Origin of the sequence: Dorea sp. AM58-8, from assembly GCF_003464045.1 — a bacterium.
Lineage (GTDB): Bacteria > Bacillota > Clostridia > Lachnospirales > Lachnospiraceae > Claveliimonas > Claveliimonas ammoniilytica.
On record NZ_QSDM01000009.1, the window covers coordinates 57,672 to 115,342 of the forward strand.

The window sequence follows — 57,671 nt, forward strand, 5'->3', positions numbered from 1 at the left end:
ATGAACAGAACGGTCAGATATCAGCAGTTTTAACAATAGAAGAAGGTGGAATTATTAACGGGAAGGCGCAGCGTCTGGAAGAATTGTGGGAGCAGGGCGTACGTCTGATGACGCCGATGTGGAACTATGCGAACTGTCTGGGTCATCCTAACAGTCGTGAGCCTGAACTTATGGCAAAGGGACTTACAAAGTTTGGTAAAGAGATCATAAACCGTGCCGGAGAGTTGGGGATGATTATTGATGTGTCTCATGCATCGGATCAGTCTTTCCTGGATATTCTGGAATGTACAGACGGTCCGGTTGTCGCATCACATTCTAATTGCCGTGCATTATGCAGGCATCCAAGGAATCTGACCGATGAAATGATCCGCAGACTTGCAGAAGCTGGAGGTGTAGCCGGATTGAATCTGTTCCCGATGTTTCTTGGTGAAAACCTGTCACCTGGCATGGAACTGGAAGCAATGGCAGCACACGTTCTCCATATGATCAATGTCGGAGGAAGTGAATTTCCGGCAATCGGTACGGATGTAGATGGATATAGTGTACAGGCATACGAACCAATCCAGAAGGTATCTGATATGTCAAAATTATGGGAGATGCTTCGTAAGAAAGGTGTGAGAGAGGATCAACTTGAACGTATATGGAGAACGAACGCGGTGAATGTTTTGAAAAGAATCGGTTGAAAAAAATGTTCGTTCATCGTAGTATAGAGAAAGGCGATAATCTCTGATTAATATATCAGATCAGAAAAGAGAGGATTAAGTATGGAAAGAGGAAAAAAACGTGTGGTGGATTCGCAGCTGGAAAGTGTTCATCTGGTAAGAATGAATCATTTGAACAGTGCGGGGCGTCTGTTCGGAGGCCAACTGATGCAGTGGATTGACGAGACTGCAGCAATGGCGGCAAAGAGACATGCACACAGACCGATCATCACAGCATCGTTTAATAATCTGCAGTTTCTGCGGGGAGCTTATCCGGGAGATACGGTCGTGCTCAAGGCAAAGATTGTCTATGCAGGACATACATCTATGGATGTCAAAGTGGAGACTTATGCAGAGACGGTAACAGGAGAACAGTTTCTGATTAACTGTGCATATGCAACAGAGGTAGCTGTTGGGGAAGATGGCAAGCCAACGATAGTTCCGGAACTTATCATTGAGACGGAAGAGGAACAGTATGAGTGGGATCGAAGCGTATTGCGCAGAGAGTTGAGAAAGAAGCACGGCTAAGAGGAGGTCGACACAATGAGTACGATCACATTAATCGGAGCAGGACAGATGGCATCGGCACTTACATTTCCATTGTATGAAAATGGACATGAGGTGCGACTGGTAGGAAGTCCGTTAGATGATCAGTCATCGACAGACTGAGAGAGGATAATTATCATGTGAATCTGCTTCGCACACTACATGACGGTATTCATTATTACAAAGAGAGCGAAAAAGAAGAGGCAATCCAGGGGGCTGATCTGATCGTATGTGGTGTGTCAAGCTTTGGCGTAGACTGGTTTGCAGATAAGATACTCCCGATACTTGATGAGAGCGTCCCGGTAATTTCTGTGACAAAAGGAATGCTGGATTATGAAGATGGAACGATGCAGACCTATCCAGAATACTGGATGTGTAAATTACCAGAAGGAAGTAAACAGGAAATCTATGCGATCGGCGGACCTTGTACCGCAAGAGATCTGGCAGATCACGATCCGTCTTTTGTCGGATATTGCGGACCGAAGATGGAGACATTGCACTGGATCCGGAGTCTGTTTGCAACCGATTATTATGTGATCAGCCTGACATTGGATGTGGTAGGGCTGGAGTGTGCAGTTGCTTTAAAAAATGGCTATGCACTGGGAACAGCGCTTGCTATCGGTATGGCTGAGAAAGCAGGCGATGATGGAATTAATCACAATAATTCAGAAGCAGCCCTGTTCCAGGAGAGTGTGAAAGAGATGCTAGATCTGCTTAAAATTGTCGGTGGCGGTGTGGATAATATCATGTATGCTGCCGGTGATCTGAATGTAACAGTTACAGCAGGACGAAGCCGTACAGTGGGACTTCTTCTCGGTAAAGGACTGTCTATCGATGAGGTTATGGAACAGCTGAAAGGGCAGACACTGGAAGCGGTAGTTATTGCTACAAGAACCGCTCGCGCAGTGAAAGCCCTTGCAAAAGCAGGAAAGGTGAAAGAGTCTGATTTTCCGTTGCTGATGCATGTGAATGCGCTGCTTAATGAGGGGGCGACGCTGGATATTCCATGGACGGACTTCCAGAAAGAAATGTAAGCAAGAGATATAGTTATAGGAGTAAAACATGAGTGGATATGATTTAATCGCGTTTGATATGGATGGAACGCTTCTGACAAGTAAAAATAAAGTAAGTGAATCTTCGCGGGAGCAATTGCGAGAGCCGTTGAACTGGGGAAGAGGATAGCGGTCTGCACAGGACGGGCAGTTGGTGAAATAGAACCGTATGAGGAAAATGAATTGCAGAATGTGCGGTATTTTGTGTGTGAAAACGGAGCATTGCTTTATGATTCGGAGACAAAGGAAATTTTATCATCAACTGTGATTCCAGATGAAATCGTTGAGAAAATCATAGACATTATAGATGGCGAAGACTGTATGCTGATTGGCTATTCAAAAGGTCGCAATCTTGTAGACAGCATCGATGCTGAGCGTATGGATTATTTTTATGTTACGAGATACAAGGAGCTGCAGCGTAAGACCGGCAAACATTATGATGGCCTGTATGATGCATATCGCAAAGAACATTTTCCGATGGAGAAAATGAATGTATATGCATCAAGTGTTGAAATTCGAGACAGATTGTTTGAAAAAATCATCCAATTGCCGGTGACAGTAGTCTATGCAGAGGATACAGGATTTGAAATCTCGCCGCTTCATATGTCAAAGGGGATTGGGTTAAAGCAACTTTGTGAAATCGTCAAAATACCACTTGAACATACGATTGCAGTGGGAGATTCTGATAACGATGTGAAGATGATGAAGGTGGCAGGACTGCCTGTGGCAATGGGCAATGCGAGAGAGTGCGTACGAGAAGTATGCAAAGTGAATGTGGCCGATAATGATCATGGCGGCTGTGCAGAAGCAATTTACCGGTATCTGTTGGGTGGACAGAATGAATAGACAACAGTTCTTTCAAGAAAACTGCTTTCTCAGGTTGAAGAAGTTCCGGTTATGGAAGAGATAGAGCAATAATTTTCCCTTCATTTATAATGTAGATAATATCCTGGAGGTTTTTGACTGCCAGGATATTATTTTGGGTTAAAAAGTATTGGTTGAAAAAAGTGTGAGTTCATCGTAGTATAGATACGATATGATGTTTCGTTAATATATAAGAAAAATAATAAATAGCAAGTTAAGAATATGTATAGGAGAGCAGGGAATGAATAAATATGATTTAATTGCATTCGATATGGATGGAACACTTGTTAAAAGCAGTGGGCTGTCTGATTGCAATGGGACATGTGAAAGAGGTTGCAAAAGTGATTGTTGCCGATCATGATCATGACGGGTGTGCTGAAGCTATATATAACTACTTATTATAAAAAGAATATTGAAAGATATATCACACCTCCGGGTGCCAGAAGATAATCTGACATCTGGAGGTGTTTTTTGTATATCTCTTATTGTTCATATTTTACACCATTAGAATATTTAAACAAAAACATATGATTAATTAACCCAAATTCATGTAAAACTAACGGAAATCAATTGGACTTTTTTGTTAAATAGATGCGTATTACAATAAATACAACAGTTAAGGAGGACTTATGAATAGACGAAGTAATAAGATTTTAAGAGAGCTGATTCTTGGAAACAGACAAAATATATTAGAGCTTGTTACCAAGTACAATCTGCAGGAAAGAACAATACGAGCAGATATTAAAGACTTGAATAATACATTACAAGAATACAGTCTTCCAATTATTGTGATTACTGGGAATGGTGATTTAGTCATTGATACTGCTGAGAAAATTGATGTAAAAGCGTATGAAGAGTTCATATGTTCAAGAACATTTTATACATATTATATGTCGAAAAATGAACGTTCCACCATATTGGCGATGATTTTGCTGAACACTACCGGATATGTGACCGTCGAACAATTGAAAGACATTATTGGAGTAAGCAGAAATACTCTGTTACACGACATATCAGAATTAAAGAATTGGTTTGAAGAGAATAATATGGAACTTGTTTCGCAGGTACGTCGGGGATATATAGTAAATGCCTCAGAGTTAGAAATACGAAAAGGTATCCTAAAATTATTAGAAGTTAATGGTGACAATAATCATTATGGAACGGGTTATAATTTGGGAGCTTTCTGGAATCTGCTAATTCGCCAGATGGATAAATTAAATATTTATGATGATATGTGTACTCATGTAGTGCAACAAGAAGAGTACGCACAATCATTTTTGTCGGATTTTTCGTTTTTTGAAACTGTTTTAGAGATTACTTTGATTATCAATCGGATTGTAAATCATCAGGTGATTCCAGAACATTATGCGGAAAGATGGATTTGTTTTAAAGAAAGCTCTAAATATACATTTAGCAGTGAAATATTAGAAACGATTGGAAACAAATATCAATTAGATATTCCAGAGGTTGAAATTTTATACTTTACAGAATGCTTGAAAGGAAAAAGCTATTTAAAAGACAAAACACATAAAGGTAATGCATTAGATATTCGATTAATGATATCGGAAGCGTTATATAAGATTTCCAGCTGTTTCGGAATTGATTTTTATCTGGACTTTGCCTTGTATGATCTCCTGATTGCTCATATGAGATCAGCAGTGTATCGGTTACAAACCAGAGAACGATTGACGAATCCATTGAAAGATTCGCTGCTACAGGAATATCCGGAAATATTTGAAATCATAAGAAAAAATATTGGAAATCTTGAAGAATATATTGGATGTTCTTTTTCAGAAGATGAAATGTCATTTCTTGTGTTGTATTTTGCATCTGTTCTCGAAAAAGAAAAAGTTGAAAATTCGAAGCACAGTAAAATAAAGGTCGCACTTGTGTGTGAGACCGGACGTGGAACAGCACAGTTTATGCTTGCAAAGTTAAGGACACTTGAAGAGGTAATAGAAATAGTCAGTGTTTCATCGGTGCATAATACAGGTGAAATTAAACGCAGTGGTGCGAATATGATTATTTCGACGATTCCTATTGAAAAGCAGGAGATACCATGTATTGTGGTTCGATCAGCAATGCTGAATACAGATGATATTTTAGATATACAAAAGATGGCATTGGAAGTAATGGAAGGGATTATGGAACCAAATGCAGGTATCGAGTTAGATGTGATTAATCCAGAAGAGATTCATATTCAGGGAGCATTTTACGAATGGCTGTCTGAGAACAGAATCGAGGTGGATTATGAAGCAAAAGATTGGAAAGATGCTGTTAATCATGCCGGCGAGCTTCTATATAAAGATGGAGCAGTAGAAGAACGCTATATACAGGCTATGATTCAGAAAATAGAAGCTTATGGACCATATATCGTAATCTGTCCGGGAACTGCACTTCCTCATGCTGATGCTGAAGAGGGAGTTATATATGAAGCAGCCTCACTCATACGACTTAAGAAACCAATCGAGTTTCATCATGAAATGAATGATCCGGTTAAATATGTAATCGGAATGAGTGTTAAGAGTGCGGAGAGTGTGAATCAGGCAATTTACGATCTGATGATGATATTTGGAAATGAGAGGACGAGACAGATATTAGATAAGGCAGTTGATAAGGTATCTATTATGGAAGCACTTAATGGATTAACAACAGCTAAGTAATATTTGTCGAATGTGGAAGGAGGTGAAAATATGTCGAGCGCATTAGGTGATGTTTATATTTCGCCAGAATTGATTCTTATGGACATTGAAGCAAAGAATGATCAGGAAGCAATTGAAATTCTTGCAAAACATTTATATGAAAAAGGGATTGTAAAAGAAAGTTATATAGATGCGGTGAAAGAGAGAGAAAAGGTATTTAGTACCGGACTCAACTTTGAAGAAATGGGTATTGCCATTCCGCATACAGATTCTATTCATGTTAATAGACAGGCTATTGCAGTTGGAATTTTAAAAGAACCAGTAAAATTCTGTCATATGGGTATGCCGGAAGAATCTGTGAAATGCGAAATGATGTTTATGATGGCAATTAAAAAGCCAGAAAGCCAGGTGGATTTCCTCGGAAGAATGATGGATATCTTTCAGTCAGAAGGTTATCTTAGAGGTTTAAAAGCTTGTGCAACGCCAGAAGAACTGGCAGAAAAATTTGGTAAATCGTTTACAGAGTAATGTTACATTTGAAAAATGTACATATAAAAAATGAAGGAGGTGTAATGACTATGAAGAGAATATTGTTAGTATGTGGTTCAGGTATTTGCACATCTACAGCAGTAAATCAGAAAGTCACAAAAGCATTGGAAGAAAGAGGACTGAAAGGACAGTTCCAGATTACACAGGGAAAGGCTTCAGAAGTGGCTGAGAAGTCTAAACAGTATGATCTGGTGATTTCTACAACAGTACTTGGCGGAGAATGTCATTGTCCATTAATTATCGGAACTCCATTCCTGCTTGGAAGAGGGACTGAGCCAATCGTTGATCAGATTGTAGAAGTTTTACAGAAGTAAAAGTTTTATGAGGGAACAAAAAGGATTCTATTAACTTGATAGATGAGGAAGGAGAATAGAGAGATGAGTTATTTTTTGGGATTTTTCCAGTACATAAGTGATATGGGTGCGACGGTAATGATGCCTATCATTATTTGTGTTATGGGTTGCATTTTAGGTGCTGGTTTTGGTAAGTCTTTACGTGCAGGTTTGACAGTAGGTATCGGATTCATTGGTCTGAACCTTGTGACTGGTTTGATGGGTAATAACCTTGCACCGGCAGTATCGCAGATGGCAGAAAGATTTGGTCTGAGCCTTTCTGTAATTGATGTTGGCTGGCCGGCAGCTGCACAGATTGCATTTGCATCTACAGTTGGAACAGTGATTATTCCAGTTTGTCTTGCTGTAAATATTGTAATGCTGCTGACAAACACAACACAGACGGTTGATGTAGATATCTGGGATTACTGGCATTTTGCATTTACAGGAGCGCTTGTCGCAGTTGTTACAGGAAATCAGATGTATGGTATCATTGCTGCAATCCTGAACATGGTAATTATTATGGTATTGGGTGACTGGACAGCATCAGGTGTAGAAAAAACATTAGGACTTCCTGGTGTTTCGCTTCCGCATGGATTTACAACAGCATATGCGCCGATTGCAATGTTATTTAACTGGATTCTCGATAAAATTCCTGGCGTTAATAAGATTAACTTTGATATCGAAAAAATGCAGAAGAAGTTCGGTGTATTTGGAGAGCCAATCCTTGTAGGTACAGTGCTTGGTATTATCATCGGTGTTGTTGCAGGATATGACTTCCCGGCAATTCTTGCATTAGGTATTAACCTTGGAGCTGTATTGGTTCTGATTCCTAAGATGGCAGCACTTCTGATGGAAGGATTGATTCCTGTATCTGACGCTGCATCAGAGTTTATTGAAAAGAAATTCTCTAATCGTGGTAAAATTTATATCGGTCTTGATTCGGCAGTAGGTGTTGGTCATCCAATGACTCTGTCTGTATCATTAGTACTTGTACCGATCACTGTATTCCTTGCAGTATTACTTCCAGGAAACCAGGTAATGCCATTTGCAGACCTTGCGGTTATTCCATGGATGTTTGTATTGATCACACCAGTGGTTAACGGAAATGGATTCCGTGCACTTATTATTGGTATTATCACATTGGCAGCTGGTCTGTATATTGCTACTGACTTGTCGCAGTGGATTACTCCGGCAGCAAAAGCAGCTGGATTCGATATGGGTTCTGCAACAGCTATTTCAAGTATCTGTGATGGAGCAAACCCATTAACATGGGCAATTACCAGATTAAATGGTTTAAATCCAATTATCGGAATTGCAGTAGTTGGTGTAATTGCGGTTGCAATGGCACTGATTAACAGAAAGAAAATTTTGAAAGAGGCTGCAGAAATGCACGCAGCTGCAAATTAAGATAGTTTCTCTAATTACAGGCATCATCATTGTATGGTGCCTGTAATTAAAAAACAAGGGGAATTGACTGAGGAGGAAGCACAATGAACGCAAAGATTTATGAATATGATACAAAAGTTTACAGGACTAAGATAACTATTACGGCTATATTTTGTATTTTTATTTTAGCGTATTCATTGTTTAGTATTTTTACAACAAATGTTCCGGCTTTATGGGTAGTAGCAGCTGTTGTTGCCGGATATTTTGTGTGGGAAACTTTCGTATCGATAGCCAATCCGTCAAAAGTTGAAGTGAGCGATCAGGGAATTACATTTTCAGCTTATCACAAATCACATCATTATGACTGGAACGAAGTGAAACGTTTTAAATGTAAACCATTGGCTTCCGGAACCAAAATGTTCGTACGTATAAATGAAGCAGGTATTTTTAGAGGCCGATATTGGGTGAATTGTTATTATTTTAATGATGGAAATGAATTATTTCAGTATCTGTTTCATAAAGAAGTTGAAATTGATCCAGAAGGATTGAAAGCCAGAGCAGTGCGTGGCAGTGAAGAAACAAAATCAATAAAAAGAGGTCGTGCGCGTAGAAAATAAGGAGTGCAATACAATGTTTGAACAAGAAAAAATCAGTATTATTGAAGCAGGAAAAAAATTAGATCGTTATGGGCTTGTTACATTGTCAGGAGGTAATGTGACTCTCCGTATGCCGACAGGTGAAATCCTGGTAACTCCATCAGGTATGATTTACGAAGATATGGTACCAGAAGATGTTCTGGTAATGGATATAGAAGGAAATATTATTGAAGGTGAAAGGAAACCATCTGTAGATACTGTGGCACTTTTATATATTTTAAAACATATGCCGGAAGTGAATGCAGTTATTCATACCCACCAGCCATATGCAACAGGTGTTGGGCTTGTAACAGAAGAATTGCCATGTAACCTTACAACATTGGCAAACGCAACACGTGGAGCAGTAAAAGTATGTCCATATTCATCAGCGGCAAGTGAACAGATGGGTATCGAAGCAGTTGAGAATATGGGAGATAAATTAGCGGTTATCTTAAAACATCACGGTGTAATCGGTGTTGGAGACAGTTTGAAACAGGCACTGTGTGCTTGCGTTTATCTGGAAGAAGCAGCTAAAACTTATTCTATTGCTTATAGCATGAACCAGGATGTACCGGAACTGAATGCAGAACAGGTAGAAACAGCAGTTGAGGTATTTAGACGATATGGACAAAAGCCAATCGTGGAAGCATAGAAAATGTTAGAAGAACTGAAGCGAAGAGTATATAAGGCAAACATGATGTTGCCACAATATCATTTGGTGACATTTACCTGGGGAAACGCAAGTGAGATAGATTCAGCAACAGGACTGGTTGCTATTAAACCGAGCGGAGTACCGTATGATGAGTTAAGCCCGGAAAAAATGGTACTTATTGATCTTCAAGGAAATGTGGTTGAAGGAGAGTATAAACCTTCTTCAGATATGCCTACGCATATTGTTTTATATAAAGCTTTTCCGGAAATAGGTGGTATTGTGCATACGCATTCTCCATATGCAACCAGCTGGGCACAGGCGGGTAGGAGTGTTCCTTGTTATGGAACAACGCATGCAGATTATATTTATGGTGAAGTGCCGTGTGTACGTAATTTGACAAAAAATGAAATTGACGAGGATTATGAAACCAATACAGGAAATGTTATTGTTGAAGAATTTCGTAGATTTCAAAAAGATGTTTTATCGGTACCAGCTGTGTTATGTAAAAATCACGGACCGTTTACCTGGGGAAAGAGCAGTGCGGAGGCAGTACATAATTCTGTCGTTTTGGAAGAATGTGCAAAGATGGCTTATCGGACGGAGCTTATTAATCCCGGAGTAAAAGAAGCACCACAAGAATTAATTGAAAAACATTATATGCGTAAACATGGTGCAAATGCATACTATGGGCAGTAGATTTTAAAACTTATTTTTTCTCTCAATTATACTTGGAAGCTCCTGGCAGAGTGTGACTGTCAGGAGTTTTCTTTTATCACATTTATAACCATTGATACCATATTATCAATCTGTTTTTGCTCATCAGGACTTTTTCCGTCTTTTAGTATTTCTAAGATCAATGACATTTCTTCCGGTGAAAAGTTTATATTATGTTTTCTTGCACTGGTGATCAGTGCCATCATAACAGTAGCCATCTGGTTACCGCTTTTACCCTGTACCTGCTTTGCGGCGGTACGTATGATCTCACGTTTCAGAGGATCGAGATTATTCATGCCGGGATGTATTGTCCAGTCCATCATTTTTCATCATTTCCTTTCATTATATTATCAAACAGATCTATCATCTGAGACATCTCGCTGTTGCTTTCCGGAGAGGCGAAGCCGGATGGGTCCATTTGTTTCATTATATTCATCATATTGAATATCATGCTGATATTATCAGCTTCGGCAGGATCCATGAAAGAACTCAGATCCTGTAGGATATCTTCTGGTGAATGAATACTTTTGCTATGTATTGGACCGTCTGGGGAACCATTGCCTGTACTATGGAACAGATGAATAGTATTTGTGAATTCAGTAAACTTGATATACACAGCAAGCATACCACGCATATTGGCAGGAATATAAGGCAGCATCAGTTTCATGAGCTGAAGTTCCTGCGTAGTTACGAGTGTATCCAGTTGAGTCATCGGAAAGATCGGTCGTTTTTCCATAGCACACTGCCTGAAGATAAAGTCTTACTATGTATATGCGGGGATAAAAGAAGATATCCCCGCATAAGGTCAGATGTATAGACCGGCAGAATGGATGGAAGTTTAGCAGCAGCCAAAGCCATTGCCGCATCCACCACAGCAGATAAGCAGAAGAATAATCCAGAGACAGTTGTCATTACCGCCTCCGCAACCACAGTCGCCACCGTGTCCGAAGCCGTTGCCACATCCGCCACAGCAGATGAGCAGAAGAATAATCCAGAGACAACTGTTATTTCCGAAACCACATCCACATCCGCAGTCACCGCGTCCGCAACCACATCCGTTAACATTATTGTCACATCCGCAACCACAGTTAGATAAATCGCTCATTGAATAGACCTCCATGGGATATTTGATTTTACAGTACATCATATGTGAGAGAAGAAAATGTGTGAAAGAATTTTAAGGTGTAAAGAAAAAATACTTGACACCCATTCGCGGGTAGTGTATGATAACACAGGTGAGAAACGATGGATGAATTATTAAAACAGGCTTTGCTCTATGATTTTTACGGTGAATTACTTACAGATCACCAGAAAGAGATCTATGAGCAGTTTATATTGGAAGATTTATCGCTTGGAGAGATTGCGAGAGATGCAGGAATCAGCAGACAGGGAGTACATGATCTGGTGAAGCGCTGTGACCGCACATTGCAGGAGTATGAAGAGAAGCTTCATCTTGTTTCAAGATTTCTCACAGTGAAAGAACAGATCCATAAGATACGGGAGATTCTGGATCAGGAACCAGCGGAAGATATATCGGTGTTAAAGTCCGAGATACGTAAGATATCAGATGAGATCTTAGAGGAGTTATAGTATGGCTTTTGACAGTTTGACAGAAAAACTTCAGAATGTATTTAAGAACCTTAGAAGTAAGGGGCGCCTGACAGAGGCAGACGTAAAGGAAGCGATGAAGGAGATCAAACGGGCACTTCTCGCTGCGGACGTTAACTTTAAAGTAGTTAAGGATTTTATTAAAAATGTTCAGGAACGAGCAGTCGGTCAAGATGTTATGAATGGACTGAACCCTGGACAAATGGTCATCAAGATCGTTAATGAAGAGCTTGTGAAGCTTATGGGATCTACGACTACAGAGATTCAGCTTCAGCCGGGCAAGGCAATTACCGTAATCATGATGGCAGGTCTTCAGGGAGCTGGTAAGACAACGACCACAGCTAAGCTTGCAGGCAAGTTTAAGCTGAAAGGTAAGAAGCCGCTTCTGGTAGCATGTGATGTATATCGCCCTGCAGCGATCAAACAGTTGCAGATCAACGGTGAGAAACAGGGAGTAGAAGTCTTCTCCATGGGTGAGAATCACAAGCCGGCGAATATTGCTAAGGCAGCTCTGGAACATGCAAAGAAGAACGATAATAATATCGTGATTTTGGATACAGCCGGACGTCTTCATATTGATGAGGACATGATGCAGGAACTGCAGGAGATTAAAGAGACCGTTGAGGTACATCAGACGATTCTTGTAATCGATGCGATGACGGGTCAGGATGCTGTTAATGTGGCAGCTGAATTTGATCAGAAGGTAGGCATTGACGGTGTGATCGTTACCAAGTTGGACGGTGATACTCGTGGTGGTGCAGCGTTATCAGTTAAGGCAGTAACCGGCAAACCAATCCTTTATGTAGGTATGGGTGAGAAGCTATCGGATCTGGAACAGTTTTATCCAAGCCGTATGGCATCCAGAATACTGGGTATGGGAGATGTGTTGTCTCTGATTGAGAAGGCAGAGGCTGAGATTGATGAAAATCAGGCAAAACAGCTGACTCAGAAGATGAAGAAGAATCAGTTTGATTACAATGATTTTCTTGCGAGTACCCAGCAGATGAAGAAGATGGGTGGTATGTCAGGTATTCTTGGAATGCTTCCGGGAATGGGAGCACTTGGCGGCAAGGGATTAAAGATCTCAGATGAGCAGACAAGCGAAGCGGAGAAGCAGATGGCACGAATGGAAGCAATGATCTATTCTATGACGCCGGAAGAACGCGAGAATCCGGATTTGATGAATCCTTCCAGAAAGCACAGGATTGCTAAAGGTGCAGGAGTGGATATCAGTCAGGTGAACCGTATGGTCAAGCAGTTCAATGAGATGAAAAAGATGATGAAATCCATGAACAAAATGGGCAGAGGTGGTAAAAAGGGAAAATTCAGATTACCTTTTTAACATATATTAATGAAAATAATTTAAAATTATACGGAGGTGAATGAAATGGCAGTAAAGATCAGATTAAGAAGAATGGGACAGAAGAAGGCTCCTTTCTATAGAATCGTTGTAGCAGATTCCAGATCCCCAAGAGATGGAAGATTTATCGAGGAGATCGGAACATATGATCCGAACCTTGAACCAAGTGGTTTCTCTATCAATGAGGAAGCAGCTAAGAAGTGGCTTAACAATGGAGCACAGCCAACAGAAGTAGTTGGAAAGCTTTTCAAGGCAGCCGGTATCGAAAAATAAGTATTGGCGGAGGTGTTCATTCGTGAAAGAATTGGTTGAAGTCATTACAAAAGCATTGGTCGATAATCCGGATGAAGTAGTTGTAACTGAGAAGCAGGAAGAGAAAGCTACCGTTGTCGAGGTTCATGTGGCAGAGTCTGACATGGGCAAAGTCATCGGTAAGCAGGGAAGAATTGCCAAGGCAATCCGTTCGGTTGTAAAAGCAGCTGCAGCCAAGGAAGATCGTAAAGTGATTGTAGATATCGCTGATTAATATAGAAAGTCCCCTGATTGGGGACTTTTTGTGCAATAAGCCGCTATGCAGAAATCGTGCTTACACGATTATATTGAGCAGGTGTCAGTCTGCTCATTTAGTGAGTAAGGAGAGTAAGATGGAAAAACAGTTGCAGGTAGGCGTGATTTCGTCAACACATGGGGTGCGCGGAGAAGTAAAAGTATTTCCAACGACAGATGATGTAACACGTTTCAGACAGTTAAAGAAAGTGTATCTGGATACCGGGAGAGAGATGCTTCCATTAGAAATCCAGAATGTGAAGTTTTTTAAGCAATTTGCAATCCTGAAATTTAAGGGGATCGACAATATTAATGACATTGAAAAATATAGAGGAAAGAGCCTGATGATCGACCGTGAGGATGCGGTGGATCTTGACGAGGATGAGTACTTTATTGCAGATATGATAGGCATGAAGGTATGCACAGAAGACGGCAGTGAATTCGGTACGCTGAAAGATGTTATGGAGACAGGAGCTAATGATGTCTATATCATTGATTCCCTGGAACATGGCGAAGTACTGATTCCTGCGATTAGAGAGTGTATCCTTGATGTAGATATGGATGAGGAACGCATGACGATTCACCTGATGGAGGGCCTGGTGTAATGAATATTCATATTATGACACTATTCCCGGAAATGGTGATGGGAGGACTGAATACCAGTATTACAGGACGTGCGATCAGCAAAGGAATCTTATCTATTGAAGCGGTGAATATCCGTGATTATGCATTTAACAAGCATAACAGTGTAGATGATTATCCTTATGGTGGTGGTGCCGGGATGCTGATGCAGGCAGAGCCTGTCTATCAGTGCTATCAGGCAATTATAGACAAGATCCATACACAAGGCGGTGCAGACAGTGAGCTATGTGTCGAAAAAAAGAAGCCCAGGGTGCTGTACATGTCACCACAGGGTCAGACATTTACGCAGGGGATGGCGGAAGAGCTTGCGCAGGAAGAGGAATTGATCTTTTTATGTGGACATTATGAAGGGATTGACGAGCGTGTATTAGATGAAATCGTTACAGATTACGTATCAATTGGTGATTATGTGCTGACAGGTGGTGAACTTCCGGCGATGGTCATGGTAGATGCCGTGTCCAGGATGGTGCCAGGTGTGCTTCATAATGATGTATCTGCTGAATTCGAGAGTTTTCAGGATAATCTGTTAGAATACCCGCAGTATTCCAGACCGGAGATCTGGCATGAGAAGCAGGTGCCGCCGGTATTGTTGTCCGGACATCATGCGAATATTGAGAAATGGCGCAGAGAGCAGTCAGTGATTCGTACTGCAAAGAATCGTCCGGATCTTCTGGAAAAAGCAAATCTCACAGAAGAAGAAAAAAAGCTTGCAAAGTCTGTGATGGTATGATAGTATATAATACGTTGTGAGAAGAAGAGATGGTCCTCTGATACTGTAATAGGACGTATTAAGAACATCCGAATAATAAGGAGGTCGCACAATGAACGATATTATTAAGAGTATTGAAGCAGAACAGCTCAAAGAGAACGTGCCACAGTTTAATGTTGGCGATACTGTAAAAGTTTACGGTAAGATCAAAGAGGGTAACCGCGAAAGAATTCAGGTTTTCGAGGGTACTGTTCTTAAGAAACAGGGTGGAAGCTCAAGAGCTACATTCACTGTAAGAAAGAATTCTAACGGTGTTGGCGTTGAGAAGACATGGCCATTGCATTCACCAAACGTTGAGAAGGTTGAAGTTGTACGCAGAGGTAAAGTAAGAAGAGCGAAACTGAACTACCTGAGAGGACGTATCGGTAAGGCTGCAAAGGTTAAAGAATTAGTAAAATAGTTACACATGAGAAGGGACAAATACATACGTACTTGTCCCTGCTTTTGTATACGAGGAATACAGATATGCCGAGACGTAATAGAAGATCGAATAGTATAAGAGACAGAAAAAGACGGCAGATCATCCTGCCGTTTCAGAAGAAGGAACCGGAACACAAGACGATTCCGGTAAAAAGACCAAAGAACAGACCGCGTAAGAAAAAGAAGTGGTCCATCAGGGATCTGAATATCCGCGGATTTTTCAGTTCCAGAAGACTGCATACAGTGTTAAGCTGGATTTTACAGATTGCAGTCGTGTTACTGTTTGCATTTGTGTTTGTGTGGTATTTCGGACAGAGAGTCAGTACTGTGGGGGATTCTATGAGTCCGAAGCTTAGCAATGGAGACGTTGTACTGGTGAATCGCTTCGCATATAATGTGACTTCGCCAAAGCGTGGTGATATCATCGTATTTAAACCGAAGGGAAATGAGAATTCTCACTATTACATAAAACGAATCATCGGACTTCCGGGAGAGACGGTAGAAATTATCGAAGGTTCGGTATATATTAATGGAGAAAAGCTGAAAGAAGACTATACTGCAACAGAGATTAATGATGTGGGAATCGTATCGGAGAAGATTACTCTGGGCGGAGATGAGTATTTCGTGCTTGGAGATGATCGAGATAAAAGTGAAGACAGCCGTATGGCAGATGTAGGCAATGTGAAACGTTCCTATATATATGGGAAGGCGTGGTTTTTACTGTCACCATTTGACCATATGGGATTTATAAAGAAATAAGACATAGATTGTAAAAATGGAGGAGATTATGCATTTTCAATGGTATCCGGGTCATATGACCAAGGCAAAACGAATGATGCAGGAAAATATAAAACTGATTGATCTGGTGATCGAGCTGGTAGATGCCAGAGTACCACTTTCCAGCCGCAATCCAGACATTGATGAGCTGGGGAAGGGCAAAGCGAGACTGATTCTGCTTAATAAGGCGGATCTTGCAGAAGACCGTTGGAATAATGAATGGAAAGCGTATTTTGAAAGTAAGGGCTATTCCTGCGTGAAAGTAAATTCTAAAAAGGGTGGTGGATTAAAGTCGATTCAGGCTGTGATCCAGGAAGCCTGCAAAGAGAAGATTGGACGCGACCGCAGAAAGGGCATTCTGAACCGTCCGGTAAGAGCGATGGTAGTAGGAATCCCGAATGTGGGCAAGTCCACATTTATCAACTCTCTGGCAGGAAAGGCTGCGGCTAAGACAGGTAATAAGCCGGGAGTTACAAAAGGAAAGCAGTGGATTCGCCTGAACAAGAGTGTGGAACTTCTGGATACCCCAGGTATCCTCTGGCCGAAATTCGAAGATCAGAGCGTAGGACTTCGACTGGCGCTGATCGGTTCTATTAAGGATGAGATTCTGAATATTGAGGAACTGGCTTCTGAACTGATCAAATTTATGACAAAAAATTATTCAGGTGTATTGGCTGATAAATATGGGATCAATGAAGATCAGGATTCCTATGCATGTCTGAAAGAAATCGCAGAACAGAAACATTGTCTGGTGCGTGGCAATGAGCTTGATTATGTGAAGGCTTCGAATCTGTTATTGGAAGACTTCAGAAGTGGCAAGCTTGGCAGACTGACGCTGGAATATCCGGAGGTACAGGATCTGGCGTAGTCGGTAATTTGAAAGGGGATATGCATTATGGGGAAAACTAAAAAAGAAAAGAAATCACATTCTGTGGCTTACGAGTTGTTTGGCTGGCTTGTTTATATTGCAATCATTGTCGGTCTGACATGGCTGATCATCACATTTGTGGGACAGAGAACCAGCGTGAGTGGTCATTCTATGGAAACGACGCTGCAGGATGGTGACCAACTGATCGTTGATAAGATTTCCTACCGGTTCCGTGATCCAAAGCGCTATGATATTATCGTATTTCCATATCAGTATGAGGAAAATGTTTATTATATTAAGCGTATTATCGGTCTGCCGGGAGAGACGGTGCAGGTAAAAGACGGATATGTCTATATCAATGGAGAGAAGCTGGAAAGTGATATCTATGGTAAGGAAGTTATGCAGTCAGCAGGAATTGCAGCCGAGCCGATCACGCTTGGGGATGATGAGTATTTTGTGCTCGGAGATAACCGGAATAACAGTTCGGACAGCCGTGATCCAAGTGTTGGTATACTAAAGCGAAAAGACCTGCTGGGACGGGCATGGGTACGTATTTACCCGTTTGATAAGGTAGGAGTGATCCGTCATGAATAAACGAGAAGAAGAGAGACTGCGTAAGCAGCAGGAAAAGCTGGAAAAAGAAATTGCCCGCACAGAAGCTATGAGTGTATTTGAGAAAGAATACAGTGATCATCAGGCAATATGCGGTATTGACGAGGTGGGACGCGGACCATTTGCAGGTCCGGTTGTTGCCGGAGCTGTCATATTACCAAAGGATCATCCGATTCTGTATCTTAATGATTCGAAGAAATTATCAGAAAAGAAGCGGGAAGAGTTGTATGAAGTGATTCTGAAAGAGGCGGTTGCTACGGGAATCGGGATGGCAAGCCCGGCAAGGATTGACGAGATTAATATTCTGCAGGCAACGTACGAGGCAATGCGTATGGCGATCAGCAATCTGTCAGTACAGCCGGATCTGTTGTTAAATGATGCTGTTACTATACCGGAAATTGAGATTATGCAGATACCGATCATTAAAGGAGACGCTAAGAGTGTATCCATTGCGGCAGCAAGTATTCTTGCAAAGGTGACAAGAGACCGATTGATGGTTGAATATGAAAAGGTATTTCCGGGATACGATTTTGCATCCAATAAGGGTTATGGAACCAAAGCACATATTGAGGGATTGAAGAAGTTGGGACCGACACCGATCCATCGGATGAGTTTTATCCACAAATACATATAATATCTGAGTCATAGGTGTTGTAATTGAGGGATTTACAGAATATGAGAGCAAAAGCTTATACCTATGAAAAAACGAAAGCAGTATAACAAGAAGAATCAACGTTCTGTGGGTGCCAGATACGAGCAGCTTGCAGGAAAATATCTTGAGCAGCAGGGCTATCAGATCCTGCAGTATAATTATCACTGTAGACAGGGCGAGATTGATATTATAGCCAGAGAAGGGGAATATCTGGTATTCTGTGAGGTGAAGTACCGCGCAGACTGCAAAAAAGGTATGCCGTCGGAAGCGGTTCATATAAGGAAACAGCAGGTCATCTCCAGATGTGCACTTTATTATATTACGGTAAATGGTGTGTGGGGATGTCCCTGCAGATTTGATGTAGTAGGCATTCTGGGGGAAGCCGGCGATGAGATTCGGCTGTACCGGAATGCATTTGATTATAAAGGGTAGGGACTAGAACAGATGAAGATAAAGTATGCAAATGATAAATCCATATGGAATCTGACAGAATCAGCAGGCGTTCCACTGCTGGTAAGTCCATTGCTGGAAGAGACTGGAATTGTGAAACAGGGATTTTCGACAAAGCTTGGCGGTGTCAGTAAGGGAGATTGTGCTACGATGAATATCAGTATCACCAGAGGGGATGATCCGGAGGCGGTAAATGAGAATCGCAGAAGACTTGCGGCAGCAATCGGTGTGGAAGAACGCAAAATGGTATATACGAATCAGACACACACTACCAATGTGGCAGTGGTGGATGAGACGAACTATGGCAAGACGATGCCGGAGACAGATGGCATGATCACCAATGTGCCGGGGCTTTGTCTGGTGACCTTCTATGCAGACTGTGTGCCTTTATATTTTGTGGATCCGGTAAAACGTGTTATCGGGCTGAGTCATTCTGGATGGCGCGGCACAGTTCATAAGATGGCTATTGCGACGGTTCGGACAATGCAGGAGACATTTGGATGTGATCCGGCGGATATTCGCTCGGTTGTAGGTCCGTCAATCTGCCAGGAATGTTATGAAGTCAGCGAGGATGTCATTGATGAATTTCGGGCAAATTATAAAAAAACAGACTGGGATTCATTATTCTATCGCAAAGAGAATGGAAAGTATCAGCTGGATCTCTGGCGCGCCAATGAAATCAATCTGTTGGATGCAGGTGTGAAAGCAGCACATATGGCGGTGACGAATGTGTGTACCTGCTGTAATCACGAGCTGTTATTCTCGCATCGTTATACCAGAGGAAAACGTGGTAATCTCAGTGCATTTCTTGCATTAAAAGAAGAGACAAAAGTGGAGTAAGGAGACAGAAGTATGGATGAAGTAATAGAAACGACCAATGAAGCGGCAGAAGATGTGAATGTTTTTATTCAATATCTGCAGGATCATATTCCGAATCTGATCAGTTTTGCTATAGAGATCGTGCTTGCACTGATATTTTTCTTTCTTGGAAGAATCGTGATTAAATGGATCCGAAAGCTGATCCGCAAAATGCTGGAAAGATCTAATGTAGACAAAGGTGTGGAAACTTTTGTAGATTCATTATTAAAGTTTATGTTGTATGGAATGCTGCTATTTACCATTGCAACGAAGTTCGGATTTGATACCGCATCGGTTGCAGCGTTGATCGCATCTGCAGGTGTTGCTGTAGGTCTGGCTGTGCAGGGAAGTTTGTCCAACTTTGCTGGTGGTATTCTGATTCTGCTTTTGAAACCATTTGTGGTAGGTGATTATATTATCGAAGATAATCACGGTGATGAAGGAACAGTAAAGGAAATTCAGCTCTTTTATACCAAATTATTAACGGTCGACAACCGTACGGTGGTCATTCCCAATGGCATGCTGACTAATAACAGTTTAACTAATGTTACCCATATGGATGAGCGTAAACTGGAACTGAAGGTATCGATTTCCTATGAATCTGATCTTTTGAAAGCAAAAGCAGTGTTGGCAGGTCTGATCCGGAAGGATTCAAGAATCATACAGGATAAAGAACACAGAATCTTTGTGGATGAACTTGGTGATGATGGAGTGATTCTTGGAATGCGATGTTGGGTAAGTACAGAAGATTACTGGAATGTGCGCTGGGATATGCTGGAAGATATCAAGCTGACATTTGACAGGGAAAGTATTGTGATTCCATATCATCAGATGAATGTACGGATTCAGGAATCCAATTAAAAAAGACTTGCAAATTTTGATAAATCAGATATAATATTAGTTGTGACTGCTTATGGCAGATCACATCTGCTGGAATGGCTCAGTTGGTAGAGCACTTCACTCGTAATGAAGGGGTCGTCGGTTCAAGTCCGATTTCCAGCTTATATGTAGGGGCTGCGCATTGCGCAGCCTTTTGTATTACCGGATTTACAAAAGGAGAATACGATATGAAGATTACGAGACAAATGCTGTTTCCGTTAGCATTTTATAAAAAGTCCAAATTCAACGGCAGCAAAGGAAAATACAATTATCGAATTGAAAAATCTGATACGGAAGCTGAGGATTCCCGGTTTAAACTGACAATCTGGGAAGGTCCGGAGTGCTATGATGTATCAAAAGCGGAAAAGAAAGAATCTGTGTATCCATTCAATGATGAAGGGATGGAAGAGATTCTTGGGGTGTTAAATCAGTTATAGTGTTATCGGTGCTGACAGGCGAGGTACCATTTTTCTAAAGCGTTGATCAGTGCATACAGAAGCATTGCCATCAGGCACAGGAGACAGATACTCATCAGCAGGTGATCCATTTTGAACACCTGGCTTGAGTAGATGATCAAATAACCCAGACCGCTTCTGGCTGCTAGAAATTCTCCGATGATTACGCCCACAAGACAGAGCCCGATATTCACTTTCATAATGTTGATGATAGCCGGAAGAGAGGCAGGGAGAACAACTTTTGTAAGAGCATGGAATTTTGTGCCGTGAAGCGTGTATATCAGTTTGATCTTTTCCGGATCTACAGAGATAAAGCTGGTATACAGACTTAGTATGCTGCCGAAGATCGCTACAGACATTCCGGCTACGATGATCGTAGTGCGATTGGCACCCAGCCATACGATGAGGAGCGGTGCCAGGGCAGATTTAGGCAGACTGTTCAGTACAACCATATATGGATCAAGTATTTCAGATAAATAGCGGAACGTCCAGAGAAGTACCGCCATTAAGATACTGATCAGAATGACAAGCAAAAAGCTTACGATGGTTTCATAGAGTGTGATTCCTATATGATGGAAAATGATTCCATCCACCATCAATTCGCGAAAGCAGAGAACAATCTGTGAGGGACAACTGAAGATAAAGGAATCAATGATCCCGGTGTTAGCAGTGAATTCCCATACGAATAAAAAACCGAACAGAATCAGGATTCTGGATACACAGACGACTCGTCTGTGTCTTTTTTGCATATGAAGATATTTTTGCTGCGCTGCGGATAATTCATGCATCGCTATTCAGCTCCTTCCATATCAGTGAAAAGTAATTTTTAAATTCCTGTGCATTTCTTCTGTTTAATGGAGTATCGTCTTCCAGATTAAAAATCAGTGGGACAGTCTGGTGGACAGTGGCAGGTCTTGAAGTTAAGATAATGATTCTGTCTGCCAGTGAAATTGCTTCTGACAGATCATGAGTCACCAGAATGGCAGTTTTCTTTTCTTTTTTCAGAATCTGTCCAATGTCGTCGCCTACACGCAGTCTGGTCTGATAGTCCAGTGCAGAAAATGGTTCATCAAGAAGCAGGATATCTGGTTCCAGGATAAGGGTACGCACCAGGGCTGCCCGTTGCCGCATACCACCGGAGAGTTCAGATGGTCTGGAATTTTCGAATTGTTTTAGTCCATAAGTATCTAAGAGTTCATGGGCTTTTTCCCTGGTTCTGGCAGAGAGCGTATGCTGAATCTCAAGACCTAAAAGTACATTGTGGTAGATAGTCCGCCATTCAAAGAGCTGGTCGTGCTGAAGCATATAGCCGATATTTGCAGCACTTTCCCGCAAGGATCTCCCGTTGATCTTGATCAGACCTTTTTCGGGCGTGATCAGCCCTGAAATGAGGGACAGTAATGTGGATTTGCCACAGCCGGAAGGTCCGACGATGGCAATGAATTCACTTTCATTTACCGAAAATGAAAGATCTGTGATGGCAGGAGTTTCGCCATCGGCATTATGATAGGAATAATAAATAGATTTTAATTCCAGAATCCGATCAGTATGCTTTTCCATAGAGCCTCCTGAAAAAAGATGTTCTGGTTCATTTTATGAAAATGTAAGAAAAGAGTTCTTGCGACGGTAAGAGAAATGCCATATACTGAATAAACATAAGGTAACAGTAATTATACGAAACAGAGGTGATATCTGAATGAACTATCAGAAAGAACTGGATAAGCTGATCGTAAAGCTGGAAAAAGAAGAGTATGTGCCGACACTTTTACTGCACAGTTGCTGTGCACCCTGCAGCAGTTATGTGTTGGAATATTTAAGTCAGTATTTCCAGATTACGGTTTTTTATTATAATCCGAACATTTATCCGGAGTCCGAGTACTCGAAGCGGATCATTGAGCAGCAGAAGCTGATTGATGAACTGCCTGCAAAGCATAAGATCAGTTTTGTGGCGGGAGAATATGACAAGGATAGATTCTATGATATGGCGAAAGGGCTGGAAGATGCCAGGGAGGGTGGAGAACGTTGTATGCGTTGTTACGAGCTTCGCTTAAGAGAGGCGGCAGAGCTTGCAAGAGATGGCGGCTATGAATATTTTACCACGACACTCAGTATCAGCCCGATGAAGAATGCTCAGAAGTTGAATGAGATTGGAAGCAGGCTGGCGGAAGAATATGGTGTAAAATATCTACTGTCAGACTTCAAGAAAAAGAACGGATATAAACGTTCTGTTGAGTTGTCGAAGGAATACGGACTGTATCGGCAGGATTATTGTGGATGCGTTTATTCCTGGAATGAAGCGGAAGAGAGACGCAGACAAAATACAGAAAAAGCATAGATATGCATCAGAAATGCATAAAAAGTCAGATGAGGGACTTTTCAAGGTTCTGATTGTATGCTAAAATATGTAACTGAATATTTCAAAAGAGAAAACATGATTATAGAAAGAGGGATACCAATGGCACAATTATGGGGCGGACGTTTTACAAAAGAGACGGATCAACTTGTTTACAATTTTAACGCTTCTATTTCATTTGATAAAAAACTGTATGCGCAGGATATCCGTGGAAGTATTGCACATGTGATGATGCTTGCCAAGCAGGAGATTCTGACTGAGACAGAGAAACAGCAGATCATTGAAGGACTGGAAGGAATCCTCGATGATGTGGAGAAGGGTAAACTTGAGATTACAGATAAATACGAAGACATTCACAGCTTTGTGGAAGCGAATCTGATCGACCGGATCGGAGATGCGGGCAAAAAGCTGCATACCGGAAGAAGCCGTAATGATCAGGTGGCACTTGATATGAAGCTGTATACCAGAGATGAAATTGCTCAGATCGATCAGTTGTTAAAGACGCTTTTACGAACGATTCTGGGAATCATGCAGGAGAATACGGAGACAATTATGCCTGGATTTACACATCTGCAGAAGGCACAGCCGATCACACTTGCACATCATATGGGCGCATACTTTGAGATGTTTAAGAGAGATCACGAACGTATGCGTGATATCAGCAAGAGAATGAATACCTGCCCGCTGGGATCAGGAGCTCTTGCAGGTACCACTTACCCACTGGATCGTGATTATACTGCAAAGCTTCTTGGTTTTGACGGACCGACACTGAATAGTATGGACGGTGTATCTGACAGAGATTATCTGCTGGAGCTTCTTTCGGCTTTATCTATTGTCATGATGCATCTTTCACGTTTCTGTGAGGAAGTGATCATCTGGAATTCTAATGAATATCAGTTTGTAGAGATCGATGATGCTTACAGTACCGGAAGTAGTATTATGCCGCAGAAGAAGAATCCGGATATCGCAGAACTTGTAAGGGGTAAGACAGGACGTGTTTATGGCGCGCTTACATCTCTGCTTACTACGATGAAAGGTATTCCGCTTGCTTATAATAAAGATATGCAGGAAGATAAAGAGATGAGTTTCGATGCCATTGATACAGCCAAAGGATGTATTGCACTCTTTACCGGTATGTTGAGTACCATGCAGTTTAAAAAAGATAATATGCATGCAAGTGCCAAGAATGGTTTTACGAATGCTACAGATGCGGCAGATTACCTGGTAAATCACGGTGTTCCGTTCCGTGATGCACATGGCATTGTAGGTCAGCTCGTCCTTTACTGTATTGAGAAGAATATCGCATTGGATGATATGTCATTGGAAGAGTACAAAGCAATTTCTCCGGTATTTGAAGAAGACATTTATGATGCGATCAGCATGGAAACCTGTGTAAATAAACGTCTGACAACTGGAGCACCTGGTAAAGCTGCTATGGAACAGGTGATTCAGATTTACAAACAGTACATCAGAGAATATGATAAATAAGAATGAGACAGGAGGAAAAGGCAATGGATGAAAAGTTAAAAGTAGGTATTTTGGGTGCAACTGGTATGGTAGGTCAGAGATTTATCACACTGCTTGATAATCATCCGTGGTTTGAAGTAGTAACGGTAGCTGCGAGTCCGAGATCAGCAGGCAAGACTTATGAAGAGGCAGTCGGAGGACGTTGGAAGATGGATACTCCGATGCCGGAAGCAGTTAAGAAACTGATTGTACTGAATGTCAATGAAGTGGAGAAAGTGGCATCTACCGTTGATTTTGTATTTAGTGCAGTGGATATGACTAAAGATGAGATTCGCGCGATCGAGGAAGAGTACGCGAAGACAGAGACACCGGTTGTATCTAACAACAGTGCCCACAGATGGACACCGGACGTACCGATGGTAGTACCGGAGATTAATCCGGAGCATTTTGAGGTTATTGCAGCTCAGAAAGAGCGTCTTGGAACCAAACGCGGATTTATTGCCGTTAAACCAAACTGTTCTATCCAGAGCTATGCTCCTTGCCTTGCTGCATGGAAAGAATTTGGACCAAAAGAACTGGTAGTTACTACATACCAGGCAATCTCAGGAGCAGGAAAGACGTTCCGTGACTGGCCGGAGATGGTAGAGAACATTATTCCTTATATCGGTGGAGAGGAAGAAAAGAGCGAACAGGAGCCATTGCGTGTACTTGGTAAAGTTGAAAATGGTCAGATTGTAAAGGCAGAATTGCCAAAGATCACCTGCCAGTGTATTCGTGTACCAGTATTGAATGGACATACAGCAGCTGTATTTATTAATTTTGAGAAGAAACCAACGAAGGAACAGCTGATTCAGGCACTCCGCGATTTCAAGGGATTCCCACAGGAAGCAGAACTTCCAAGTGCTCCAAAGCAGTTTATTCAGTATCTGGAAGAAGATAATCGTCCACAGGTTAAACTGGATGTAGATTACGAACATGGTATGGGTGTATCGATCGGACGTCTGAGAGAAGACAGCATGTATGATTTCAAATTCATCGGACTGTCACATAATACCGTACGTGGTGCTGCAGGTGGAGCAGTGCTTTGCGCTGAAACACTGACAGCAAAAGGATATATTACAAAGAAATAAGGGCAGGGATCAGAAACCTGGCATATACAAGAAGAACTCCCGTGGATTCCACGAGAGTTCTTTTTGTAAGTTTAATCTTCATCATCACTTTCAACCGTGTATGTCTGACGCTTTCTTGCCAGTTCGTCATTTTCCAGATATTCGTCATAGGTGGTGATCTTATCGATCATTTTGCCGCCCGGTACGATTTCCATGATACGGTTGGCAGTGGTCTGCACGATCTGGTGGTCACGGGATGTAAATAAGATCACACCAGGGAATTTGATCATACCGTTATTCAGAGCGGTGATGGATTCCATATCAAGGTGGTTGGTCGGTTCATCAAAAAGCAGTACATTGGCACCGGAGATCATCATCTTAGACAGAAGACAGCGTACCTTCTCGCCACCGGAGAGAACCTTTACTTTCTTAACACCGTCGTCACCACCGAACAGCATACGTCCAAGGAAGCCACGCACGTAAGTGGCATCTTTGTTTTCAGAATACTGTGTCAGCCATTCTACGATGGTATCTTCATTGTCGAATTCAGAGGTGCTGTCCAATGGGAAGTACGCCTGTGAAGTGGTGACACCCCATTTATAAGTACCTTCATCCGGTTCCATCTCACCCATCAGGATCTGGAAAAGTGTTGTCTTAGCAAGCTCATTGCCGCCGACAAATGCAACCTTGTCTTCTCGGTTCAGTGTGAAACTGATATTGTCCAGAATTTTTTCACCCTCAATCGTTTTGCTTAGTCCGTCAACGGTGAGTACCTCATTACCGATGGAACGGTTTGGAGTGAAATTGATGTATGGGTATTTACGGCTAGACGGCTGAATATCATCGAGCTGGATCTTTTCCAGGGCACGTTTACGGGAAGTTGCCTGTTTGGACTTGGAAGCGTTGGCACTGAATCTAGAAATAAAGTCCTGCAACTCTTTGATCTTTTCTTCCTTTTTTTTGTTAGCTTCTTTCATCTGGCGGATCAGCAACTGGCTGGATTCGTACCAGAAGTCATAGTTACCGGCATAGAGCTTGATTTTGCCATAATCGATATCAGCAATCTGTGTACATACCTTATTCAGGAAATAACGGTCATGTGACACTACGATTACGGTATTGTCAAAGTTGATCAGAAATTCTTCCAGCCATCCGATAGCATCCAGATCCAAATGGTTCGTCGGCTCATCCAGAAGCAGGATGTCCGGGTTGCCAAACAGTGCCTGGGCAAGAAGAACTTTTACTTTATCCGGGCCAGGAAGATCCTTCATCATGGTGTAATGGAGTTCGGTACCAATTCCAAGTCCATTCAGAAGTGTAGCGGCATCGGACTCGGCTTCCCATCCGTTCATGGTTGCAAATTCGCCTTCCAGTTCGCTGGCACGGATTCCATCTTCATCAGTAAAATCTTCTTTGGCATAGAGTACTTCTTTTTCTTTCATAATCTCGTACAGTCTGGCATTGCCCATGATGACCGTATCAAGAACCATGTATTCATCATATTTAAAATGATCCTGCTGAAGAAATGACAAACGCTCACCAGGCGTAATAATCACTTCACCGTTGGTAGGCTCTAACTGACCGGACAGAATCTTTAAAAATGTCGATTTACCGGCACCATTTGCTCCGATCAGACCATAGCAGTTGCCTTCGGTAAACTTGATGCTTACATCTTCAAATAGCGCCTTTTTACCGACACGCAGGGTAACATTGCTTGTGCTTATCATAGCTTGATAATCCTCCTTATTCTTATATCCGCAGACAATCTTATCAAAAAAACATGGAAATAGCAAGGAAGCTGGTATATAATTATGCCATACTTGTTGTAATTAGAAAGAAGGGGATATCATGCATCATGCAACCATGATACTGGAAGGCGGAGCCACCAGGGGAGTATTCACATCAGGCGTATTGGACTACCTGATGGAAAAAGAGTTCTATACCTCCCATGTTATCGGCGTATCTGCCGGAAGCTGCAATGGCGTGGATTATGTATCCAGACAGCCAGGCAGGACCAGAGACTGTATGATCCACAGAGAGAAGGAATACAGTTACTATCAGGGAGTAAGAAAGTTTTTAAAAGACAAAAGTTTATTAAATATGGATATGATCTTTGACCGTTATCCGAATGAAATCTATCCATTTGATTATGATACATTTTTTGCATCCAATATAAAATGTGAGATTGTAGCGACAAACTGCGTGACCGGTAAAGCAGAATATATGGAAGAACACAGTGACAGAGAACGTCTGATGAGGCTGTGCCGTGCATCCAGCAGTATGCCGCTGGTTTCACCGATGGTGAATATTGATGGTGTGCCATATCTGGATGGTGGAGTGGCTGATTCTGTGCCGATCCGTCATGCATTGAAAAGTGGCAATGACAAGATCATCGTAGTGCTTACGCGTAATCCGGGTTACCGAAAGAAACCGGTGTCTAAGGGGACGGCGAAGCTTTACCGCAAAGCATACAAGAGTTATCCAAAGATGGCGGCGTGTGCTGTTCACAGGAATCGTATGTATAACCGTACGATGGAACTGGTAGAGAAGCTGGAAGCAGAAGGAAGGATTTATGTGATTCGTCCGATGGTTCCGACGGTATCCAGATTGGAGCGTGATTATGATAAGCTGATGAGCTTTTATGAGCATGGTTATGCTCTGATGAAGAAGGAGTATACGAATCTGCTCCGATATATGGAAGAATAAGACAGAACTGGAGATAATATATGGGTAAATCGCTATATATCGCTGAGAAACCAAGTGTGGCGCAGGAATTTGCCAAGGCACTCCACTTAAAGACAAAGCGCGGCGACGGCTATCTGGAGGCTGAAGATAGTATTGTGACATGGTGTGTGGGACATCTGGTCACGATGAGCTATCCAGAAGTCTACGATATGAAATACAAACGGTGGAGTCTGGAGACTCTGCCTTTTTTGCCGGATGAATTCAAATACGAAGTTATTCCACAGACTTCCAAACAGTTTCGGATTGTATCCGGTTTGTTGAAACGAGATGATGTAGATACCATTTATGTCTGTACCGACTCCGGTCGTGAGGGAGAATACATTTATCGTCTGGTGGAACAGATGACCGGTGTACAGAATAAAAAGAGATTAAGAGTCTGGATTGATTCCCAGACAGAAGAAGAAATCCTGCGTGGGATCAGAGAGGCAAAGGATCTGTCAGAATATGATAATCTATCGGCATCGGCTTATCTGCGCGCCAAAGAGGATTATCTGATGGGAATTAATTTTTCACGTCTTCTGACATTGAAATACGGTAACAGTATATCGAATTATCTGAATAAAAAGTATTCCGTTATTTCTGTAGGAAGAGTTATGACCTGTGTACTTGGCATGGTTGTCCGCAGAGAACGGGAAATCCGTGAATTTGTGGAGACTCCGTTTTACCGTGTCCTCAGTACCGTAGAAGTGAATGGGCAGAAGCTGGAAGGCGAGTGGAAAGCGGTAGAAGGTTCCAGGTATTATGCATCTCCGCTTCTTTACAAGGAAAACGGATTCAAGAAAAAAGAAACCGCGGAGGAACTGATCCGTTATCTAAAAGAAGAAGAGCCGTGTATGTATCGGATCGAATCCATTGAAAAGAAAAAAGAAAAGAAGAATCCACCACTGCTGTTTAACCTGGCGGAACTTCAGAATGAATGTTCCAAGCGCTTTAAGATCAGTCCTGACGAGACACTGCGGGTAGTACAGGAACTCTATGAGAAGAAACTGGTTACTTATCCGAGAACGGATGCCAGAGTGCTTTCAACGGCTGTGGCAAAGGAAATTCATAAGAATCTGAACGGACTCATGAAATATAGTCTGGCGGTACCATTTCTGAATGATATCGTGACTATGGGAAGTCATAAGGGACTGGCAAAGACTCGATATGTGAATGATAAGCAGATTACAGACCACTATGCGATCATTCCGACCGGGCAGGGAGAGAGTGCGTTAAAGAGTTTGTCTCATTTGTCCGGGCAGATCTATGATGTAATCGTTCGGAGATTCTTAAGTATATTCTATCCGCCAGCGGTATATCAGAAAGTGTTGGTAACCGGTAAGATAAGAGAAGAGTCATTTTTTACCAGTACCAAAGTTCTGGCAGAAAAGGGATATATGAAAGTAGCTGGTGTGCCGGGACAAAAGGAGGAGGACGAAGCTGGAGAAAATGCACTTCTGCAAGCAGTTAAATCACTCCGTAAAGGCATGTGTCTTCCGGTGACAGACCTGTCTATCCGGGAAGGGAAGACCTCTCCGCCAAAACGGTATAATTCCGGTTCGTTGATTCTTGCAATGGAAAATGCAGGCCAGCTCATTGAGGACGAGGAACTTCGCGCCCAGATTAAAGGAAGTGGTATTGGAACCAGCGCTACCAGAGGAGAGATTCTGAAGAAGTTATTTAATAATGGCTATCTGGCACTGAATAAAAAGACACAGATCGTAACGCCGACACTGGAAGGCGAGATGATTTATGATGTGGTGGAACATTCTATTCGATCCCTTTTGAATCCGGAGCTTACCGCAAGTTGGGAAAAGGGGCTTACTTATGTGGCTGAAGGCGATATTACTTCAGAAGAATATATGACTAAATTAGAGAACTTTATACGGTCCAGAACCATGGGGGTACTGCGGCTGAATAATCAATATGAACTGCGCGGATGTTATGACCGTGCGGCTGGATTTTATAAGAAAGGAAAGAAATCATGAAAGAAATAACTGTCAAAGAACTGTATACACTGGATGAGACGATTGCGAAGGACTTGTTTGAAGGAGTTACTTATCCATGGGAAGTGTTACCAAAGATCAGCGCATTCATCCTGAAATTGGGAGCTACGCTTCCGGCAGACGAGTATGAGAAAATTGGGGATGACGTATGGATCGCCAGATCTGCCAATGTATTTCCATCTGCATACATTCACGGACCGGCAATTATCGGTAAGAATGCAGAAGTGAGACACTGTGCGTTTATCCGTGGCAATGCGATCGTAGGTGAAGGTGCGGTTGTGGGTAATTCTACAGAGCTGAAAAATGTTGTGCTATTTAACAAAGTTCAGGTACCACATTACAATTATGTGGGTGATTCCATTCTTGGTTATAAGGCGCATATGGGAGCAGGTTCTATTACTTCTAATGTGAAATCCGACAAGAAGCTGGTAGTTGTTAAGACTCCGGAAGGCAATATTGAGACTGGTATCAAGAAATTCGGAGCAATGCTTGGAGATGAAGTAGAGGTAGGTTGCGGATCTGTGCTGAATCCCGGAACAGTTGTGGGGGCACACAGTAATATCTATCCGCTTTCATCCGTAAGAGGAGTGGTGCCGGCAGGAAGCATTTACAAAAAACAGGGAGAGGTTGTTGAAAAATATGGAATCTAAGATTCGAATAGCGGAAGATAAATTTAATCACATGTATAACTGCTGTCAGTCAGTTATATGTTGCTATTGTGAGGAATTTGGCTTAGAAGAAAAAGATGTATTTCGCATGACAGAAGGGTTTGGTCTGGGAATGGGAGGCCTGAAAGATACTTGCGGTGCAGTTGTTGGGATGTTTATGACCATAGGTCTTGCCAATTCAGCAGGGAATCTCTCTGATCCATACATGACGAAATCAGATACTTATACCAAGATTATGGAGGCCGCTCGTCTGTTTGAAGAAAAGAAGGGCTCTCTGATGTGCAGAGATTTGCTTACGGATAAAGGAGCACAGCCATTGCCATGCTGCAGAGAATGTGTGAAAACAGCAGTAGAAGTATTAGAGATTATCATATAGCATAAAAAGATTCGGCCTTTAAACCGAATCTTTTTTACTTTACAGGAAATTGCTTTCCCGTAAAGTAAAAACCGCTCCGCGAGGATGCGCACTGCGGCGGATAAGGTAGATGTCGCAAGCGACCGCCGCAGGCGCGAGAATGTGCCAAGGCACATTCTTTGTTCTTGACAGTATATTCATCCTGTGATACTATAACAACATTAACTTTAATGCTTTAAAGCGCAACGGTCTAAAGCGGCGGTGTTTTTTGCAGATGAGAGAAATGAATGGAGGAAATGAATATGTCGAAAGAATTACTGTGTGCCATAATGTTAATCATCTTTTTTGGAGTTATGGTGTACGTTGGATTTTATTCTAGAAAACATGCGAAAGATGTGAATGGTTTTGTTCTTGGCGGGCGCGGTGTAGGTCCATGGCTTACAGCGTTTGCTTTCGGAACATCATACTTTTCAGCAGTTATTTTTGTGGGATATGCGGGACAGTTTGGCTGGAACTTTGGACTTGCATCTACATGGGCAGGACTTGGTAATGCGTTTATCGGTTCTCTGCTTGCGTGGAATGTTCTGGGAAGAAGAACAAGAGTTATGACGCAGCATCTGGATGCCAAGACAATGCCGGATTTTTTCGGAAAAAGATTTGAATCTGTCCCATTAAAAGTGGCAGCTTCTGTGATTGTATTTATCTTTCTGATTCCATACACTGCATCCCTTTACAACGGATTATCCAGTCTGTTTGGTCTGGTGTTTGATATTCCTTACTGGGTGGTGATTGTAGTTATGGCAGTACTGACCGGTGTGTATGTTATCTTTGGCGGTTACATGGCTACAGCAATCAATGATTTTATTCAGGGAATTATCATGCTGTTTGGTATCTGTGCTGTAATCAGTGCGGTACTGATGGATAACGGAGGACTGCTTAATGCTACCAGAACACTTGCTTCTGTTACCGGAGATGCGGGATGGCAGGGCGCGTATACAGCATTTCTCGGACCGGATCCGTTGGCACTTCTTTTTGTAGTCATCCTTACATCTCTTGGTACCTGGGGATTGCCGCAGATGGTTGGTAAATTCTATGCCATTAAGAGTGAAAAGGATATCCATAAAGGTACCGTGATTTCTACGATATTTGCGATTATCGTGGCAGGCGGATGTTACTTTCTTGGAGGCTTCGGTCGGTTATATGCGAACCGTGTTGTGATCAATGAAATGACCGGAAAACCGTTATTTGACACGATCATCCCTACGATGTTATCGACACTTCCGTCTATTGTAATTGCGGTGGTAATTGTGCTTGTATTGTCGGCATCAATGTCCACACTGTCATCACTGGTACTAACGTCCAGTTCTACATTTACACTGGATGTGATCAGACCGGCATTAAAGAAAAAAATACCGGATGAACAGCTGGTATCTACGATGCGGTTATTCATTGTATTTTTCATCATCGTATCTGCAGTGATCGCAATCTTCAAGGATGCACATCCGGAAGTTACATTTATTGCCCAGATGATGGGTGTGTCCTGGGGAGCACTTGCAGGAGCATTTCTTGCACCGTTCTTATATGGACTGTACTGGAAAGGAATCAGCAAGACATCCGTAGCTGTATGCTTTGTCTGGGGATGTGCTGTGGCTGTACTGCAGTTAGTGATCACACTTACAGGAACCGATGTGAGCGGCTGGGGAACTGTACTCAGTTACATTTTTAAATCATCTATTAATTCCGGTGTGGTAGCAATGGTAGGCGGACTGATTATTGTTCCGATCGTAAGTTCATTTACAGGAAAACAGGATAAGAAAGTTCTGGAAAATATTTTCTCATGCTACAGTGAAACAATTACGATCACAAAGAAAACTTCTCTTCAGGAGTAAAACGCGATTTTGGAAATGTAAAAGTATCATATCAGAATTAAAACACAGACTGTGGTTGACAATAACTACAGTCTGCTGTATTATGTTCACATATACAGATCTGTGAAATTAATTGTTGACTTTTTTTGAGAACTATAATACTATTAATACATGACAACGAACGAATGTTCGGGGAAGCGTTCGAGATGTAAGGAGATTATAACATGGCAAGTGATGATAAGAAGAAAGCATTAGATGCAGCGATAGCGAAGCTGGAGAAGGATTTTGGTAAAGGTACAGTGATGAAGCTGGGGGATCCGGCTGCCAGAGTTGCAGTAGAGACTGTTCCGACAGGTTCTCTGAGCCTGGATATTGCATTAGGACTTGGCGGGGTACCAAGAGGACGAGTGATCGAGATATATGGTCCGGAGTCAAGTGGTAAGACTACAGTAGCACTTCATATGATTTCAGAGGTACAGAAGCAGGGTGGTATTGCAGGATTTATTGATGCAGAGCATGCACTGGATCCTGTATATGCGAAGAATATCGGTGTGAATATTGACGAACTGTATATTTCACAACCGGACAGCGGTGATCAGGCTTTGGAGATCACTGAGACTATGGTACGTTCCGGTGCGATGGATATTATCGTAGTGGACTCTGTAGCAGCGCTTGTACCGAGACAGGAGATTGAAGGTGATATGGGTGATTCGCATGTGGGTCTGCAGGCCAGACTGATGTCTCAGGCGCTTAGAAAGCTTACACCTGTTATCAGTAAGTCGAACTGTGTAGTGATCTTTATCAACCAGTTACGTGAGAAGGTTGGTGTGATGTTTGGCAATCCAGAGACTACTACAGGTGGTCGTGCGTTGAAGTTCTATGCTTCTATCCGTATGGATATCCGTCGTATTGAGACTTTGAAGCAGAGCGGCGAGATGGTGGGTAACCGAGTTCGTGTTAAAGTGGTTAAGAACAAGATCGCACCACCTTTCAAAGAGGCTGAATTTGACATCATGTTCGGTAAAGGTATTTCCAGGGAAGGAGATATCCTGGATCTGGCGACGAACCTTGGTATTGTGAATAAGAGTGGATCATGGTTTGCTTATGATGGAGATAAGATTGGACAGGGACGTGAGAACGCCAAGCAGTGGCTTGCATCTCATCCGGATAAGATGGAAGAGATCGATCATAAAGTACGTGCACATTATCAGGTGTCTGAGGATGCAGATGCAACAGAAGAGACCGCAGATTCAGACAAGAGTGCGGGAAAAGATGTGGAATAAAAGATGCAGATTACAGATATCAAATCGGTAAGTAAGACTAAGTTTAAAGTATATCTGGATGGACAGTTCGCCTTTACGCTTTATAAAGGCGAACTGTTTCGCTATAGAATACAGGAAGATGGCGAGCTGAGTGAAGAAGTATATCAGGAAATCCGGGAAAAGGTTGTTTTGAAAAGGGCAAAGTTACGGGCGATGCATCTGCTGAATGATATGGACCGGACAGAAAGCCAGCTTCGCACCAAGCTGCTGAATGGTGATTATCCGGCAGATATTGCGGATGAGGCAATTGCTACGTGAAGTCGTTTGGCTATATTAACGACGAGTCTTATATCCGACGATTCATTGAAAGCAAGAAGAATAGTAAAAGTAAGAAAGAGATTTATGCACTTTTGATGAAGAAAGGTGTAGATATGGAGCGGGTACAGGAGATTCTGAGTGAATACTACAGTGCAGAAGATTCTCTGAATGCTATACGTGATCTTTTACGGAAAAAGAGATATGATCCAAAGAGTGCTACGGATCAGGAAATGCGCAAAATATACGGCTATCTGGCAAGAAAAGGATTTGGTTATGAAGATATCCGTCAAGTAATACAGATTAACGAGTGGAATACTTGACATATTTGTGAAAACAGTATAAAATTTAAATGTTGTATTTGTACAATGAAAATTTAATAAGGAGGTGCTCCTGTGCCAATAGGAATTGTGATTGCTGTAGCCGCAGTGTTAGTCATTGTAGCCGCAGTTGTCAGTCATTTCGTGACGGTATCCAATCTCAGGAAGAATGCTGAGTCTAAAATTGGTAATGCGGAAAGCAGAGCTCGCGAGATTATTGATGATGCAGTTAAAACAGCCGAGGCGAAGAAGAAGGAATCTCTCTTGGAAATTAAAGAAGAATCTATCAAGACGAAGAATGAGCTCGAAAAGGAAACCAAAGAACGTAGAGCAGAGTTACAGCGTTATGAGAAGAGAGTTCTGTCCAAGGAAGAGTCTTTAGACAAGAAGTCTGACGCAATCGAGAGACGTGAAGCGGCATTTACGGCAAAGGAAGAACATTTACGTCAGCGCGAAGCGAAAGTGGAAGAGCTGAGTAAGCAAAGAGTACAGGAACTGGAAAGAATCTCAGGACTTACCTCCGAACAGGCAAAAGAATATTTGTTAAAAACTGTTGAAGACGATGTGAAACATGACACTGCGAAAATGATAAAAGAAATGGAAGCGCAGGCAAAGGAAGAGGCAGACAAGAAGGCAAAGGAATATGTTGTTACTGCTATCCAGAGATGCGCTGCCGATCATGTAGCAGAGACCACCATTTCGGTTGTTCAGCTTCCGAATGATGAGATGAAGGGAAGGATTATCGGACGAGAGGGTCGTAATATACGTACACTCGAAACTCTGACAGGTGTAGAACTGATTATTGATGATACACCGGAAGCAGTAGTTCTCTCCGGATTCGATCCGATTCGCCGTGAAGTGGCGCGAATCGCTTTGGAGAAGTTGATCGTAGACGGACGCATTCATCCGGCAAGAATCGAAGAGATGGTAGAAAAAGCGCAGAAGGAAGTAGATGCGATCATTCGTGAGGAAGGTGAAGCAGCAGCTCTCGAAGTTGGTGTTCATGGCATCCATCCAGAATTGATCAAGCTTCTTGGACGTATGAAGTTCAGAACGAGCTATGGACAGAATGCATTGAAGCATTCCATTGAAGTAGCACAGCTTCCGGATTATTAGCCGGAGAGATCGGTCTGGATGTACGTCTTGCTAAGCGTGCCGGACTTCTGCACGATATTGGTAAATCCATTGACCACGATGTTGAAGGATCGCATATTCAGATAGGTGTGGATCTTTGTAGAAAATACAAGGAGTCAGCAACCGTCATTAATGCGGTTGAGTCACATCATGGCGATGTAGAGCCGGAAACTCTGATCGCATGTGTAGTACAGGCGGCAGATACAATTTCAGCAGCAAGACCAGGTGCGAGAAGAGAGACAATCGAAACATACACAAACAGATTAAAACAATTAGAGGATATCAGCAACCAGTTTAAGGGTGTTGAAAAATCTTTTGCTATTCAGGCAGGTAGAGAGATTCGAATCATGGTAGTTCCAGAACAGGTATCTGATGCAGATATGGTATTACTGGCCAGAGATATTTCGAAACAGATTGAATATGAATTGGAATATCCGGGACAGATTAAGGTAAATGTCATCCGTGAATCACGGGTAACAGATTACGCAAAATAAGGCATCTGTATAGAAGATAAATGTCAGAAAAACCGGGCTTCGGCCCGGTTTTTTGCATAATTAAAGAATGTAGCATTATTTTATAACAACTATCATAAAGCGAACATCATAAAATGAAAGGAGAACGCAAATGGCTGATGAAGTAAGAAGAATAAAAAGAGAACTGGTGCACAAAGGAGCAGTGCTGGACATTTACTGTGACACTATGCAGTTTGAAAATGGTAATATCGCTAAATGGGACTTTATTCATCACGACGGTGCGGCGGCTGTAGTGCCGGTTATGGATGACGGAAGACTTCTGATGGTGCGTCAGTACCGGAATGCATTAGAGAGATATACACTGGAGCTTCCGGCTGGCAAGCTTGATGATCCGAACGAGGAAGGGATTGTATGTGCTGCCAGAGAACTGGAAGAGGAGACGGGATATCGTTCGGATAAACTGGAATGGCTGATCACGCTACGGACTACGGTTGCATTCTGTGATGAACGGATTGAGATTTTTACAGCACATGATCTGATACCGACCAACCAGAATTTGGATGAGGATGAGTATATTGACGTGAAAGCCTATACATTGGATGAACTGAAGAAAAAGATCTTTTCCGGTGAGATTGAGGATTCCAAGACAATCGCTGCCATCATGGCATATGCAGTGAAATATAATCGCTAAAGCAGGTATAAAGGAATGAAGCTGGCATATAATGAAATATCCTGACAGTACGAGGTGAGCAATGATAAAGAATCAGAGCAGAGTAGTGATATTGATTTATATGATTGGTTTTCTGTTGGGGATTGTCTATATGAATATGAGTGCTGGAGAATATATCTCGTCTATGGGAATATTTAACCGGAATTTTGCAGAGCAATTTCAGAAAGCGGACATAAAAGGGGTACAGTACCTGGGATATCTCGTTCGGCTGCGTGTTTTACCCGCGATTATTCTTGCACTGATCGGAACGACACGCTTTCGCAGAATCGGTTCAACTGTATTTCTGGTATGGACGGGCATACTTTGCGGCGTGTATTTTACATGTGCGGTAATGAATCACGGGGTTAGCGGCGTGTTGTTTTGTGTGGTTGGATTGCTGCCACATATGGCATGTTATTTGTTTGCATATGGCATTTTGCTTATGACAATCTTCTTCTATCCAAAAAAACAGTGGAATTATGAAAAAACTATAGCATTTTGTCTTGCTATTTGTATGGGTATTGCGTTAGAATATAAAGCGAATCCAGTTTTGGTAAAAATGATACTAAAAAGGATTTGATTTTTACCGCATTTTTACTTATAATCTTATATATACAATAGGAGATAAGAATATGGAAAATAAAGTATTAGAGTATGTTGAATATCTGAAAAAAACAAAAGGAATTTCCTTGAATACTGAGATGGCATACAGGCGTGATCTGATGAAGCTTGTAAAGTATCTTGATGCACAGAATGTATCTGATGTTACACAGATTACGGTCACAAATTTGAATTCTTACATGCTTTATATGGAGAAACAAGGGCTGACCAATACGACAATATCAAGAAATGTTGCATCCATAAAAGGATTTTTCCAATATCTTGTCAGAGAAGGAATTCTGGATGAGGATGTGTCTTCTACACTGACCAGTCCAAAGATTGAGCGGCGTGCACCGAAGAGTGCATCCAAGGAAGATGTTAAGAAAGTGCTTGCTGTTCCTAATGGCAAGACACCGAAGCTTTTGAGAGACAAAGCAATGATCGAACTGTTATATTCTACCGGTATCATGGTAGAAGAACTGGTCGGTCTGAAAGTGGGCGATATCAATACAGAACTTGGATATTTGCAGTGCCATTTTGAAGGTAATCAGAATGCATATCCGTTAGATCGTCAGGCGCAGAAAGCAATGAACGCATATTTGAGAAGCGGTCGTGATAAGCTGCTTAAGGGTACGGAATCAGACATTCTTTTCCCGAATATTTCAGGAAAGAAGATGAGCCGTCAGGGCTTTTGGAAGATTCTGAAAGGTTATGCTGCTAAGGCAGGAATTAAGGGAACAATTACTCCAAGTATGCTTCGTCATTCTTGATTGGTCCTTTTAACTCAACAGAATTATAAAAGACAATAAATCAAGAGCCACATCCTTTATGGGTGTGGCTCTTATGTTATCTCGCTTTTTTGGAAATATCGATATAAAAATTGAAGAGACAAAAAGAACAGAAGTACCTGGCTGAATAATAATCCGATTAAATAACCGTAGATTCCTTTCTGCGGAATATATAGGTAGATACTCAGAATTCGGATGATCAGGTGAAGACTGTTGTACAGAAAAGAAATAAATGGTTTGCCGAGACCATTGATTATACTTGTGAGGATACTGTTAGTGTATAGGAATGGACAGATCCAGGCCAATGTGGTGATGAATTTACCGGCAAGCGAACTGTGAAAGAACCAGGTACCTGCAAGACTGCCGCCAAATAAAAAAACTACGCTGCACATTGCTCCCAACAGGAGACTTCCAAGGCATAGTCTACTGACAAAAATTTTTATGGCAGTATGATTTCTGGATGCCTGCAGCTCTGCAATGGCAGGTAATGTCATAGAGGCTATTGAATTGCTGACTGCAGTTGGAAACAAAATCAATGGAAGTGCCATGCCTGTCAACACGCCATACATACGTAATGCATTATTCGTATCCATGCCAAAGACACGAAGCTGCACTGGAATGGATATGGCTTCAATGCTCTGCAAAATATTCAGAAGTATTCGATTAGCAGTTAACGGAACGGACAAAGCTGTTAACTCTTTTAAGGAAGATATAAACATGGAAGGAGTAGCCTGGCTATGCGCAAGTGTAATACCCTGTTTGCTGCGAAGAATATACAGGCTGTAACTCATAGAGAAAAATTCTCCGGCTGCAAGTCCGGCGACTGCGAGAGCAACGTTCGCATGGGAACCGTTTCTCGTAAAAACGGTAAATAATAGACAGACAAAAACAACCCGGGAAGTCTGCTCGATTAGTTGTGAAAATGCCGGAATACGTGTCTGCTTTAACCCCAGGTAATATCCACAGATACAACTGTGAATGGATGCAAAGGGGATTGCGTATGACATGGCAGTAATAGAAAACATGCATCTTGGCTCGTGTAAAAAATGAATTGCGATTGCAGAGTTGTAATGCTGAAGCAGATACATGGTAATCATAGATAACAGAAAAGAAAGTCCTATCCCAGTGTAAAGAAGGCAGGTGCATTTTTTGTCTCGATGAAGTGTGTGCTCACGTGCAACCGATCTGGAAACAGCGGTTTGGATACCAGCACTTGTGAATGAAATTGCAAGTGCATAGACAGGAAAAATCAACTGATATAGACCAACTGCTGTTTCTCCGAAGGAACGGCTTAAGAAAATCCGGTAGAAGAAACCGATCAATCGGGTAGCAATGCCTGTAAATGTAAGAATTAATGTTCCTTTAATGAGAATCTTTCGCTGCATGGAGTGACCCCTTTATTTACATTATCTTTATAATTTATTCCCAAATTCGCCTTGACAGAACCATTTCCCAGTGATATTCTACATACGTAAATCCTAGTAAAAAAGTAGGGATTTAAAAGAAGGTGATGAATTGAAGCTTTCTACAAAGGGAAGATATGGACTGCGTGCAATGATTGATATCGCGGTATACAGTGAGAAAGAACCGGTACCGATCTGTAAGATTGCAGAACGCCAAAGCCTTTCAGAACGATATCTGGAGCAGTTGATGTCTTTACTCAGAAAGAATGGACTGATTCGAAGCGTACGCGGAGCCGGCGGCGGATATGTGCTGGCGAGGGATGCTTCTGAAATATCGGTAGGTGATGTGCTTCGTGCCCTGGAGGGAAGCCTGGAACCTGTAGATTGTGATGGATTCAATCCAGATGGGGAATGCGAAGCAGCCGGAGAGTGTGTCACCAAGTATGTCTGGAGGAAGATTAATGAAAGCATTAATCGAACGGTAGATGAGATGAAGCTGGATACACTCGTAAAAGAAAGCAGGCAGCTATCTGGAAGTGACAGAAGTCATGCAAAGAAATGTGATCAATAGAATAGGATCAGCAGATTGATCAGGAAGACAAAAAGATACAGACCTTAAGGAGGAAATACAGAATGGAAAAGATTATTTATCTGGATAATGCAGCTACTACAAGGACGGCACCGGAAGTACTGGATGCCATGATCCCATATTTTACAGAAAAGTATGGTAACCCGTCTACCGTATATAGCATCGGATCTCAGAACAAAGATGTAATTACAAAGCAGCGAGAGATCATTGCAGAGGCACTTGGAGCTCAGTCTAATGAGATTTATTTTACTGCCGGTGGATCTGAGTCAGATAACTGGGTTCTGAAAGCAACTGCTGATGCATATGCAGACAAAGGGAATCACATTATTACAACTAAGATTGAGCATCATGCAATTCTGCACAGCTGTGAATACCTGGAAAAGAAAGGTATCGAAGTAACATACGTTGGAGTAGATGAGAACGGTGTTGTGGATCTGGAAGAATTAAAAGCAGCGATCCGTCCGACTACAATTTTGATTTCAGTCATGTTTGCAAATAATGAGATCGGAACGATTCAGCCAATCCGTGAGATCGGTGAGATCGCACATGAACATGGAATTCTGTTCCATACAGATGCAGTACAGGCATTTGGTCAGGTGCCGATTAATGTAGATGAGTATCATATCGATATGCTCAGTGCAAGCGGACACAAATTTAACGGACCAAAGGGAATTGGTTTCGCATACATCCGTAAAGGTGTTAAGATTCGTTCATTTATTCATGGCGGAGCGCAGGAAAGAAAACGTCGTGCCGGTACAGAGAATGTGCCTGGAATCGTTGGAATCGGTACAGCAGCAGCAAGAGCAATGCGTACGATGAAAGAACGTACAGATAAAGAGATTGAATTAAGAGATTATCTGATTGAGCGTGTAATGAATGAGATTCCTTACACAAAGCTTAATGGTCACAGAGAAAAGAGACTTCCGAATAATGCAAACTTCTGTTTCCGCTTCGTAGAAGGTGAGTCGCTTCTGATCATGCTTGACATGAAAGGAATCTGTGGATCAAGCGGTTCAGCATGTACATCGGGATCCCTGGATCCGTCACATGTTCTTCTTGCAATCGGATTGCCTCATGAGATTGCTCACGGATCACTTCGCCTGACATTGGGTGAAGATACAACCAAAGAAGATATTGATTATGTAGTAGATTGTCTGAAGAAGATTGTGGCTGACCTTCGTGCAATGTCACCACTTTATGAAGATTTTGTTAGAAAACAGAACAGATAATTATACAGATTGTTCAGGACGTTCGACTTGAATATAGACAGAGACAAAACAGAGATAAAATTGGAGGAAAACTATGTATACAGAAAAGGTAATGGATCATTTCCAGCATCCTAGAAATATGGGAGAGATTGAGAACGCCAGCGGTGTGGGTACAGTTGGTAATGCAAAATGTGGAGATATCATGAGAATTTATCTGGATATTGATGAAAATCAGATTATCCGAGATGTAAAGTTTAAGACATTTGGCTGTGGCGCGGCTGTCGCAACCAGCAGTATGGCTACAGAACTGGTAAAAGGAAAGAATATCCAGGAAGCCATGGAAGTGACTAATAAAGCGGTTATGGAAGCTCTGGACGGACTTCCGCCGGTAAAAGTACACTGCTCACTTCTTGCCGAAGAAGCAATTCATGCGGCACTCTGGGATTATGCAGAGAAGAATGGTATCGAGATCAAGGGACTTTCTGAGCCGAAGTCAGATATCCATGAAGGCGAAGAAGAGGAAGAAGAGGAATATTAAAAAAGGACGGGAAATATGGACCGTAAGAAAGTAGTAGTAGGAATGTCCGGTGGAGTAGATTCATCGGTGGCAGCTTTGCTTTTGAAACAGCAGGGTTATGATGTGATTGGTGTGACGATGCAGATCTGGCAGGATGAAGACGAATTCATCCAGGAAGAGAATGGCGGATGCTGTGGATTGAGTGCAGTGGATGATGCCAGAAGAGTTGCGGCCGAGATTGGAATTCCTTATTATGTAATGAATTTTAAAGACGATTTTCGTGCGTATGTAATCGATTATTTTGTGGAAGAATATACCAACGGCAGAACGCCGAATCCATGTATTGCATGTAATCGATATGTGAAATGGGAATCTCTTCTTAAGAGAAGTATGGATATTGGTGCCGACTATATTGCAACCGGTCATTATGCGCGGGTGGATAAGCTGCCGAATGGCAGATATGCATTGCGTACATCTCGTACCGAAAAAAAGGATCAGACTTATGCTTTGTATAATCTTACACAGGATCAGCTTTCAAGAACGTTAATGCCGGTAGGTGCTTACGAAAAGGATGAGATCCGTAAGATGGCTGAGGAAGCCTGTCTTCCTGTGGCACATAAGCCTGACAGTCAGGACATTTGCTTTGTGCCGGACGGTGATTATGCGTCTTTTATTGAAGAATACAGAGATACCAGATTCCCGGAAGGTAATTTTGTGACTGCAGATGGTAAGGTGATTGGACGTCATAAGGGGATTATCCATTACACTGTCGGCCAGCGTAAAGGACTGGGACTGGCACTTGGATATCCTGCGTTTGTTCTTGAAATCAGACCGGAGACTAATGAAGTAGTGATCGGTGGATACGATGAGTCACTAACAAATACAGTACGGGCAGTTCAGCTGAATTTCATGTCCGTGGAGGATCTTGCAGAACCAAAACGAGTGTGGGCGAAGATTCGATATAATCATAAAGGTGCGTGGTGTGTGATTGAAAAGACAGGACCGGATGAAGTAGTCTGTACATTTGACGAACCACAACGCGCTGTGACGCCTGGACAGGCAGTCGTATGGTATGACGGTGAATATGTGCTGGGTGGCGGTACGATTACGGGAGGAAAATAGATATGAGAGCAGATGTGCATATGCATTGCGGTTTTTCGAATGATTCGGAGACCAGACCGGAAGATATGGTCGAGAGTGCGATCGCAAAAGGTCTGTCGGTAATCTGTTTTACGGATCATTACGATAAAGATAATCTGGACTGGGGCGATGAAGCAATATTCGATGTGGAATCGTATTTTCAGAAAATGATAGAGCTGCAGGAAGAATACCGGGATCAGATTGATATCCGGATCGGTGCAGAGATTGGCATGCAGCCGTATCTTGCGGAATATTATCAGAATTTCATAGCGCAGCATCCGTTTGATTTTGTGATCGGTTCTGTGCATTCGGTGCTGGAACATGATGTGGCACTGGATTTCTTTCAGAAGCACAGTGATCCGGAAGGATATAAGATCTATTTTGAGGAAATGCTTCAGGATGTACAGAAGATTAAATCGTACGATGTGCTGGGACATCTGGATTACATTGTGAGATACAGCAATCAGGGAAGTAAGGGCTTTGATTTAAATGATTATATGGATATAATCGAAGAAATATTAAAACAGGTGATCGCGCATGGCAAGGGCATTGAGATGAATATGTCCGGTCTTAAGTATGGGTTGGGAGCACCACATCCGCAGCCGGAGATCATAAAACGATATCGGGAGCTTGGCGGTGAGATTATCACAGTCGGCGCAGATGGACATATCCCTGAGCATATTGCTTACGACTATCATCTGGCTGATGATATTTTAAAATCCTGTGGATTCAAGTATTATACGGAGTTCAAAGGAAGAAAACCACTCTTTGTGAAAATTTAATAGAAAAATGTGGAAAATCCACGGTTTTTTGAAAGAAATACCGTTCCTATTATAAAAAGATAAAAGAGGGTTGAATTTTTTTGCGATATTTAGTAAAATTAAGACTGGTTGATGATTCTTTAACGAGATGTTAAGGAATTTCAAATAAAAACGGCTGTATAACAGTCAAAATCATATTAGGAGGAATTAATCATGGCAGTAAAAGTAGCGATTAATGGATTTGGACGTATTGGACGTCTTGCATTCAGACAGATGTTCGGAGCAGAAGGATACGATGTAGTTGCAATCAATGACCTTACATCACCTAAGATGCTTGCTCACCTGTTAAAGTATGACTCATCACAGGGAACATACGCTCTGGCTGACAAGGTTGAAGCTACAGATGATTCTATCATCGTAGACGGAAAAGAAATCAAGATTTATGCAAAGGCTAACGCTGAAGAGCTTCCTTGGGGAGAGATCGGTGTAGACGTAGTTCTGGAGTGTACAGGATTCTACACATCTAAAGAAAAAGCATCTGCTCACATCAAGGCAGGAGCTAGAAAAGTTGTTATCTCTGCACCAGCAGGAAATGACCTTCCTACAATCGTATACAATGTAAACCATAACGTACTTAAGCCAGAAGATACAGTTATTTCTGCAGCTTCTTGTACAACAAACTGTCTTGCACCAATGGCTAAGGCTCTGAACGATCTTGCACCGATCAAGTCTGGTATCATGTGCACAATTCACGCTTACACAGGAGATCAGATGACTCTTGATGGCCCACAGAGAAAGGGTGACCTGAGAAGATCTCGTGCAGCAGCAGTTAACATCGTTCCTAACAGCACAGGTGCTGCTAAAGCAATCGGTCTGGTTATCCCAGAACTGAACGGAAAGCTTATCGGAGCTGCTCAGCGTGTACCAACCCCTACAGGATCTACAACAATCCTGACAGCAGTTGTTGACGGAGAAGTTACAGTTGATCAGATCAACGCAGCTATGAAGGCAGCTTCTACAGAGTCATTCGGATACAACACAGATGAGATCGTTTCCAGCGATATCGTTGGTATGAGATATGGTTCTCTGTTTGATTCTACTCAGACAATGGTTCTGCCACTTGACAACGGAACTACAGAGGTTCAGGTTGTTTCTTGGTATGACAATGAGAACTCTTACACAAGCCAGATGGTTAGAACAATCAAATACTTTGCTGAATTAGCATAATGTAATTGATTTTATAAGAGACTCAAAAGGGTCCGGTCGGTTTGGACCGGATCCTTTTTTCTATCATGATTAATTTGAAGGAGATGAAATTATGCTTAACAAAAAATTTGTTGATGATATTAATGTAAAGGGGAAAAAGGTTCTGTGCAGATGTGATTTTAATGTACCATTGATCGATGGTAAGATCACAGACGAGAACCGTCTGGTAGCTGCACTTCCTACAATCAAGAAGCTGATTGCTGATGGAGGACGTGTGATCCTTTGCTCACATCTTGGTAAGCCAAAGGGAGAACCAAAGCCGGAACTCTCACTGGCACCGGTAGCTGTTCGCCTTTCAGAACTGCTGGATCAGGAAGTTAAATTTGTTCCGAGTGATGTAGTAGTAGATGACAGTGTAAAAGCTGCTGTTGACGCTATGAAAGACGGAGAGGTGATTCTTCTTCAGAATACACGATACAGAGCAGAAGAGACAAAGAACGGAGAGGCATTCTCTAAGGATCTGGCTTCTCTTTGCGATGTTTTTGTAAATGATGCATTTGGTACAGCTCACAGAGCACACTGCTCTAACGTAGGTGTAACACAGTTTGTTGATACAGCTGTGGTTGGTTACCTGATGCAGAAAGAGATTGACTTCCTTGGCAATGCAGTTAATAATCCGGAGAGACCGTTTGTTGCTATCCTTGGCGGAGCTAAAGTATCAAGCAAGATTTCTGTAATCGAGAATTTGCTCGATAAGGTAGATACCCTGATCATCGGTGGTGGAATGTCTTACACATTCTGCAAAGCAAAAGGTGGCTCAGTTGGTAAATCCCTGCTTGAGGAAGACTATTGTGAATATGCACTGAACATGCTGAAGAAAGCAGATGAAAAGGGCGTTAAACTCCTTCTGCCGGTAGATAATGTGGTCGCAGATGATTTTTCAAATGATGCTAACAGCAAAGTGGTAAATGCTGGTGAGATTCCAGAAGGTTGGGAAGGTCTTGATATCGGACCAGAGACAGCTAAGATCTTTGCAGCAGCAGTAAAAGATGCGAAGACAGTTGTATGGAATGGACCAATGGGATGTTTTGAGATGCCGAACTTTGCAAAGGGTACAGAGGCAGTAGCTAAGGCTCTTGCTGAGACAGACGCTGTTACTATCATTGGCGGTGGTGATTCTGCAGCAGCAGTTAACCAGCTTGGATACGGAGATAAGATGACACACATCTCTACAGGTGGTGGAGCTTCTCTGGAATTCCTGGAAGGAAAGGAACTTCCTGGTGTGGCTGCTGCTAACGATAAATAAGAAGAAAGAGGTAGAACAAACATGGCAAGAAGAAAAATTGTTGCAGGTAACTGGAAAATGAATAAGACGCCAAGCGAGGCAGTAGCCCTTGTTGAGGAACTGAAACCGCTGGTAGCTAGTGATGATGTGGACGTAGTATTCTGCGTACCGGCTATTGATATTATTCCGGTAGCTGAGGCTGTTAAAGGAACTAACATTCAGGTTGGTGCTGAGAACATGTACTTTGAAGAGAAAGGTGCTTACACAGGCGAGATTTCACCGGCTATGCTGGTAGATGCCGGTGTTAAGTATGTAGTACTTGGACATTCAGAGAGAAGAGAGTATTTTGCTGAGACTAACGAGACAGTTAACAAGAAAGTCCTGAAAGCTTTTGAGCATGGTATTACACCAATCATGTGCTGTGGAGAGACTCTTGAGCAGAGAGAGCAGGGAGTTACAATGGACTTCATCCGTCAGCAGGTTAAAGTTGGTCTGCAGAATGTAACAGCTGATCAGGCTAAGACAATGGTTATCGCTTACGAGCCAATCTGGGCTATCGGAACAGGTAAGACAGCTACGACAGAGCAGGCTCAGGAAGTATGCTCAGGTATTCGTGCCTGCATCGCTGAAGTATATGATGAAGCTACTGCAGAAGCAATCCGTATTCAGTACGGCGGATCTGTTAATGCTACTACAGCTCCTGAATTATTTGCTCAGCCGGATATCGACGGTGGTCTTGTAGGCGGCGCAGCTCTGAAGCCAGATTTCGGAAAAATCGTTAACTACAAATAAGACAAAATTTCAGGTCGTGGGGGTGGAAAGATTCGCCCCTGCGATTTTGTGTTTTTATGAATTTGTGATAAAAAATAGTAGAACATAGAGGAGATAGAATAATGAGCAAGAAACCAACCGTACTCATGATTTTAGATGGTTATGGATTAAATAATGAGACCAAAGGTAATGCCGTAGCGGAGGCTAAGAAGCCGGTTATGGACAAACTGATGGCTGAATGCCCATTTGTACAGGGTAACGCAAGTGGACTTGCTGTAGGTCTTCCGGATGGTCAGATGGGTAACTCAGAGGTAGGACATCTGAACATGGGAGCCGGACGTATCGTATATCAGGATCTGACTAAGATCACAAAAGCAATTCAGGATGGAGATTTCTTTGAGAATAAGGCATTGCTTGCCGCATGCGAGAATGTAAAGAAAAATGCTTCTGCACTGCATTTATATGGTCTGGTATCCGATGGAGGTGTACACAGCCATAATTCACACATTTACGGACTCCTGGAACTGGCCAAGCGTCAGGGGATCGAGAAAGTATATGTACACTGCTTCCTTGATGGTCGTGACACACCACCGGCATCTGGTAAAGAATACGTAGCTGAACTTGAAGCCAGGATGGCAGAAATCGGCGTAGGTGAAGTGGCATCTGTCATGGGACGTTATTATGTTATGGACCGTGATAACAGATGGGATCGAGTAGAAAAAGCATACCGTGCACTCGTATTTGGCGAGGGTGAGAAGACTACAAGTGCTACAGAAGGCATTCAGGCTTCTTATGATAAGGATGTAACGGATGAATTTGTACTTCCGACTGTTGTAGAAAAAGATGGAGCCCCGGTAGCTACGATCAAAGATAACGATTCTGTGATCTTCTTTAATTTCCGTCCGGATCGTGCAAGAGAGATTACAAGAACATTCTGTGATGATGCATTTGACGGATTTGATCGTGGAGAAAGAATCCACACCACATATGTTTGTTTTACAGAGTATGATGTGACCATTCCTAACAAACTGGTTGCGTTTGTAAAAGAAGAGATTACCAATACATTTGGTGAGTTCCTTGCTGCTAATGGTCTGAAACAGGCACGTATTGCAGAGACAGAAAAGTATGCACATGTAACATTCTTCTTTAACGGCGGTGTTGAGGAACCAAATGATGGTGAGGATCGTATTCTTGTAAAATCACCAAAGGTTGCAACTTATGATATGAAGCCGGAGATGAGCGCGTACGAAGTATGTGATAAGCTGGTAGATGCGATTAAATCTGACAAATATGATGTGATCATCATCAACTTTGCTAACCCGGATATGGTAGGCCATACTGGCGTAGAACCTGCAGCAATCGCAGCAATTGAAGCTGTAGATGCATGTGTTGGAAAAGCAGTAGATGCAATCCGTGAAGTAGATGGACAGATGTTTATCTGTGCTGACCACGGCAATGCAGAACAGCTGATTGACAAAGAGACAGGTGAGCCATTTACAGCACATACAACCAATCCGGTACCATTTATTCTGGTAAATGCAGATCCTGCATACAAGCTTCGTGAGGGTGGATGCCTTGCAGATATCGCACCGACTCTGATCGAGCTGATGGGACTGGAACAGCCAAAAGAAATGACAGGTAAATCACTGCTTGTAAAGTAATTGAAAATAATGAATGGTTGTAAGAACAAAGATTACAGAGAGTGTGATCTGAGGATATAGAATGAGCGTCCAGACGTAATGTCCGGGCGCTCATTTTATATAGGATAGGTTAAAATGGGTGTCAGATTATTCAGCCTTTTTGCATCGGCAGCTATTGCTCCATAACCGTTCAGCGGTCGGAGTCCAGTTCTCAGCATATGCCATACATTTATCACAGAGGTGATCGGCACTTTCCGGTGACTGGAGGTCAGTAGAATGTGCACCGGTTTTGCAACCATCTGCCGCAGGAGCTGTGGGTTCTCAAGCATCGGACACGGTTTCAGATGGTTCTCATTGAATGGTTGACCATCGTGATATGCCATGAACATCGGAGACTGAAGCACTTCTAGCAGGCTCTTCTCGCGGATATTGGAATCGGAATAATGGATGAATACGCATGGGTCGCAGTCGCCATTCGCATTGATATGCAGATAGCGGCGTCCACCGGCGATACATCCGCCTACGTATTCGCCGTCGTTCTGAAAATCCATAGCAAAAATTGGTTTGGTTGCACGTACCTGACGGATCTTATGATACATATATTCACGCTGCTCAGGTGTTGGCAGGAGTTCTGGTACAGCATCATTTCCAATCGGCATATAGTGGAAATACCATACAAACTTGGCTCCCCATTTGATCATCTGGTCAAAGTATTCATCACTGCTGATAGAATCCAGGTTCTGACTGGTATAGCAGCAACTGATACCAAATGGAAGTTTCTTCTCTTTTAATAGGTTCATAGCTTTTACAACCTTCTGGAATGTTCCGTTTCCACGGCGTCCATCGGTGGCTTCTTCAAATCCCTCTACGCTAATTGCAGGAATGAAGTTCTTTACATCCAGCATCTGTTCAGCAAATTCTTCATCAATAAGGGTTGCATTGGTAAAAGAAAGAAACTGGCAGTCATGATGCTTTCTGCATAATGCGATCAGATCTTTTTTACGTACCAACGGTTCACCACCGGTATATATGTACATGTAGATGCCCATTTCTTTCCCCTGCATAATGATAGAATCAATCTCATCAAAGGTCAGGTTTAGCTTGTTTCCATATTCGGCTGCCCAACAACCTGTACAGTGCAGATTACAGGCAGATGTAGGATCGAGTAGGATTGCCCATGGAATATTACAGTGGTATTTTTCGCGCAACTCTGTTTGTCTTTTCCATCCAAGTAAGTTGGCATTGAGAAAGAAATTTTCAAACACTGCTTTTAATATGCCGGGATCAATCTCTGTCAGTATATTAATAATAAGCTGATACATGTTGTTGTCCGGATTATTAATGACCTTTCGGATTGCGGCACGCTGGGATGGATAGCTGTTCGGTCCATCGCCGGCTAATTTGTCTACCCAATCCATAAGCTTCGGAAGATTCTGTTCTGGGTTCTTTTCAATATAATTAAATGCGGTTTTCAGACCATATTGTACAATTCTGCTTGAAGTATCCATAATATTCATTCCTCCATTTATACTTATTTCTTTCAGTTATATATATAATGATATATATCTGTTTGAAATTAACAATCGACAAAAAAATCCCTGTGTCAAAAATTTTGACACAAGGATTACTCTGTCTAAAAGGTATGTGAGGAATAAAATGCTATCTTTGGATGAAACGTTCAAGAGCAGTATCAAGACTGCCATCTACTAAGGTAAGATAATCATCCAACTGAATTTTATGTTCATTTGGCATACCGTGTTCTAACCATTCGAGAATCAGTTCGAGGCAGATCCACGTATAGGCTTTGGTAACAAATACACGTTTTTCCTTTGGTACAGACGAAGCTGACGTGCACAGGGAAATGCGGTAGTCTATGATCGGTGTAATAAATTTCAGCAGAAAATTCTCATAATATGTTTTATTAACGGGATCATATGCATGAAGAATCTGCTTTTTTCTGGAATAAAGGAATTGATATAAGTGATAAATGCTTTCCTTCCATTCGATAATCAGAGAATCTTCAGAGAAATCTGATATATCGGATAAATATTCTCTGATATCATTCTCCAGAGTCCATTCCATCAGTTCATAGATGTCACGGAAATGATAATAAAAAGTCTGACGGTTTACCCCGCATTTAGTCACAATATCTTTTACTGTAATCTTATCAATCGTTCGGGCTTCCAGAAGTATTTTAAAAGTTTCCGAAAGAGCCTGTTTGGTAGATTGCCGCATAGAATACTCCTTTCAAATATTTATCTCAGTCGAGAAGACTCCAACCTCTTCAGGTGGTGAGAAATAGCAAATTTGTCTCAGTGGGAGTCCAATCTCCGACTGAGATAAACGCTCCGCGAGGATGCGCAGTGATTCTGATAGGAATATGTCAGCTTTGCTGACCAGAATCACGCGCCAAGTCTCACGGACGTTCGACTTTAATTAGAAGCATCAAGATTCTTGCTAGCAGTTGACAGCATTAATTTGATACGGTTCAGCTGGTTAACCTCGCTGGCACCCGGATCATAGTCGATGGCTACGATATTTGCCTGAGGGTAACGCCTGCGGAGTTCTTTGATAACACCTTTACCTACACATGGTTTGGCAGACATGCAAATGGCTGTGTACAAACGATGTTGGATGCACCGCTGTGGATCAGTTCTAACATTTCTCCGGTAAGGAACCATCCTTCACCGGTCTGGTTACCGAGGGATACGATTTCGGACGCCATTTTACCAAGATCTTCGATCTTAGCCGGCGGGGCAAAATGTTTACTCTTTTTAAATGCTTCCGTTGCCGGGGCACGAAGCCATTCGATAGCTTTGATTCCAAGGTTACCAAGCATTTTCTGCTTTTTGGCAAATCCAAGTTTCTCTACTTTGAATGTCTGATTATAGAAGCAGTAGTTCAGGAAGTCCAGAAGATCAGGAACAACTGCCTCAGCACCTTCGTTTTCCAGAAGGTCTACCAGATGGTTGTTGGCTGCAGGCAGGAACTTAACCAAGATTTCACCAACAACACCAACACGAGGTTTTTTGATATCCAGAAGTTCGATATTATCAAAATCTTCAATGATCTCGCGACACATTTTCTTAAACTTATGTCTGGATGGATAACCATTGGACACAAAATCAGCGCAGCGTTTTTCCCATTTCTTATGCATAGCGTTCACAGATCCAGGTACAGCCTCGTATGGACGGAGACGATATACACATTTCATGAAAATGTCTCCGAATACAGCTGCATATACACCGCGGACAATCAGTGGAGCGGTGATCTTGAATCCAGGATTACCTTCCAGTCCGCTTAAGTTGATGGAGATGACCGGAATATGTGCGTATCCGGCTTTTTTCAGTGCACGGCGGATAAATCCAATATAGTTGGAAGCACGGCATCCACCACCGGTCTGACTGATGATGACAGCGATCTTATCGGTATCGTATTTGCCAGAAAGAATTGCTTCCATAATCTGGCCGACCACCATCAGTGATGGATAGCAGGCATCATTGTTTACGTATTTTAATCCAACATCGACTGCCTGTTTGTTGTCATTCGGAAGTACTTCAATCTTATAACCGGAAGCACGGAATGCCGGCTCTAAGAGTGAAAAGTGAATCGGTGACATCTGAGGGCAAAGAATGGTATATTCTTTACGCATTTCTTTGGTAAATGGCACCTTGGTAATGTTAGCAGGACGAATCTCGCGTTTGGTTCCACGCTGTTCACGCACACGAAGGGCGGCAAGCAGGGAGCGGACACGAATACGTGCTGCACCAAGGTTATTAACCTCATCAATCTTTAAGGTGGTGTAGATCTTGTCTGAGCGATTCAGAATATCTGCTACCTGATCGGTTGTAACTGCATCCAGACCACAGCCAAAGGAATTCAGCTGGATCAGATCCAGATTCTCGGTTGTCTTCACATAGTTGGCTGCTGCATACAGACGAGAGTGGTACATCCACTGATCCATAACATTGATCGGACGTTCTACCTGATGCAGGTGAGACACGCTGTCTTCAGTCAGTACGGCAATATTGTAGGAATTGATCAGTTCCGGAAGACCATGGTTAACCTCAGGATCAATATGGTATGGACGTCCGGCAAGAACGATACCACGGTTACCGGTCTCGTTCAGGAATGCGATGGTTTCTTCTCCTTTTTTCATCATATCCTCACGGCAGGCTGCAAGCTCCAGCCATGCGTTATGTACAGCGGATCTGATCTCTGTTTCAGGGATGGAGAATCTTGTTCCGATTTCTTCTGTCAGACTGGAAGAAAGAGTCTCTTCGCTCTTGAATGAAAGGAATGGATGAATAAAGTCGACTTCTCCATTCACGATCGCATCCATATTATTCTTAATATTCTCCGGATAGGAGGTTACGATCGGACAGTTGTAGTGGTTGTTGGCATCCTCGAACTCCTGACGCTCGTAAGGGATGCTTGGATAGAAGATATGTGGAACCTTCTGGTTGATCAGCCACTGGACATGTCCATGCGCAAGCTTGGCCGGATAGCACTCAGACTCACTTGGAATGGATTCAATACCAAGCTCATATATTTTTCTTGTAGATGCCGGTGTCAGAATTACACGGAATCCAAGTTCGGTAAAGAAAGTATGCCAGAACGGATAGTTCTCGTACATATTAAGCACACGAGGAATACCCATGACCCCTCGTTTTGCTTCTTCTTCCGATAATGGTTCATAGTCAAAATACCGGTGCATCTTATAATCAAAAAGGTTCGGTAATTTATTAGCTGTTTTTTCTTTACCAAGACCACGTTCACAACGGTTACCCGTAATAAACTTACGTCCTCCGCTGAAATGGCTGATGGTAAGACGACAGTTGTTGGTGCAGCCCTTGCATTTGGTCATAGTTGTGCGATATTCCAGAGCATTAATATCATCGATGGACAGCATGGTTGTACCTTCGCAGTCTACGTAACGCTCTCTGGCAATCAGTGCGGCTCCAAATGCTCCCATGATACCTGCAATATCCGGGCGAACTGCATCGCATCCGGCGATCATTTCAAAGCTGCGAAGAACAGCATCGTTATAGAACGTACCTCCCTGAACAACAATGTGCTTACCGAGTTCAGAGGCGTCAGATACTTTGATTACCTTAAATAATGCATTTTTAATAACAGAGTAAGCAAGACCGGCAGAAATATCAGAGACTTCAGCTCCTTCTTTCTGTGCCTGCTTTACTTTGGAATTCATAAATACAGTGCAACGTGTTCCAAGATCGATCGGATTCTTGGCAAATAATGCTTCATGTGCAAAATCCTGAACAGAGAAGTTCAAAGATTTGGCAAAGGTCTCGATGAAAGAACCACAGCCGGAAGAGCATGCTTCGTTAAGTTGTACGCTGTCTACAGTCTGGTTCTTGATCTTGATGCATTTCATATCCTGACCACCGATATCCAGGATACAGTCTACATCCGGTTCAAAGAAAGATGCAGCATAATAATGGGATACGGTCTCAACTTCACCCTCGTCCAGCATCAGAGCGGCTTTGATCAAAGCTTCACCATATCCGGTAGAGCAGGAGTGGACGATTTCCACATCTTCCGGAAGTCTGGAATAAATATCCTTGATTGCGGAAATGGTAGTACCTAATGGATCTCCTTCATTATTATGGTAGAAAGAGTACAGAAGAGTGCCATCTTCACCTACCAGTGCTGCTTTGGTTGTAGTAGAGCCCGCATCAATACCGAGGAAGGCTTTACCATGGTAGGAAGACAGTTCCTTCATTGGCACCTGGTCTTTATTATGACGATTGGTAAATTCGTTATAGTCATCTTCTGAGGCAAAGAGCGGCTGCATACGCTCAACTTCAAAGTCCATCTGAATGTGATCGGCAAGTCTCTGCTGCATAGTCTGAATAGGTATGTCCAGATCATGCTCAGAATTCAGCGCAGATCCAATAGCAGCAAAGAGGTGGGAGTGATCCGGAGCAATGGTATGTTCGTCATCCAGCTTCAAAGTACGGATAAATGCCTCTTTCAATTCAGATAAAAAATGAAGCGGTCCACCAAGAAATGCTACGTGTCCGCGAATTGGTTTACCGCAGGCAAGACCACTGATGGTCTGATTGACTACTGCCTGGAAAATCGAGGCAGATAAGTCTTCTTTCGATGCACCTTCGTTGATCAATGGCTGAATGTCAGATTTGGCAAATACACCACAGCGCGCTGCAATGGTGTAGAGCGCTTTATAATTTTTAGCATACTCGTTCAGTCCTGATGCATCAGTCTGAAGAAGAGAAGCCATCTGGTCAATAAAAGAACCGGTACCACCGGCACATACACCATTCATACGCTGCTCAATATTACCGCCTTCAAAATAAATGATCTTGGCATCTTCGCCGCCGAGTTCGATTGCTACATCGGTCTGAGGGGCATAGTCCTGAAGGGCAGTGGATACAGCCACAACTTCCTGTACGAATGGGACTTCCAGATGCTTGGCAAGTGTCAGTCCACCGGAACCGGTGATGACCGGTGAAACATGGATACTGCCGAGTTTCTCTGCTGCACGCCCCAAAAGGTCGGAAAGAGTTTCCTGAATGTTGGCGAAATGCCGCTCATAACTTGAAAATAATACTTCATTGGCAGAATCTAATATGGCAATCTTAACTGTAGTAGAACCAATATCAATTCCCAATGTATAGATCTCATCTCTATTCATGGATATCTCCTTTTCTGGTATATAAATATGTGTCTTTTCCTATTAAAATGTGTAAAGTATTTTTTTACAACTTTTAACATTATACGACATTCATTTCTAAAACACAATTAGAAGTTGCCGGAGATCAAGTGAAAAATTTATAAAATACAGGGCGGAAATATGTAAAATATATGTTTTCATCGGTGCGTAATTGACAAATAAAAAAGGAAAAGGTAGAATAACTACATGTTTACAGCAAAGATTAAGGAGAAGGAATATGAACTGGCTTGACAAATTAGAACGCAAATTCGGCCGCTATGCGATTCACAATCTGATGTATTACATCATCATTCTGTATGCGATAGGATTTGTATTTCAGATGATTAACCCATCATTTTATTATAATTATCTCAGTCTGGATGCTGCGGCGATCCTGCATGGACAGATATGGAGGATTGTGACATTTATCATTCAGCCACCATCTTCGAGTCTGCTGTTTATCATTATTGTATTGTATTTTTATTACGTGCTGGGATCCAATCTTGAGAGGACCTGGGGCGCATTCCGGTTTAATGTATATTTCTTTTCAGGAATGCTGTTCCATGTGATCGCAGCTATCATTGTTTATCTTCTGACAGGGCTTTCCCTGCCATTAGGAACCAGCTATCTGAATCTTTCGCTGTTTTTTGCATTTGCAGCGATGTATCCAGATCTTGAGTTTCTGCTGTTCTTTCTGATCCCGATCAAAGCCAAATGGCTGGCGATTATTGACGGAGTGTATTTTGGATACACAGTACTGCAGGCATTTCTTCCGGCTTATGGCGGAGGATATTATGGTATTCTTTATAAGGCGAATGCACTTGCAGCAGTTGTATCTATTCTGAATTTCGTGATCTTTTTCTTGTGTTCGCGGAATATGAAGCCTTACAGTCCGAAAGAGCGTATGCGGAAGCAGCAGTTTAAACAGAAAATGCGTCCGGTTAATCACTATGCCGGTGGCGCAAGACACCGTTGTGCGGTGTGCGGAAGGACAGAACTGGATGATCCGAATCTGGAATTCCGTTATTGCTCAAGATGCAACGGTGATTATGAATATTGTCAGGATCACTTGTTACGCATACACATGTGAAGTAATACTTTATATGTATGCCGGTTAAGAAGATCATTGTATGTCTAAAGGAAACAGGACAAGAAACCTAAGTGAAGAGAATTTTAAATGAGGAGAAATTAATTATGAAAAAAACGAAAATTATCTGTACCATGGGACCTGGATCAAACGATAAAGAAGTAATGCGCGCCCTAATCAAATCAGGAATGGATATTGCCAGATTTAACTTTTCTCATGGTTCACATGAAGAACATAAAGGAAG

General features: G+C 42.3%; 58 protein-coding genes, 1 tRNA gene and 5 pseudogenes (2 of these 64 cut by a window edge). 54 read left to right on the top strand and 10 right to left on the bottom strand.

The genetic code is table 11. From position 1 onward, the window contains the following. From DXA18_RS08290 to DXA18_RS08345, 12 genes and pseudogenes are all read left to right on the top strand, one after another. Nucleotides 1-683: the 3' portion of a dipeptidase gene (locus DXA18_RS08290; RefSeq protein ID WP_118383506.1), read on the top strand. 280 nt of this gene lie to the left of the window's left edge; 683 of the gene's 963 nt are visible here — the last part of the coding sequence; the start codon falls outside the window, past its left edge; it ends in the stop codon at nt 681-683. Nucleotides 684-764: 81 nt separating this feature from the next. Next, entirely contained in the window at nt 765-1,229 is a 465-nt protein-coding gene (locus DXA18_RS08295; protein ID WP_118383507.1) for an acyl-CoA thioesterase, read from the top strand. Between the two features lie 15 nt (nt 1,230-1,244). After that, nucleotides 1,245-1,370: an NAD(P)-binding domain-containing protein gene (locus tag DXA18_RS16865; RefSeq protein WP_330424487.1), complete on the top strand. Its 126-nt coding sequence runs from the start codon at nt 1,245-1,247 to the stop codon at nt 1,368-1,370. Between the two features lie 17 nt (nt 1,371-1,387). Then, nucleotides 1,388-2,281, top strand: a complete 894-nt coding sequence (locus DXA18_RS08300) for a hypothetical protein (RefSeq protein ID WP_330424488.1) — start codon at nt 1,388-1,390, stop codon at nt 2,279-2,281. A gap of 58 nt (nt 2,282-2,339) precedes the next feature. Beyond that, nucleotides 2,340-3,145: pseudogene (locus tag DXA18_RS08310) on the top strand (Cof-type HAD-IIB family hydrolase). A gap of 647 nt (nt 3,146-3,792) precedes the next feature. Continuing rightward, the gene (locus DXA18_RS08315) at nt 3,793-5,826 is read left to right on the top strand and encodes a BglG family transcription antiterminator (RefSeq protein ID WP_118383510.1); all 2,034 of its coding nucleotides are present in this window, start codon (nt 3,793-3,795) and stop codon (nt 5,824-5,826) included. A 30-nt stretch (nt 5,827-5,856) separates the two neighbouring features. Next, entirely contained in the window at nt 5,857-6,333 is a 477-nt protein-coding gene (locus DXA18_RS08320) for a PTS sugar transporter subunit IIA (RefSeq protein ID WP_118383511.1), read from the top strand. A 50-nt stretch (nt 6,334-6,383) separates the two neighbouring features. Then, nucleotides 6,384-6,668 (top strand): PTS sugar transporter subunit IIB, encoded by a 285-nt coding sequence (locus DXA18_RS08325; RefSeq protein ID WP_118383512.1) that lies wholly within the window; start codon nt 6,384-6,386, stop codon nt 6,666-6,668. A gap of 63 nt (nt 6,669-6,731) precedes the next feature. Then, nucleotides 6,732-8,096 carry a PTS galactitol transporter subunit IIC gene (locus tag DXA18_RS08330; RefSeq protein WP_118383513.1) on the top strand — a complete coding sequence of 455 codons (1,365 nt, stop codon included), beginning with the start codon at nt 6,732-6,734 and terminating at the stop codon, nt 8,094-8,096. An 83-nt stretch (nt 8,097-8,179) separates the two neighbouring features. Beyond that, nucleotides 8,180-8,692, top strand: coding sequence for a hypothetical protein (locus tag DXA18_RS08335; RefSeq protein WP_118383514.1), 513 nt, complete (start codon nt 8,180-8,182; stop codon nt 8,690-8,692). Between the two features lie 13 nt (nt 8,693-8,705). Further along, nucleotides 8,706-9,362, top strand: a complete 657-nt coding sequence (locus DXA18_RS08340; protein ID WP_118383515.1) for a class II aldolase/adducin family protein — start codon at nt 8,706-8,708, stop codon at nt 9,360-9,362. Between the two features lie 3 nt (nt 9,363-9,365). Further along, nucleotides 9,366-10,058, top strand: coding sequence for an L-ribulose-5-phosphate 4-epimerase (locus DXA18_RS08345; protein WP_118383516.1), 693 nt, complete (start codon nt 9,366-9,368; stop codon nt 10,056-10,058). Nucleotides 10,059-10,117: 59 nt separating this feature from the next. On the opposite strand, the gene DXA18_RS08350 is transcribed toward DXA18_RS08345, so the two are convergent. The 3 genes from DXA18_RS08350 to DXA18_RS08360 form a co-directional block, all read right to left on the bottom strand. After that, complete coding sequence (locus DXA18_RS08350) at nt 10,118-10,399, bottom strand: hypothetical protein (RefSeq protein WP_118383517.1); 282 nt, start codon at nt 10,397-10,399, stop codon at nt 10,118-10,120. Beyond that, on the bottom strand, nt 10,396-10,743 hold the full coding sequence (locus DXA18_RS08355; RefSeq protein WP_147345586.1) for a hypothetical protein: 348 nt from the start codon (nt 10,741-10,743) through the stop codon (nt 10,396-10,398). Before DXA18_RS08355 ends, DXA18_RS08350 begins: the two co-directional genes overlap by 4 nt. Nucleotides 10,744-10,914: 171 nt before the next feature. Then, nucleotides 10,915-11,181: a chorion class high-cysteine HCB protein 13 gene (locus DXA18_RS08360; protein ID WP_118383519.1), complete on the bottom strand. Its 267-nt coding sequence runs from the start codon at nt 11,179-11,181 to the stop codon at nt 10,915-10,917. A gap of 140 nt (nt 11,182-11,321) precedes the next feature. Between DXA18_RS08360 and ylxM the strand changes: the two genes are divergently transcribed. The 16 genes from ylxM to DXA18_RS08440 all read left to right on the top strand — a co-directional run bounded on the left by ylxM (nt 11,322) and on the right by DXA18_RS08440 (nt 20,954). Next, on the top strand, nt 11,322-11,666 hold the full coding sequence (ylxM, locus tag DXA18_RS08365; protein ID WP_118383520.1) for a YlxM family DNA-binding protein: 345 nt from the start codon (nt 11,322-11,324) through the stop codon (nt 11,664-11,666). Nucleotide 11,667: 1 nt separating this feature from the next. Then, a complete protein-coding gene (gene ffh, locus DXA18_RS08370) occupies nt 11,668-13,026 on the top strand; it encodes a signal recognition particle protein (protein ID WP_118383521.1) in 1,359 nt (452 codons plus the stop codon). 45 nt (nt 13,027-13,071) lie between these two features. Further along, on the top strand, nt 13,072-13,317 hold the full coding sequence (gene rpsP / locus DXA18_RS08375; RefSeq protein WP_118383522.1) for a 30S ribosomal protein S16: 246 nt from the start codon (nt 13,072-13,074) through the stop codon (nt 13,315-13,317). 22 nt (nt 13,318-13,339) lie between these two features. Further along, on the top strand, nt 13,340-13,570 hold the full coding sequence (locus tag DXA18_RS08380; RefSeq protein ID WP_118383523.1) for a KH domain-containing protein: 231 nt from the start codon (nt 13,340-13,342) through the stop codon (nt 13,568-13,570). 118 nt (nt 13,571-13,688) lie between these two features. Further along, nucleotides 13,689-14,195, top strand: coding sequence for a ribosome maturation factor RimM (gene rimM / locus DXA18_RS08385; RefSeq protein ID WP_118383524.1), 507 nt, complete (start codon nt 13,689-13,691; stop codon nt 14,193-14,195). Further along, the gene (trmD, locus tag DXA18_RS08390) at nt 14,195-14,962 is read left to right on the top strand and encodes a tRNA (guanosine(37)-N1)-methyltransferase TrmD (RefSeq protein WP_118383525.1); all 768 of its coding nucleotides are present in this window, start codon (nt 14,195-14,197) and stop codon (nt 14,960-14,962) included. Before rimM ends, trmD begins: the two co-directional genes overlap by 1 nt. Nucleotides 14,963-15,053: 91 nt before the next feature. Then, nucleotides 15,054-15,401, top strand: coding sequence for a 50S ribosomal protein L19 (gene rplS / locus DXA18_RS08395; protein WP_118383526.1), 348 nt, complete (start codon nt 15,054-15,056; stop codon nt 15,399-15,401). 65 nt (nt 15,402-15,466) lie between these two features. Further along, entirely contained in the window at nt 15,467-16,180 is a 714-nt protein-coding gene (gene lepB, locus DXA18_RS08400) for a signal peptidase I (RefSeq protein ID WP_118383527.1), read from the top strand. A 28-nt stretch (nt 16,181-16,208) separates the two neighbouring features. Continuing rightward, on the top strand, nt 16,209-17,066 hold the full coding sequence (gene ylqF / locus DXA18_RS08405) for a ribosome biogenesis GTPase YlqF (protein WP_118383528.1): 858 nt from the start codon (nt 16,209-16,211) through the stop codon (nt 17,064-17,066). 27 nt (nt 17,067-17,093) lie between these two features. Continuing rightward, nucleotides 17,094-17,660 (top strand): signal peptidase I, encoded by a 567-nt coding sequence (lepB, locus tag DXA18_RS08410; RefSeq protein WP_118383529.1) that lies wholly within the window; start codon nt 17,094-17,096, stop codon nt 17,658-17,660. Beyond that, nucleotides 17,653-18,312: a ribonuclease HII gene (locus DXA18_RS08415; RefSeq protein WP_118383530.1), complete on the top strand. Its 660-nt coding sequence runs from the start codon at nt 17,653-17,655 to the stop codon at nt 18,310-18,312. Before lepB (DXA18_RS08410) ends, DXA18_RS08415 begins: the two co-directional genes overlap by 8 nt. A gap of 63 nt (nt 18,313-18,375) precedes the next feature. Beyond that, a complete protein-coding gene (locus tag DXA18_RS08420) occupies nt 18,376-18,762 on the top strand; it encodes a YraN family protein (protein WP_118383531.1) in 387 nt (128 codons plus the stop codon). 12 nt (nt 18,763-18,774) lie between these two features. Then, nucleotides 18,775-19,620 carry a peptidoglycan editing factor PgeF gene (gene pgeF / locus DXA18_RS08425; protein WP_118383532.1) on the top strand — a complete coding sequence of 282 codons (846 nt, stop codon included), beginning with the start codon at nt 18,775-18,777 and terminating at the stop codon, nt 19,618-19,620. A 12-nt stretch (nt 19,621-19,632) separates the two neighbouring features. Next, on the top strand, nt 19,633-20,499 hold the full coding sequence (locus tag DXA18_RS08430; RefSeq protein ID WP_118383533.1) for a mechanosensitive ion channel family protein: 867 nt from the start codon (nt 19,633-19,635) through the stop codon (nt 20,497-20,499). Between the two features lie 68 nt (nt 20,500-20,567). Then, a tRNA-Thr gene (locus tag DXA18_RS08435) sits at nt 20,568-20,640 on the top strand. A 65-nt stretch (nt 20,641-20,705) separates the two neighbouring features. Then, on the top strand, nt 20,706-20,954 hold the full coding sequence (locus DXA18_RS08440) for a hypothetical protein (protein ID WP_118383534.1): 249 nt from the start codon (nt 20,706-20,708) through the stop codon (nt 20,952-20,954). 2 nt (nt 20,955-20,956) lie between these two features. Here DXA18_RS08440 and DXA18_RS08445 read toward each other — a convergent pair whose 3' ends face one another. Both DXA18_RS08445 and DXA18_RS08450 read right to left on the bottom strand, forming a co-directional pair. After that, nucleotides 20,957-21,760, bottom strand: a complete 804-nt coding sequence (locus DXA18_RS08445; RefSeq protein ID WP_118383535.1) for an ABC transporter permease — start codon at nt 21,758-21,760, stop codon at nt 20,957-20,959. Further along, entirely contained in the window at nt 21,753-22,532 is a 780-nt protein-coding gene (locus tag DXA18_RS08450) for an ABC transporter ATP-binding protein (protein WP_118383536.1), read from the bottom strand. The genes DXA18_RS08445 and DXA18_RS08450 overlap by 8 nt, the downstream gene beginning before the upstream one ends. A 136-nt stretch (nt 22,533-22,668) precedes the next feature. On the opposite strand from DXA18_RS08450, the gene DXA18_RS08455 reads away from it, so the two are divergent. The 3 genes from DXA18_RS08455 (at nt 22,669) to asd (ending at nt 25,922) form a co-directional block, all read left to right on the top strand. After that, nucleotides 22,669-23,307, top strand: coding sequence for an epoxyqueuosine reductase QueH (locus tag DXA18_RS08455; protein WP_118383537.1), 639 nt, complete (start codon nt 22,669-22,671; stop codon nt 23,305-23,307). 120 nt (nt 23,308-23,427) lie between these two features. After that, entirely contained in the window at nt 23,428-24,813 is a 1,386-nt protein-coding gene (gene argH / locus DXA18_RS08460; protein WP_118383538.1) for an argininosuccinate lyase, read from the top strand. A gap of 23 nt (nt 24,814-24,836) precedes the next feature. Continuing rightward, nucleotides 24,837-25,922: an aspartate-semialdehyde dehydrogenase gene (gene asd, locus DXA18_RS08465; protein ID WP_118383539.1), complete on the top strand. Its 1,086-nt coding sequence runs from the start codon at nt 24,837-24,839 to the stop codon at nt 25,920-25,922. A gap of 71 nt (nt 25,923-25,993) precedes the next feature. On the opposite strand, the gene DXA18_RS08470 is transcribed toward asd, so the two are convergent. Continuing rightward, the gene (locus DXA18_RS08470; protein WP_118383540.1) at nt 25,994-27,628 is read right to left on the bottom strand and encodes an ABC-F family ATP-binding cassette domain-containing protein; all 1,635 of its coding nucleotides are present in this window, start codon (nt 27,626-27,628) and stop codon (nt 25,994-25,996) included. 121 nt (nt 27,629-27,749) lie between these two features. Between DXA18_RS08470 and DXA18_RS08475 the strand changes: the two genes are divergently transcribed. The 12 genes and pseudogenes from DXA18_RS08475 to DXA18_RS08525 all read left to right on the top strand — a co-directional run bounded on the left by DXA18_RS08475 (nt 27,750) and on the right by DXA18_RS08525 (nt 39,105). Continuing rightward, complete coding sequence (locus DXA18_RS08475) at nt 27,750-28,607, top strand: patatin-like phospholipase family protein (protein WP_118383541.1); 858 nt, start codon at nt 27,750-27,752, stop codon at nt 28,605-28,607. A gap of 20 nt (nt 28,608-28,627) precedes the next feature. After that, nucleotides 28,628-30,613, top strand: coding sequence for a DNA topoisomerase III (topB, locus tag DXA18_RS08480; RefSeq protein ID WP_118383542.1), 1,986 nt, complete (start codon nt 28,628-28,630; stop codon nt 30,611-30,613). Continuing rightward, the gene (locus DXA18_RS08485) at nt 30,610-31,281 is read left to right on the top strand and encodes a UDP-N-acetylglucosamine pyrophosphorylase (RefSeq protein WP_118383543.1); all 672 of its coding nucleotides are present in this window, start codon (nt 30,610-30,612) and stop codon (nt 31,279-31,281) included. Before topB ends, DXA18_RS08485 begins: the two co-directional genes overlap by 4 nt. Further along, nucleotides 31,271-31,675: a C-GCAxxG-C-C family protein gene (locus tag DXA18_RS08490; RefSeq protein WP_118383564.1), complete on the top strand. Its 405-nt coding sequence runs from the start codon at nt 31,271-31,273 to the stop codon at nt 31,673-31,675. Before DXA18_RS08485 ends, DXA18_RS08490 begins: the two co-directional genes overlap by 11 nt. Before the next feature lie 281 nt (nt 31,676-31,956). Continuing rightward, entirely contained in the window at nt 31,957-33,543 is a 1,587-nt protein-coding gene (locus DXA18_RS08495) for a sodium:solute symporter family transporter (protein ID WP_118383565.1), read from the top strand. Between the two features lie 203 nt (nt 33,544-33,746). Continuing rightward, nucleotides 33,747-34,805: a recombinase RecA gene (recA, locus tag DXA18_RS08500; protein ID WP_118383544.1), complete on the top strand. Its 1,059-nt coding sequence runs from the start codon at nt 33,747-33,749 to the stop codon at nt 34,803-34,805. 3 nt (nt 34,806-34,808) lie between these two features. Further along, nucleotides 34,809-35,102 (top strand): hypothetical protein, encoded by a 294-nt coding sequence (locus DXA18_RS16870; RefSeq protein WP_330424489.1) that lies wholly within the window; start codon nt 34,809-34,811, stop codon nt 35,100-35,102. Continuing rightward, entirely contained in the window at nt 35,099-35,422 is a 324-nt protein-coding gene (locus DXA18_RS16875; protein WP_330424490.1) for a regulatory protein RecX, read from the top strand. Before DXA18_RS16870 ends, DXA18_RS16875 begins: the two co-directional genes overlap by 4 nt. Nucleotides 35,423-35,494: 72 nt before the next feature. Further along, nucleotides 35,495-37,047: pseudogene (rny, locus tag DXA18_RS08510) on the top strand (ribonuclease Y). A gap of 130 nt (nt 37,048-37,177) precedes the next feature. Next, nucleotides 37,178-37,717 (top strand): NUDIX hydrolase, encoded by a 540-nt coding sequence (locus DXA18_RS08515; protein ID WP_118383545.1) that lies wholly within the window; start codon nt 37,178-37,180, stop codon nt 37,715-37,717. Nucleotides 37,718-37,778: 61 nt separating this feature from the next. Next, on the top strand, nt 37,779-38,315 hold the full coding sequence (locus tag DXA18_RS08520; protein WP_118383546.1) for a stage II sporulation protein M: 537 nt from the start codon (nt 37,779-37,781) through the stop codon (nt 38,313-38,315). 52 nt (nt 38,316-38,367) lie between these two features. After that, nucleotides 38,368-39,105 carry a tyrosine-type recombinase/integrase gene (locus DXA18_RS08525; protein ID WP_118383547.1) on the top strand — a complete coding sequence of 246 codons (738 nt, stop codon included), beginning with the start codon at nt 38,368-38,370 and terminating at the stop codon, nt 39,103-39,105. Between the two features lie 71 nt (nt 39,106-39,176). On the opposite strand, the gene DXA18_RS08530 is transcribed toward DXA18_RS08525, so the two are convergent. Next, nucleotides 39,177-40,508 (bottom strand): oligosaccharide flippase family protein, encoded by a 1,332-nt coding sequence (locus tag DXA18_RS08530; protein WP_118383548.1) that lies wholly within the window; start codon nt 40,506-40,508, stop codon nt 39,177-39,179. A gap of 130 nt (nt 40,509-40,638) precedes the next feature. Between DXA18_RS08530 and DXA18_RS08535 the strand changes: the two genes are divergently transcribed. From DXA18_RS08535 to gpmI, 9 genes are all read left to right on the top strand, one after another. Continuing rightward, nucleotides 40,639-41,097: an RrF2 family transcriptional regulator gene (locus DXA18_RS08535; RefSeq protein ID WP_118383549.1), complete on the top strand. Its 459-nt coding sequence runs from the start codon at nt 40,639-40,641 to the stop codon at nt 41,095-41,097. Between the two features lie 62 nt (nt 41,098-41,159). Further along, nucleotides 41,160-42,344 carry a cysteine desulfurase NifS gene (gene nifS / locus DXA18_RS08540; RefSeq protein ID WP_118383550.1) on the top strand — a complete coding sequence of 395 codons (1,185 nt, stop codon included), beginning with the start codon at nt 41,160-41,162 and terminating at the stop codon, nt 42,342-42,344. Between the two features lie 73 nt (nt 42,345-42,417). Continuing rightward, on the top strand, nt 42,418-42,861 hold the full coding sequence (gene nifU / locus DXA18_RS08545) for a Fe-S cluster assembly scaffold protein NifU (protein WP_118383551.1): 444 nt from the start codon (nt 42,418-42,420) through the stop codon (nt 42,859-42,861). Between the two features lie 15 nt (nt 42,862-42,876). Then, complete coding sequence (gene mnmA / locus DXA18_RS08550) at nt 42,877-43,962, top strand: tRNA 2-thiouridine(34) synthase MnmA (RefSeq protein ID WP_118383552.1); 1,086 nt, start codon at nt 42,877-42,879, stop codon at nt 43,960-43,962. Nucleotides 43,963-43,964: 2 nt separating this feature from the next. After that, nucleotides 43,965-44,762, top strand: a complete 798-nt coding sequence (locus DXA18_RS08555) for a histidinol-phosphatase HisJ family protein (RefSeq protein ID WP_118383553.1) — start codon at nt 43,965-43,967, stop codon at nt 44,760-44,762. Nucleotides 44,763-44,954: 192 nt separating this feature from the next. Next, the gene (gene gap, locus DXA18_RS08560) at nt 44,955-45,968 is read left to right on the top strand and encodes a type I glyceraldehyde-3-phosphate dehydrogenase (RefSeq protein ID WP_118383554.1); all 1,014 of its coding nucleotides are present in this window, start codon (nt 44,955-44,957) and stop codon (nt 45,966-45,968) included. A 91-nt stretch (nt 45,969-46,059) separates the two neighbouring features. Continuing rightward, nucleotides 46,060-47,253 (top strand): phosphoglycerate kinase, encoded by a 1,194-nt coding sequence (locus tag DXA18_RS08565; protein WP_118383555.1) that lies wholly within the window; start codon nt 46,060-46,062, stop codon nt 47,251-47,253. Between the two features lie 21 nt (nt 47,254-47,274). Continuing rightward, nucleotides 47,275-48,024 (top strand): triose-phosphate isomerase, encoded by a 750-nt coding sequence (gene tpiA, locus DXA18_RS08570; RefSeq protein WP_118383556.1) that lies wholly within the window; start codon nt 47,275-47,277, stop codon nt 48,022-48,024. A 101-nt stretch (nt 48,025-48,125) separates the two neighbouring features. Next, nucleotides 48,126-49,664, top strand: coding sequence for a 2,3-bisphosphoglycerate-independent phosphoglycerate mutase (gene gpmI / locus DXA18_RS08575; protein WP_118383557.1), 1,539 nt, complete (start codon nt 48,126-48,128; stop codon nt 49,662-49,664). A 126-nt stretch (nt 49,665-49,790) separates the two neighbouring features. On the opposite strand, the pseudogene DXA18_RS08580 reads toward gpmI, so the two are convergent. The 3 genes and pseudogenes from DXA18_RS08580 to DXA18_RS08590 form a co-directional block, all read right to left on the bottom strand. Beyond that, nucleotides 49,791-51,160 (bottom strand): annotated as a pseudogene (locus tag DXA18_RS08580) (radical SAM protein). Between the two features lie 142 nt (nt 51,161-51,302). Continuing rightward, nucleotides 51,303-51,878: a TetR/AcrR family transcriptional regulator C-terminal domain-containing protein gene (locus DXA18_RS08585; RefSeq protein ID WP_118383558.1), complete on the bottom strand. Its 576-nt coding sequence runs from the start codon at nt 51,876-51,878 to the stop codon at nt 51,303-51,305. 197 nt (nt 51,879-52,075) lie between these two features. Further along, nucleotides 52,076-56,322, bottom strand: a pseudogene (locus DXA18_RS08590) (acyl-CoA dehydratase activase-related protein). Nucleotides 56,323-56,578: 256 nt separating this feature from the next. Here DXA18_RS08590 and DXA18_RS08595 point away from each other — a divergent pair. Both DXA18_RS08595 and pyk read left to right on the top strand, forming a co-directional pair. Next, nucleotides 56,579-57,435: pseudogene (locus tag DXA18_RS08595) on the top strand (rhomboid family intramembrane serine protease). A gap of 99 nt (nt 57,436-57,534) precedes the next feature. Further along, nucleotides 57,535-57,671 carry the start of a pyruvate kinase gene (pyk, locus tag DXA18_RS08600; RefSeq protein ID WP_118383560.1) on the top strand. 1,300 nt of this gene lie beyond the right edge of the window, so only the first 137 of its 1,437 coding nucleotides appear in the window; its start codon is at nt 57,535-57,537; its stop codon lies beyond the right edge, outside the window.

What these genes read in the sequence shown, in the direction of transcription:
- DXA18_RS08295 (WP_118383507.1), top strand. Translation starts at nt 765, where the DNA reads ATGGAAAGAGGAAAAAAACGTGTGGTGGATTCGCAGCTGGAAAGTGTT.
- DXA18_RS16865 (WP_330424487.1), top strand. Translation starts at nt 1,245, where the DNA reads ATGAGTACGATCACATTAATCGGAGCAGGACAGATGGCATCGGCACTT.
- DXA18_RS08315 (WP_118383510.1), top strand. Translation starts at nt 3,793, where the DNA reads ATGAATAGACGAAGTAATAAGATTTTAAGAGAGCTGATTCTTGGAAAC.
- DXA18_RS08320 (WP_118383511.1), top strand. Translation starts at nt 5,857, where the DNA reads ATGTCGAGCGCATTAGGTGATGTTTATATTTCGCCAGAATTGATTCTT.
- DXA18_RS08325 (WP_118383512.1), top strand. Translation starts at nt 6,384, where the DNA reads ATGAAGAGAATATTGTTAGTATGTGGTTCAGGTATTTGCACATCTACA.
- DXA18_RS08330 (WP_118383513.1), top strand. Translation starts at nt 6,732, where the DNA reads ATGAGTTATTTTTTGGGATTTTTCCAGTACATAAGTGATATGGGTGCG.
- DXA18_RS08335 (WP_118383514.1), top strand. Translation starts at nt 8,180, where the DNA reads ATGAACGCAAAGATTTATGAATATGATACAAAAGTTTACAGGACTAAG.
- DXA18_RS08340 (WP_118383515.1), top strand. Translation starts at nt 8,706, where the DNA reads ATGTTTGAACAAGAAAAAATCAGTATTATTGAAGCAGGAAAAAAATTA.
- DXA18_RS08345 (WP_118383516.1), top strand. Translation starts at nt 9,366, where the DNA reads ATGTTAGAAGAACTGAAGCGAAGAGTATATAAGGCAAACATGATGTTG.
- DXA18_RS08350 (WP_118383517.1), bottom strand. Translation starts at nt 10,399, where the DNA reads ATGATGGACTGGACAATACATCCCGGCATGAATAATCTCGATCCTCTG.
- DXA18_RS08355 (WP_147345586.1), bottom strand. Translation starts at nt 10,743, where the DNA reads ATGAAACTGATGCTGCCTTATATTCCTGCCAATATGCGTGGTATGCTT.
- DXA18_RS08360 (WP_118383519.1), bottom strand. Translation starts at nt 11,181, where the DNA reads ATGAGCGATTTATCTAACTGTGGTTGCGGATGTGACAATAATGTTAAC.
- ylxM (WP_118383520.1), top strand. Translation starts at nt 11,322, where the DNA reads ATGGATGAATTATTAAAACAGGCTTTGCTCTATGATTTTTACGGTGAA.
- ffh (WP_118383521.1), top strand. Translation starts at nt 11,668, where the DNA reads ATGGCTTTTGACAGTTTGACAGAAAAACTTCAGAATGTATTTAAGAAC.
- rpsP (WP_118383522.1), top strand. Translation starts at nt 13,072, where the DNA reads ATGGCAGTAAAGATCAGATTAAGAAGAATGGGACAGAAGAAGGCTCCT.
- rimM (WP_118383524.1), top strand. Translation starts at nt 13,689, where the DNA reads ATGGAAAAACAGTTGCAGGTAGGCGTGATTTCGTCAACACATGGGGTG.
- trmD (WP_118383525.1), top strand. Translation starts at nt 14,195, where the DNA reads ATGAATATTCATATTATGACACTATTCCCGGAAATGGTGATGGGAGGA.
- rplS (WP_118383526.1), top strand. Translation starts at nt 15,054, where the DNA reads ATGAACGATATTATTAAGAGTATTGAAGCAGAACAGCTCAAAGAGAAC.
- lepB (WP_118383527.1), top strand. Translation starts at nt 15,467, where the DNA reads ATGCCGAGACGTAATAGAAGATCGAATAGTATAAGAGACAGAAAAAGA.
- ylqF (WP_118383528.1), top strand. Translation starts at nt 16,209, where the DNA reads ATGCATTTTCAATGGTATCCGGGTCATATGACCAAGGCAAAACGAATG.
- lepB (WP_118383529.1), top strand. Translation starts at nt 17,094, where the DNA reads ATGGGGAAAACTAAAAAAGAAAAGAAATCACATTCTGTGGCTTACGAG.
- DXA18_RS08415 (WP_118383530.1), top strand. Translation starts at nt 17,653, where the DNA reads ATGAATAAACGAGAAGAAGAGAGACTGCGTAAGCAGCAGGAAAAGCTG.
- DXA18_RS08420 (WP_118383531.1), top strand. Translation starts at nt 18,376, where the DNA reads ATGAAAAAACGAAAGCAGTATAACAAGAAGAATCAACGTTCTGTGGGT.
- pgeF (WP_118383532.1), top strand. Translation starts at nt 18,775, where the DNA reads ATGAAGATAAAGTATGCAAATGATAAATCCATATGGAATCTGACAGAA.
- DXA18_RS08430 (WP_118383533.1), top strand. Translation starts at nt 19,633, where the DNA reads ATGGATGAAGTAATAGAAACGACCAATGAAGCGGCAGAAGATGTGAAT.
- DXA18_RS08440 (WP_118383534.1), top strand. Translation starts at nt 20,706, where the DNA reads ATGAAGATTACGAGACAAATGCTGTTTCCGTTAGCATTTTATAAAAAG.
- DXA18_RS08445 (WP_118383535.1), bottom strand. Translation starts at nt 21,760, where the DNA reads ATGCATGAATTATCCGCAGCGCAGCAAAAATATCTTCATATGCAAAAA.
- DXA18_RS08450 (WP_118383536.1), bottom strand. Translation starts at nt 22,532, where the DNA reads ATGGAAAAGCATACTGATCGGATTCTGGAATTAAAATCTATTTATTAT.
- DXA18_RS08455 (WP_118383537.1), top strand. Translation starts at nt 22,669, where the DNA reads ATGAACTATCAGAAAGAACTGGATAAGCTGATCGTAAAGCTGGAAAAA.
- argH (WP_118383538.1), top strand. Translation starts at nt 23,428, where the DNA reads ATGGCACAATTATGGGGCGGACGTTTTACAAAAGAGACGGATCAACTT.
- asd (WP_118383539.1), top strand. Translation starts at nt 24,837, where the DNA reads ATGGATGAAAAGTTAAAAGTAGGTATTTTGGGTGCAACTGGTATGGTA.
- DXA18_RS08470 (WP_118383540.1), bottom strand. Translation starts at nt 27,628, where the DNA reads ATGATAAGCACAAGCAATGTTACCCTGCGTGTCGGTAAAAAGGCGCTA.
- DXA18_RS08475 (WP_118383541.1), top strand. Translation starts at nt 27,750, where the DNA reads ATGCATCATGCAACCATGATACTGGAAGGCGGAGCCACCAGGGGAGTA.
- topB (WP_118383542.1), top strand. Translation starts at nt 28,628, where the DNA reads ATGGGTAAATCGCTATATATCGCTGAGAAACCAAGTGTGGCGCAGGAA.
- DXA18_RS08485 (WP_118383543.1), top strand. Translation starts at nt 30,610, where the DNA reads ATGAAAGAAATAACTGTCAAAGAACTGTATACACTGGATGAGACGATT.
- DXA18_RS08490 (WP_118383564.1), top strand. Translation starts at nt 31,271, where the DNA reads ATGGAATCTAAGATTCGAATAGCGGAAGATAAATTTAATCACATGTAT.
- DXA18_RS08495 (WP_118383565.1), top strand. Translation starts at nt 31,957, where the DNA reads ATGTCGAAAGAATTACTGTGTGCCATAATGTTAATCATCTTTTTTGGA.
- recA (WP_118383544.1), top strand. Translation starts at nt 33,747, where the DNA reads ATGGCAAGTGATGATAAGAAGAAAGCATTAGATGCAGCGATAGCGAAG.
- DXA18_RS16870 (WP_330424489.1), top strand. Translation starts at nt 34,809, where the DNA reads ATGCAGATTACAGATATCAAATCGGTAAGTAAGACTAAGTTTAAAGTA.
- DXA18_RS08515 (WP_118383545.1), top strand. Translation starts at nt 37,178, where the DNA reads ATGGCTGATGAAGTAAGAAGAATAAAAAGAGAACTGGTGCACAAAGGA.
- DXA18_RS08520 (WP_118383546.1), top strand. Translation starts at nt 37,779, where the DNA reads ATGATAAAGAATCAGAGCAGAGTAGTGATATTGATTTATATGATTGGT.
- DXA18_RS08525 (WP_118383547.1), top strand. Translation starts at nt 38,368, where the DNA reads ATGGAAAATAAAGTATTAGAGTATGTTGAATATCTGAAAAAAACAAAA.
- DXA18_RS08530 (WP_118383548.1), bottom strand. Translation starts at nt 40,508, where the DNA reads ATGCAGCGAAAGATTCTCATTAAAGGAACATTAATTCTTACATTTACA.
- nifS (WP_118383550.1), top strand. Translation starts at nt 41,160, where the DNA reads ATGGAAAAGATTATTTATCTGGATAATGCAGCTACTACAAGGACGGCA.
- nifU (WP_118383551.1), top strand. Translation starts at nt 42,418, where the DNA reads ATGTATACAGAAAAGGTAATGGATCATTTCCAGCATCCTAGAAATATG.
- mnmA (WP_118383552.1), top strand. Translation starts at nt 42,877, where the DNA reads ATGGACCGTAAGAAAGTAGTAGTAGGAATGTCCGGTGGAGTAGATTCA.
- DXA18_RS08555 (WP_118383553.1), top strand. Translation starts at nt 43,965, where the DNA reads ATGAGAGCAGATGTGCATATGCATTGCGGTTTTTCGAATGATTCGGAG.
- gap (WP_118383554.1), top strand. Translation starts at nt 44,955, where the DNA reads ATGGCAGTAAAAGTAGCGATTAATGGATTTGGACGTATTGGACGTCTT.
- DXA18_RS08565 (WP_118383555.1), top strand. Translation starts at nt 46,060, where the DNA reads ATGCTTAACAAAAAATTTGTTGATGATATTAATGTAAAGGGGAAAAAG.
- tpiA (WP_118383556.1), top strand. Translation starts at nt 47,275, where the DNA reads ATGGCAAGAAGAAAAATTGTTGCAGGTAACTGGAAAATGAATAAGACG.
- gpmI (WP_118383557.1), top strand. Translation starts at nt 48,126, where the DNA reads ATGAGCAAGAAACCAACCGTACTCATGATTTTAGATGGTTATGGATTA.
- DXA18_RS08585 (WP_118383558.1), bottom strand. Translation starts at nt 51,878, where the DNA reads ATGCGGCAATCTACCAAACAGGCTCTTTCGGAAACTTTTAAAATACTT.